The 57,671-nt window shown below is 61.2% G+C and carries 51 protein-coding genes and 1 pseudogene; 31 read left to right on the forward strand and 21 right to left on the reverse strand.

Going from position 1 to position 57,671, the window contains the following annotated elements; genetic code table 11:
* Positions 1–191: 191 nt before the first annotated feature.
* The 5 genes from U1763_RS19470 (at position 192) to U1763_RS19490 (ending at position 3,763) form a co-directional block, all read left to right on the forward strand.
* Positions 192–413 carry a hypothetical protein gene (locus U1763_RS19470; RefSeq protein ID WP_332756579.1) on the forward strand — a complete coding sequence of 74 codons (222 nt, stop codon included), beginning with the start codon at positions 192–194 and terminating at the stop codon, positions 411–413.
* A gap of 59 nt (positions 414–472) precedes the next feature.
* Entirely contained in the window at positions 473–742 is a 270-nt protein-coding gene (locus tag U1763_RS19475) for a DUF1488 family protein (RefSeq protein ID WP_332756580.1), read from the forward strand.
* Positions 743–769: 27 nt separating this feature from the next.
* Positions 770–1,684 (forward strand): D-alanyl-D-alanine carboxypeptidase family protein, encoded by a 915-nt coding sequence (locus U1763_RS19480; protein ID WP_332756581.1) that lies wholly within the window; start codon positions 770–772, stop codon positions 1,682–1,684.
* Positions 1,685–2,483: 799 nt separating this feature from the next.
* Complete coding sequence (locus tag U1763_RS19485; protein ID WP_332756582.1) at positions 2,484–2,708, forward strand: antitoxin VbhA family protein; 225 nt, start codon at positions 2,484–2,486, stop codon at positions 2,706–2,708.
* The gene (locus U1763_RS19490) at positions 2,705–3,763 is read left to right on the forward strand and encodes a Fic family protein (protein ID WP_332756583.1); all 1,059 of its coding nucleotides are present in this window, start codon (positions 2,705–2,707) and stop codon (positions 3,761–3,763) included. Before U1763_RS19485 ends, U1763_RS19490 begins: the two co-directional genes overlap by 4 nt.
* A 38-nt stretch (positions 3,764–3,801) precedes the next feature.
* On the opposite strand, the gene U1763_RS19495 is transcribed toward U1763_RS19490, so the two are convergent.
* From U1763_RS19495 to U1763_RS19565, 15 genes are all read right to left on the reverse strand, one after another.
* Positions 3,802–5,667, reverse strand: coding sequence for a type IV secretory system conjugative DNA transfer family protein (locus U1763_RS19495; RefSeq protein ID WP_332756584.1), 1,866 nt, complete (start codon positions 5,665–5,667; stop codon positions 3,802–3,804).
* Positions 5,668–5,736: 69 nt separating this feature from the next.
* Positions 5,737–6,756 (reverse strand): P-type DNA transfer ATPase VirB11, encoded by a 1,020-nt coding sequence (virB11, locus tag U1763_RS19500; RefSeq protein WP_332756585.1) that lies wholly within the window; start codon positions 6,754–6,756, stop codon positions 5,737–5,739.
* A gap of 4 nt (positions 6,757–6,760) precedes the next feature.
* On the reverse strand, positions 6,761–8,065 hold the full coding sequence (virB10, locus tag U1763_RS19505) for a type IV secretion system protein VirB10 (RefSeq protein WP_332756586.1): 1,305 nt from the start codon (positions 8,063–8,065) through the stop codon (positions 6,761–6,763).
* A gap of 1 nt (position 8,066) precedes the next feature.
* Positions 8,067–9,074 carry a TrbG/VirB9 family P-type conjugative transfer protein gene (locus U1763_RS19510; protein ID WP_332756587.1) on the reverse strand — a complete coding sequence of 336 codons (1,008 nt, stop codon included), beginning with the start codon at positions 9,072–9,074 and terminating at the stop codon, positions 8,067–8,069.
* 1 nt (position 9,075) lies between these two features.
* A complete protein-coding gene (locus tag U1763_RS19515) occupies positions 9,076–9,753 on the reverse strand; it encodes a VirB8 family type IV secretion system protein (protein ID WP_332756588.1) in 678 nt (225 codons plus the stop codon).
* 495 nt (positions 9,754–10,248) lie between these two features.
* On the reverse strand, positions 10,249–11,286 hold the full coding sequence (locus U1763_RS19520; protein WP_332756589.1) for a type IV secretion system protein: 1,038 nt from the start codon (positions 11,284–11,286) through the stop codon (positions 10,249–10,251).
* A 68-nt stretch (positions 11,287–11,354) separates the two neighbouring features.
* Positions 11,355–11,624, reverse strand: a complete 270-nt coding sequence (locus U1763_RS19525; RefSeq protein ID WP_332756590.1) for a hypothetical protein — start codon at positions 11,622–11,624, stop codon at positions 11,355–11,357.
* Positions 11,625–11,626: 2 nt separating this feature from the next.
* A complete protein-coding gene (locus tag U1763_RS19530) occupies positions 11,627–12,346 on the reverse strand; it encodes a TrbJ/VirB5 family protein (protein ID WP_332756591.1) in 720 nt (239 codons plus the stop codon).
* A gap of 1 nt (position 12,347) precedes the next feature.
* The gene (locus tag U1763_RS19535) at positions 12,348–14,714 is read right to left on the reverse strand and encodes a VirB4 family type IV secretion/conjugal transfer ATPase (protein ID WP_332756592.1); all 2,367 of its coding nucleotides are present in this window, start codon (positions 14,712–14,714) and stop codon (positions 12,348–12,350) included.
* Positions 14,707–15,042 carry a VirB3 family type IV secretion system protein gene (locus U1763_RS19540; RefSeq protein ID WP_332756593.1) on the reverse strand — a complete coding sequence of 112 codons (336 nt, stop codon included), beginning with the start codon at positions 15,040–15,042 and terminating at the stop codon, positions 14,707–14,709. The genes U1763_RS19535 and U1763_RS19540 overlap by 8 nt, the downstream gene beginning before the upstream one ends.
* A 1-nt stretch (position 15,043) precedes the next feature.
* Complete coding sequence (locus U1763_RS19545; protein WP_332756594.1) at positions 15,044–15,367, reverse strand: TrbC/VirB2 family protein; 324 nt, start codon at positions 15,365–15,367, stop codon at positions 15,044–15,046.
* Positions 15,368–15,388: 21 nt separating this feature from the next.
* The gene (locus U1763_RS19550) at positions 15,389–16,702 is read right to left on the reverse strand and encodes an LPD7 domain-containing protein (protein WP_332756595.1); all 1,314 of its coding nucleotides are present in this window, start codon (positions 16,700–16,702) and stop codon (positions 15,389–15,391) included.
* Positions 16,699–17,298, reverse strand: coding sequence for a lytic transglycosylase domain-containing protein (locus U1763_RS19555; protein WP_332756596.1), 600 nt, complete (start codon positions 17,296–17,298; stop codon positions 16,699–16,701). The genes U1763_RS19550 and U1763_RS19555 overlap by 4 nt, the downstream gene beginning before the upstream one ends.
* Positions 17,295–17,648, reverse strand: a complete 354-nt coding sequence (locus tag U1763_RS19560; protein WP_332756597.1) for a hypothetical protein — start codon at positions 17,646–17,648, stop codon at positions 17,295–17,297. Before U1763_RS19560 ends, U1763_RS19555 begins: the two co-directional genes overlap by 4 nt.
* Complete coding sequence (locus U1763_RS19565) at positions 17,645–18,445, reverse strand: lysozyme family protein (protein ID WP_332756598.1); 801 nt, start codon at positions 18,443–18,445, stop codon at positions 17,645–17,647. Before U1763_RS19565 ends, U1763_RS19560 begins: the two co-directional genes overlap by 4 nt.
* A 243-nt stretch (positions 18,446–18,688) precedes the next feature.
* On the opposite strand from U1763_RS19565, the gene U1763_RS19570 reads away from it, so the two are divergent.
* Positions 18,689–19,330: a Hin recombinase gene (locus U1763_RS19570; RefSeq protein ID WP_332756599.1), complete on the forward strand. Its 642-nt coding sequence runs from the start codon at positions 18,689–18,691 to the stop codon at positions 19,328–19,330.
* Here U1763_RS19570 and U1763_RS21150 read toward each other — a convergent pair.
* Together U1763_RS21150 and U1763_RS19575 are read right to left on the reverse strand one after the other, a co-directional pair.
* Positions 19,316–19,459: pseudogene (locus U1763_RS21150) on the reverse strand (helix-turn-helix domain-containing protein); the annotation flags it as partial. The gene U1763_RS19570 and the pseudogene U1763_RS21150 overlap by 15 nt on opposite strands.
* A 131-nt stretch (positions 19,460–19,590) precedes the next feature.
* On the reverse strand, positions 19,591–19,857 hold the full coding sequence (locus U1763_RS19575; RefSeq protein ID WP_332756600.1) for a helix-turn-helix domain-containing protein: 267 nt from the start codon (positions 19,855–19,857) through the stop codon (positions 19,591–19,593).
* Positions 19,858–20,138: 281 nt separating this feature from the next.
* Here U1763_RS19575 and U1763_RS19580 point away from each other — a divergent pair, with 281 nt between their 5' ends.
* The 8 genes from U1763_RS19580 (at position 20,139) to U1763_RS19615 (ending at position 27,719) form a co-directional block, all read left to right on the forward strand.
* Entirely contained in the window at positions 20,139–20,996 is an 858-nt protein-coding gene (locus tag U1763_RS19580; protein WP_332756601.1) for a replication initiator protein A, read from the forward strand.
* 449 nt (positions 20,997–21,445) lie between these two features.
* Positions 21,446–22,282 (forward strand): RNA replicase, encoded by an 837-nt coding sequence (locus U1763_RS19585; RefSeq protein ID WP_332756602.1) that lies wholly within the window; start codon positions 21,446–21,448, stop codon positions 22,280–22,282.
* A gap of 471 nt (positions 22,283–22,753) precedes the next feature.
* Positions 22,754–23,272: a hypothetical protein gene (locus U1763_RS19590; protein ID WP_332756603.1), complete on the forward strand. Its 519-nt coding sequence runs from the start codon at positions 22,754–22,756 to the stop codon at positions 23,270–23,272.
* Between the two features lie 52 nt (positions 23,273–23,324).
* Entirely contained in the window at positions 23,325–23,648 is a 324-nt protein-coding gene (locus U1763_RS19595; RefSeq protein WP_332756604.1) for a single-stranded DNA-binding protein, read from the forward strand.
* 247 nt (positions 23,649–23,895) lie between these two features.
* Positions 23,896–24,123, forward strand: a complete 228-nt coding sequence (locus U1763_RS19600; protein ID WP_332756605.1) for a hypothetical protein — start codon at positions 23,896–23,898, stop codon at positions 24,121–24,123.
* Between the two features lie 72 nt (positions 24,124–24,195).
* Positions 24,196–24,639, forward strand: coding sequence for a hypothetical protein (locus U1763_RS19605; RefSeq protein WP_332756606.1), 444 nt, complete (start codon positions 24,196–24,198; stop codon positions 24,637–24,639).
* A gap of 135 nt (positions 24,640–24,774) precedes the next feature.
* Positions 24,775–25,647, forward strand: coding sequence for a DUF7146 domain-containing protein (locus U1763_RS19610; RefSeq protein WP_332756607.1), 873 nt, complete (start codon positions 24,775–24,777; stop codon positions 25,645–25,647).
* A 224-nt stretch (positions 25,648–25,871) separates the two neighbouring features.
* Complete coding sequence (locus U1763_RS19615; RefSeq protein ID WP_332756608.1) at positions 25,872–27,719, forward strand: ATP-binding protein; 1,848 nt, start codon at positions 25,872–25,874, stop codon at positions 27,717–27,719.
* 155 nt (positions 27,720–27,874) lie between these two features.
* Here the strand turns inward: U1763_RS19615 and U1763_RS19620 are convergent, their stop codons facing one another.
* Both U1763_RS19620 and U1763_RS19625 read right to left on the reverse strand, forming a co-directional pair.
* Complete coding sequence (locus U1763_RS19620) at positions 27,875–30,208, reverse strand: hypothetical protein (RefSeq protein WP_332756609.1); 2,334 nt, start codon at positions 30,206–30,208, stop codon at positions 27,875–27,877.
* A 50-nt stretch (positions 30,209–30,258) separates the two neighbouring features.
* Positions 30,259–31,092 carry a hypothetical protein gene (locus U1763_RS19625; protein ID WP_332756610.1) on the reverse strand — a complete coding sequence of 278 codons (834 nt, stop codon included), beginning with the start codon at positions 31,090–31,092 and terminating at the stop codon, positions 30,259–30,261.
* Between the two features lie 816 nt (positions 31,093–31,908).
* On the opposite strand from U1763_RS19625, the gene U1763_RS19630 reads away from it, so the two are divergent.
* The 16 genes from U1763_RS19630 (at position 31,909) to U1763_RS19705 (ending at position 53,059) form a co-directional block, all read left to right on the forward strand.
* Positions 31,909–32,235, forward strand: coding sequence for a DUF736 domain-containing protein (locus tag U1763_RS19630; protein WP_332756648.1), 327 nt, complete (start codon positions 31,909–31,911; stop codon positions 32,233–32,235).
* 172 nt (positions 32,236–32,407) lie between these two features.
* Positions 32,408–32,662, forward strand: a complete 255-nt coding sequence (locus tag U1763_RS19635) for a hypothetical protein (RefSeq protein ID WP_332756611.1) — start codon at positions 32,408–32,410, stop codon at positions 32,660–32,662.
* 34 nt (positions 32,663–32,696) lie between these two features.
* The gene (locus tag U1763_RS19640; RefSeq protein WP_332756612.1) at positions 32,697–33,782 is read left to right on the forward strand and encodes a hypothetical protein; all 1,086 of its coding nucleotides are present in this window, start codon (positions 32,697–32,699) and stop codon (positions 33,780–33,782) included.
* A gap of 115 nt (positions 33,783–33,897) precedes the next feature.
* Positions 33,898–35,853 (forward strand): ATP-binding protein, encoded by a 1,956-nt coding sequence (locus tag U1763_RS19645; protein WP_332756613.1) that lies wholly within the window; start codon positions 33,898–33,900, stop codon positions 35,851–35,853.
* Between the two features lie 197 nt (positions 35,854–36,050).
* The gene (locus U1763_RS19650) at positions 36,051–36,695 is read left to right on the forward strand and encodes a hypothetical protein (RefSeq protein ID WP_332756614.1); all 645 of its coding nucleotides are present in this window, start codon (positions 36,051–36,053) and stop codon (positions 36,693–36,695) included.
* Between the two features lie 3 nt (positions 36,696–36,698).
* Positions 36,699–38,399, forward strand: a complete 1,701-nt coding sequence (locus tag U1763_RS19655; RefSeq protein WP_332756615.1) for an ATP-binding protein — start codon at positions 36,699–36,701, stop codon at positions 38,397–38,399.
* A gap of 78 nt (positions 38,400–38,477) precedes the next feature.
* Positions 38,478–40,508 (forward strand): Druantia anti-phage system protein DruA, encoded by a 2,031-nt coding sequence (locus U1763_RS19660; RefSeq protein WP_332756616.1) that lies wholly within the window; start codon positions 38,478–38,480, stop codon positions 40,506–40,508.
* Positions 40,509–40,561: 53 nt separating this feature from the next.
* On the forward strand, positions 40,562–41,011 hold the full coding sequence (locus U1763_RS19665; protein WP_332756617.1) for a hypothetical protein: 450 nt from the start codon (positions 40,562–40,564) through the stop codon (positions 41,009–41,011).
* Positions 41,012–41,203: 192 nt separating this feature from the next.
* Positions 41,204–41,737, forward strand: a complete 534-nt coding sequence (locus tag U1763_RS19670) for a sigma-70 family RNA polymerase sigma factor (protein WP_332756618.1) — start codon at positions 41,204–41,206, stop codon at positions 41,735–41,737.
* Between the two features lie 201 nt (positions 41,738–41,938).
* Entirely contained in the window at positions 41,939–46,168 is a 4,230-nt protein-coding gene (locus U1763_RS19675) for a strawberry notch-like NTP hydrolase domain-containing protein (protein ID WP_332756619.1), read from the forward strand.
* Between the two features lie 114 nt (positions 46,169–46,282).
* Positions 46,283–48,358, forward strand: a complete 2,076-nt coding sequence (locus U1763_RS19680; protein WP_332756620.1) for a ParB/RepB/Spo0J family partition protein — start codon at positions 46,283–46,285, stop codon at positions 48,356–48,358.
* 140 nt (positions 48,359–48,498) lie between these two features.
* Complete coding sequence (locus U1763_RS19685; RefSeq protein ID WP_332756621.1) at positions 48,499–49,422, forward strand: ArdC family protein; 924 nt, start codon at positions 48,499–48,501, stop codon at positions 49,420–49,422.
* Positions 49,419–50,519, forward strand: coding sequence for a phosphoadenosine phosphosulfate reductase domain-containing protein (locus U1763_RS19690; RefSeq protein ID WP_332756622.1), 1,101 nt, complete (start codon positions 49,419–49,421; stop codon positions 50,517–50,519). Before U1763_RS19685 ends, U1763_RS19690 begins: the two co-directional genes overlap by 4 nt.
* Positions 50,520–50,776: 257 nt before the next feature.
* Complete coding sequence (locus U1763_RS19695; RefSeq protein WP_332756623.1) at positions 50,777–51,376, forward strand: hypothetical protein; 600 nt, start codon at positions 50,777–50,779, stop codon at positions 51,374–51,376.
* Positions 51,377–51,400: 24 nt separating this feature from the next.
* Entirely contained in the window at positions 51,401–52,012 is a 612-nt protein-coding gene (locus tag U1763_RS19700) for a DUF6927 domain-containing protein (RefSeq protein ID WP_332756624.1), read from the forward strand.
* 546 nt (positions 52,013–52,558) lie between these two features.
* Positions 52,559–53,059, forward strand: a complete 501-nt coding sequence (locus U1763_RS19705) for a Ros/MucR family transcriptional regulator (protein WP_332756625.1) — start codon at positions 52,559–52,561, stop codon at positions 53,057–53,059.
* 505 nt (positions 53,060–53,564) lie between these two features.
* Here U1763_RS19705 and U1763_RS19710 read toward each other — a convergent pair.
* Positions 53,565–53,783 carry a hypothetical protein gene (locus U1763_RS19710; protein WP_332756626.1) on the reverse strand — a complete coding sequence of 73 codons (219 nt, stop codon included), beginning with the start codon at positions 53,781–53,783 and terminating at the stop codon, positions 53,565–53,567.
* Between the two features lie 774 nt (positions 53,784–54,557).
* Here U1763_RS19710 and U1763_RS19715 point away from each other — a divergent pair.
* Positions 54,558–55,517: a DUF2493 domain-containing protein gene (locus tag U1763_RS19715; protein WP_332756627.1), complete on the forward strand. Its 960-nt coding sequence runs from the start codon at positions 54,558–54,560 to the stop codon at positions 55,515–55,517.
* Positions 55,518–55,716: 199 nt separating this feature from the next.
* Here U1763_RS19715 and U1763_RS19720 read toward each other — a convergent pair whose 3' ends face one another.
* On the reverse strand, positions 55,717–57,651 hold the full coding sequence (locus tag U1763_RS19720) for a competence protein CoiA family protein (RefSeq protein WP_332756628.1): 1,935 nt from the start codon (positions 57,649–57,651) through the stop codon (positions 55,717–55,719).
* Positions 57,652–57,671: the final 20 nt, after the last annotated feature.

Genomic DNA, 57,671 nt, shown 5'->3' on the forward strand with positions numbered 1-57,671 from the left:
CCCATCGGCAACATCCCGCCTGCCGAAGCTGAAGATCAATATTATGCTGCCGCGGACAATATCGATATGGCAGCGTGACTCACAACCCAACGCCTCCGGTAGACCCGGCGCGGTTCAGCCCCATGCTGGAACGGTTTCTACGCTGCAGCCCCTGGGCATTGACACTGATCCACTAGGACGGAGAAGGCACCATGACCAATCCCGACATCCCTACCTTTCGTGTTCAACTGCTACCGGCGCCGATGGTAATCGACGCTGATGGCCTCCCAGTCGCCAATTCTCATGTGGTCGAGATCGTATTTCCAGGGGACACGATCGACACGACGCTGGGGAAGGTGAACACCATCGTCGGGCCGGGAACTGCCAAGATCATCGTTGAGGACGCGACGTACCGCGGGATCAGCCTTTGCTGAGTTTGCGCGCTGTGTAGCCTTCGGGCAGGGGAGCCTGCCAACCAAGGAAGCAGTAATACATGGCGAACCGTCTCACGATTGATCAGGACAGCCTGGTCGACAACGGCCGCGAAAAGCAGGTTGAGTTTACCGCCGACATCGATAGCGACGACCGCGACTTTGCTGTGAAATACGCCGTGTTGCGTGAAGTGAGCGGCGACGAACCAGACAATGACGCCCTGGAACTGTTCGAGCGGTTCAGCGACGAGATACTCGATATCTGCGCCGATCTTGCCGAGCTTCGGCCAACGGCCAATCTGATAACCGTGACAGAAAGTGACCTCGAGTAGCGGTCGCTCCGAGGCGCCCTTCGAAGCGTGCCGCTTAAGGCAGCAGTCAGGTCAGAGTTGGCATCCTCAAGGCTCATTGAGGATACCAACTTCGGCATGTTTTTCAGTTCTCTACGGCGTTTACAGATCTGTTTTATCGTTGCCAGCTTGGCATTCGGCCTGCCTGTGCAGACGGCATATGCCCGATCACGCGTCTCTGAGATCGTCGTCGATGCCTCAACCGGTACCGTTCTGTTTTCGCAGGCGCCGGATGCAGCGAGACGGCCGGCCTCGCTGACCAAGTTGATGACGCTCTATCTCGCATTCGAAGCGCTGGCCGATGGCCGCTTACGACCAAGTGACCCTTTGCCGATTTCCCGCCGGGCGGCGCGCCAGCCGGCGACGCATTTGGGTATAGCCGCGGGTGGAAGGATCACAGTCGGCAAGGCGCTAGACGCTATCGCGGCGATTTCGTCGAACGATCTGGCCGTTGCCGTGGCCGAACGCATTGCTGGCAGTGAGCCGAAATTCGCCAGACTGATGACGGCAAAGGCACGCCAGCTTGGAATGCGGAACACGCGGTTTGCAAACGCATCCGGGCTGACCAGCGCCGGGAACGTGACGACGGCGAGCGACATGGCGAAGCTTTCGCGCGCCATCGTCAGGCGATTTCCGCGGCAATATGCCCGGTTCAGCAGGCGTACGATTCAGTGGCGATCGCGCCGCATTGGCAATCACAACCATCTGCTCGGTCGGATCGCGGGCGTCGACGGCATCAAGACCGGGTACACGTCCGACGCCGGCTACAATCTCGCAGCGTCGGCGATGCGTCGAGGTCGGCGTATCGTGGTCGTTGTGCTGGGTGAGACCAGCGTTTCGGCACGTGATGCGCGCGTTGCCAACCTGATCGAGTTGGGCTTCACCGGATCCAGATCGAAGGGGTATCGCGTACGACGGCGGTAACTCTACGAACGGCCTTGGCCTGGCTCAGAGCCAGGAGGATCGTTCGGATCGATAATATATCTTATGTTAAATATCAGGTACTTAACTGGCATTTACGTTCTGAGTGTGGGCCCCCTAGCCCAGCTTTGCTAGAGGTCGGCGCCGCTGCGTCGCTACGCTGCGGATACGTCCCCGCAGCGACCGCTGCCTCAGTCATTCACCGCCTTAAGACCGGATCCGACCCGAGCAAGGTCGGTCAGGAACTCGGCGAATACTCGACCCTCGTCTATTCTTGGTACATCGGGCGCCCAGGTTGTTCGATCCGATCGAGCCACTCTCGAACCCTTTTGCGATAGATATGAGCGTTCTCCCGTTCCACCAACGCACTGGCGATTGCTGCCGCTTGCATTGAATATCCGTAGCCAGGCAGGCCCGAGGGGCATCGGTTGGTTTCCATGATCTTTCCTTTCTCGAATAGAGCCGAAGGCGATGCGCGCATCGACTTCTGGCCCTCGCCGAGAGCGGGGGGTGAATGGGCAAATCCGGGCCGATCGAGGTGGAGGGGGATCGCCCGGCCTGCACCAGAGCGTAGCGCCGGGAAGGCTGGGGATACCGCCTCGATCGCCAAGCGGAGCGCTTGCGCGGAGACGGTCTAGCCCTTGCCCAGAGGGGGGATGCACCCCCCTCGCCGCACCGCCACGGCGGTGCCAGGAACGATTGCCGGCCGACGGCCGTCCACGCCGTTAGAGGAAAGGCTGCACTCTGTTTCTCGTATCAAGCATGGCTTTGTGCTATGCTCGTCGCTTGAAAGGATCGCCCGATGAACGTCGTAACGCCCTTCACATCCTCTACGCCTGCAATCAGCGAAGCCGAGCGCGCTCGCCGCTTGAGTGAAGTTAACTTCGCTCGGGGCAGTGTTCGCTACGAGGGCGGCGTCCTCTCGGACGAGATCGAGCAACTAAATGCTCGCTACATTGCCGGCGAGATCGATAGCGATGAGCTGACCGCCGCAATACTGGCATCAGACACCGTTCGCGCGGCTTGATTAGCCAGCGCGAGGCCGCCCTTACCTTTGCACGGGTTAGAGAGCTTCAGCGCGATCCCGTTCAAGGTCAGTTCGATGTGGCGCATCTCCAGGAGGTTCATCGCCGGATCTTCCAGGACCTTCCTGAGCACCGGCCCGGCGAGTTTCGGCCGGACGCGCCGGGACACTTCAAGAACCGGGAGCTAGAGGCGTCGGGCGATCGCGTCCTCGTGCCCTATGCCCTCCGACCCGAAATCGACCGGACTCTAGGGCCGACGCTCGACGTTCTTCAGTGCGGCAAAGCGCTCAGGGGCTATGACATGCTGGAGATGTCAGAGGCCGTCGCACAAACCTACGCGCGCCTCGACTATCTTCATCCGTTTCGCGAGGGCAACAGCCGCACGCTCCGGACATTCACGGAGCAACTGGCACGCGAAAATGGGCATCAGCTCGATTGGGGAACGACGAATGTCACACCGAAATCGCGCGACGCGCTCTACATCGCGCGCGACTTGGCGGTAATCGAGCTCCGCAATCCAGGCCTCAGCATGGCCGACGCGATGGCGGCGACAACGCGAGAGGATTACGAGCTCAAGTACAAGCTCGCCAATCAGGTCGAGCGCTACAAAAACGCCGATCCCCTAGAGGAAATTGTCCGGCGCTCACTCGAGCGCGGTCGCGACCAGGTGCCATTCGATCGACGCCTGACCATCCGGGACGCGGCACGCGAAATCGCAGTCATTGAGCCGATTGCCCAGAAGCAGGCCGAGCAGAACGTCGAAGACATGCGGCTCGCCGTTTTGCGGAAAAAGGAACCAGCGGCAGAACTCGATCGCGCAAGCAACATGCGCGACTGGGTAGCACGCGAAGGTAAAGCGTCCGCGCTGACCAGCCGGCTGGCGGATGTCGCCAGTGGTCATATCACCATCAGTCATGAGCCCGGGGCCTCCGCCCTCAGCCGGCTGACCGCCATAGCCGACGGCATCAATCTCGAGCTTGCGAAACAACGGGCTAGCCCGGCGCCGAGCGTGGTGCCCCCGGTTCGGCAAATCGATCGTGGCGATCTCGATCGCTGAGCCTGGCCGGCGTCGCCTGCCGGAGTCTCTGCCGGCGATCAGGCTGCCTTCTCGTGCAGGGCTACAACATTTTCGAACAGTTTTTTGACCTGCTGCTTCGGCGACGCCGCCAAACACTCATCGATCGCTGCCTGGTTCAGGCTACGCCGTGCCTTCGTCGTGGCTCCACCGGCACCCACCACTTCGGGAGCAGGCGCAGCCCCAGGTTTCGCCGGGGCGGCGTTGGCGCTCTCGGCAACCTGCGTCGCTTCGATGACGCGCAAGCTATTCGCCGCGATCGCCGGATCGACCCGGATAGGGGGCATCTGAGGGGCAGGTATCTTGGTTCGCTCGATCAGGTGCTTTTCCGCGTAGTAGCGGACCTTCTTACCGTAGGTCGCGTACATGCCGCGTCGGAAGACGATCAGGTCGTTCTCCGGCAGAAGCTCGACTTCCTGCGGTAGCATCAGCGGCCGGCGCTGGTCGGACTCGGACGTCGAGCCGCCCCCGCCGCCCCACGTCCCCATCGAGCGGGAGCGCGCCTTGTACGTGTAGCTGCCGAGCTGGTCGGAGATCTTCTTCGCCTCGGACAAGGCGGCGGGACGCAACACCAGCCGGACGGCACAGTTACGCTCGATGTCGGCCGCCACCTTATCGCCATAGACGCCCTGGATCTGCTCGAGCGACTGGAACGCCGGCAGCATACGCAACCCATAACCAGCGACATAGCTAAAGGCATTTGCCAGCACGGTGCATTTGCCGAGGCTCGCGAACTCGTCGAGTGCGAGCAGCACCTTTATCTGATGCTTGCCGTCCTTCGGCAACTCGCGGACGTTGCGGTCGATGAACTGCTGGAAAAGCAGCCCGTAGATCGGGGCTACCCGCTCCAGATCATCCGGCGAAACGCCGAGGTAGAGCGAGATCCGCTTATTCCGGAACTCGCTCAAATCGAAATCGCTCTCGGACGTCGCGGCATCGACATAGGGGTTGAGCCAGGCATTGATCTTGGACGTGACCGACTGGCGCAGGCCAGAGAATGTGTTAGCCGACGAGCCGGTGTAATCCTGGATCGCTGAGACGCACGCGGTCGACAGGGGCTTACCAGCCTTCTCCCGGGCCGCGATGATCTTCGGAAAACGACGTTGGGCATCAGGGGCCGCAAACTGCCGATAGACCTCGCCGATCGTGAACGGGAGGGCGTCCTCGCCATCGTCGACGGTTGCAGCGATATAGGCGGTCACGCCGAGAAACGCGGTTCGCGCTCCTTCGGCCCAGAACTTCTCGCCAGTCAGAGGGTCGGGGTAGAGCATCGCCGCGATCTTCTGCAGCTCGTTGATGACCTCGACCGGGTCTCGTCGGTTGATGTAGCCTAACGGGTTCCACCGCACGGTGCGGCCAGTCGGATCAAGCGGATTGAACAGCAGCACGATCTGGCGAAGGACGTCTTTTCGATAGCCGGCGGTGTTGTCGTAATTCTCCTGCTTGATGTCGAGCACGACCAATGAGTCCGGCCAGTCGAGCAGGTTTGGGATGATAACGCCCACACCCTTGCCGGCGCGGGTCGGCGCCTCGAGCATGACATGCTCGGGACCGCCAAAGCGCATGACCTTGCCGTTGAATTTGCCGAGCACGATGCCGGTTTCGGACAGCAGCAGGCCTTTCTTGACCTCGGGGGGGCGCGCCCAACGCGCCTCACCGTGCAGCTTCTGGCGCGTAAACAGCGTCGAGATGATCAGGATGATGGTCAGCATCAGGCCAATGCCAAACCCGATCAGGAACGGCTGGTAGACGATTGGATAGCCCTTCAGCGCCCAGAGTGCAGCCGGCACCTTGCGCCACGGCGTATGCACGCTCAGCAGATGCGCCTTGAACAGGACAGCGACGGCGCCGATTGCTGCGCTCAACACCACGCCAATGATGGCCAAGAACGCGATCGCACCGGGTTGCGACCCTTCGTCGCTCCGCATCCACCTACCGCTCACGCTACACCCTCCTCAGTCGTTCGGCTTCGCTGGATCGAACCACACTTCTGTCATGCGGTAGCGCGCCGGCCGTCCCTCGCCGGGAGGGAGCCGGTGCATCTGCACAACGATATCGACGAGCGAGCGCAGCAAGGACCGAATGTCGTGACGATCGAGATCGTTGCCGCCTTCGGACTCCTTGACCAAAAGCGTGAGCTGCTCGAACGCGCCCTCGGCCGTGTTGGCATGGACCGTGGTGATCGAGCCGGGATGGCCGCTGTTGACGTTGCGCAGGTAGAAGAACGCGGTGCCGTCGCGCAGCTCCTGTAGAAGGATGCGGTCGGGCCGCATCCGGAGCGCCGATTCCAGCAACTCCTTGGCGCCGGCCTTCTGCAGGCTCTTACCGTCCTTTGCGTACATCATGTGGACGTGGTTGCGCTGCGGCACCACCAGCTCGCGGGTATCCTCGATCGTCAGGATCCGCTCATAGTCCGGGATCAGCTTGATGAGCCCTTTCGAAAAGCTCGTCTTGCCCGAACCGGTCGCGCCGGAAATGAGGATATTCTTGCGGGCTTCGACCGCCAGCTTGAAAAAGCCCCGCCAGTCGCCCGCTGCGCGTAAGGCCAGCAGATCGGCGTCGACCTCCTTGTGGAGCCCATGCGAACGAACCTCGCTGAAGAGACCGGCGGCCTCGAAATCGTCGATGTTCATCGTCACGCCCGATGCCTTGCGGATCGTGATCGAGATGAAACCTTGCTCGACCGCCGGAGGAACAACGACCTGTGCGCGCTCGCCCCCCGGGAGTACCGAGGAGCAGACCGGATATTCGGAGTTGATGTCCTGCTTGGTGAGCCCTGCGATCAGCTTCGCCAGGGTTTTGAGAGCGGCATTGTCCAACGCCGGCTCCTCATGCCACTCCCAGCCATTGCGCGTCTCAAGCCCGATCAACCCAGGCTCGTTGATGACCAACTCGGTCACATCGTCGCGCAACAGATGCCGTCGGATCGGCTCGGCGTTATGCTCGTAGATGAACGACGTAGGGCTGGATGCCATCGGCTTAGCGCCTCAACCCCACGTCATAGACCGAGTGGAAATCGAAATCCTTGGCGACGAAGATTGCGGCCGTATCGCCCTGGTTCTTTTTCAGGATCGGCCTGATCTGCATCGTCTGATTGAGGACAGTCGACCCCGTGGTACTGGGAACCTGGGTGGTGTTGCTACCCTCGCCAGCCAACGAACGGCTCGCGATCTGCGAGGCATCCTCCAGCACCGAGATGACCAGCCCAACGCCGAACCGCGCCCAGAACTGCGTATCGACGCCACCCGGGAGCCCCGCTCGGCCGAGGCTGTCGGCTGCGGGTGAGCCGAGGTCGATCGCGACGCCGCGCGGGGTGAGTGCGCGAGTCCACACCACGAACAGGCGTGCCTGCCCTTGGGTAATGCCGCCCGAATATTGCCCAAGTACCTTGGTCCCCTTGTCGAGCAGGACGATGCGGCCGTTCTCCGAATAGACGTCGTGGTTGATGACGCACGACACGAACCCGGCCTGCGTTGAGTTGATCGCAGTCTGGAGCGTGCACGGGATCACCGTGCCTGCGCTGAGCAGCAGGTTGCGATCCGCGACCATCGTCGCCCGCACTGTCTGGATCGCGGAGTGCCCAAGCTGGTCGCTGAAGTCGCTTGGGCCCTTTGCTGGCGCAGCCGGCGCATCGTCACCCGCAGCGCCGAAGCCACTCGCCCCGAACCCGCGACGCGCGACCGAAGACTGCCCGCCACGCGACTCATCGTCCTGACCGCTTTGCTGTCCCTCGCTACCGGCGGCTGCCGAGGAAATAGCGGCCGAGCTTAGACCGGTATTGCCGAAGGCCATGATTGGCGATCGCCTTGCCGCATCTGCCATGGCGCGCGCTTGCTCCGCACGCCGCTGCTCCGGCGACTGCTGTCCATTGGCCGTGGTGGTGGACGCCGTCCCCGTCGCCGGCACCGGGTTTCCGTTGGCATCGGCAACCTGCGTACCTGCCGCAGGCGTAATCGGTCGCCCAAAAATGTCGGTCTGCGGCGCGCCGGATTGATTGAGCTGACCCGCGAGCGCCGCCCGCTGCGCGTTCGGCGAACCCATCACATCGTCCACCGACCGTTCGCTTGCCTTGGCCGGCTGTGCCGCGGCCTCCGAGCTCGCGGAATGGTGGAATGCGCTATAGCCGATCATGATGCCGCCCATGGCACCCAGGAGACCGATCCCGGCACCGAAGAAGGCGATGTTGCCCCAGCCTCCGCTGCGGGCGACCGGAGTATCGATGTCGCTGGAGGGGACGGTATCGGCAGCGACGTCGCCACCCCGGTCAATGACAGTGCCGACCATGTTACTGTCCCTTCACTTTGCGGGTCACCACATTGGAAACCGTCCCCGTGCGATCGCCGCGATCGTTGCGCAGCGGCGCCTCGTTGTAGATGCACAGCACGGTCGTTCCGCGACGGAGGCGGAACTGACGGTAGACCGCATGGATCACCACGAAATCTTCGCGCACATCGTAGGGGATGATCGTCTCTGTCCCATCGACGTCGACCGCGAAGATCGATGGAATGTCGGCGTGCCCCGGATAGCGCAGCACCGTGAACTCGCCATTGTCGGAGATCTCGGTCGGTTGCAGCGCGGAGTCGCCCTGCACCGTGTAATTCATATTCCGGGTGCCCTCGATCACGGCATGATCGAGCGCGGCTTGGGCGACGTTAGTCTCGATCGCCTTGGCGGTCTGCGCTTGGGCGAGCTGAACCTGAAGCGCGGCCATGGCGCGTTCTTCGCGCGGGTAGTGGAAGCGCACGCCATACATCGTCGCCCCGGTCCCGAGCGACAGGTTGAAGTGATAGGCGCGAGGCGTCCCGCCCGCGTTGGTGATGACGATCAGGTTAGTTCCGCCCGCCTTCTCGCGTGGCTTCAGGAACACGACGTTGCCGACGGGCGCGATCTGCCACGAGACGGTGTCGCCCAATGCGGCCTGCGTCACCGTCTCGCCCGGGCCGAACTGGATCTCGATCGCGTGCCGGAAGCTGCCAACGATCGTCACCACCTGGTCGGGATCGTAATTGACGTTGCGAACGCGCGCGTCCTTCCCGCCAGGGATAGGGGTCTCTGACGCAAACGCCGGCTGCGGCATCAGCGTGACCGCAGCCGCTCCGACGATCGAAAGCATGATGAGGCGCTGCCACACCGCACCAACTCCGCGCCAGAAGCGACTTTTGGAGCCGGTCTCAGTCAGCACCAGCTCAGTCGCAGGCGGTGACAGACGAACAACCAGCTTCTTGCGAAGCGCGGGCATGAAGGGGACGACGATACGATCGTCATTGTCCGACGTGTTAAACTGATCGCTCATCTCACGCCTCCGGGTCGGAACGATAATTGACGACCTGGAAGCCAAGTGGATCGATGTTGCGATCCTTCTCGTGTTCCGGAGCCGTGGTGTATCTGAAGGTCAGGATCGCGTTCCAATTCTGCGCGACCGGCGTATTCTGACCCATGGTGATGATCTTGGTGAAGCGAACCTGCGCCACGGTCGGGCTGAGGAAGCTGATCGTTCGGATCGAGATCGAGACGAAGCCCTTGTCGCCGTAGATGTTCGAGGGGGCGTTACTGTTGCCAGACTGAACACTGCCCAGGTAGCGAGATCCTTCGAGCTGATCGCTCATCAACATCACGGTATAGGCGTTCTCGCGTGCCGCATCGTTCAACCAGCCCTCGCGCAGACGCACGTATTGCGAGATGAAATAGCGGTTGACCGCATCTTCATAGGTTCGCGGCTGCGGCCCCTTTAGGGCCGTGACGACCTGCGTTTCGCCGGAAGATTTATCGACACGAATAACGTAAGGCTCGACCGTCTTTAGCGGGGCCAGCATGGCCACGGCCGCGACCGACGCTACGGAAAGCGCGCAAGCCCCTGCGGCTACACCCCACGCAAGCTTCTTGGACTGGATCGCCGCACGCATACGGTCGTATTCCCATGTCCTCGAGGTCTCGAAGTATTTCTCTTTATCTTCGGACTTCACCGCGCCCATGGCGTCGATCCCTTCAGCAGGAGGAGTAGTTCAGCGCAACGTCGCGCTGAGACGCCTGAGGCGCTGAGCGCGGGACATTCATTGCTCTTGGCCCGATGGGCGCAGCCGGCGCTGCGCCAGGTGCCGGAGGCGGAGACGGCGAGGGAGCCCGAGTAGGTGGTTCGTCCCGCATCAGCACCGGATCGGGAGATGGTGCAGGGACCGGTGCCGGTGACGCTGCGCCGCTAGGCGGCGCGACCATCGACTGCCCGGCGCCCTGTTGTGACGCCGGAAGGGGCACGGGAAGGCTCGGCAGGATGGTGCCGTAGAGGTTGGCAGGACGACGGTGCTTCCCGTCACACACGGAGACAGGTTTGATGTGAGTCCCGGTGCAACCGCTAAGCGCAACAACGCCTAACGCCACGATGGTCAGCCTTTTCATACGGTCTCCGTTCGTATCCTTGCCGCGCGGGCGGTGTTCGTGATCCATGGTTCGAGAGCGGGCAGCGATGCGGCCTAAGTCGAGCGAGCGGCCGAACCGCCCGAGCCGCCTCCAGCAGTTGGACGGTTCGCCTGGGTGGCGCGCCGGAACATGAGTCGGTTGGTCAACATGTTCGCGCCGGTCATCAGGAAGCCATGGCCACCAGATGACGCGCCACCTGCGATGCCAGCCGCGATCGCCGGCGACTGGAAAAAGAAGATTGTACCGACGATGTAGATTGCCGCGCAGGCGACCGTGGCGACGAGCATCACTGACGCCTTCAGAACGATATAGCCGTTCTGGGTCATTAGAAATGACGAACCATCATCGGGAACCGATCCCATGATACCGTCCATCGCGGCCTCCTGAAGCCCCGTAATGAACTTCGTCATGATCGCCATGACGACCATCAACAGAATAAAGTTGACGGTCTGCTTCAGCCACCCGTCGAACAGCCAGCGGGAGGAATTGAACAGCAGACACGCAAGCGCGAGTGGGGCGAGCGCGACGCAGATCGCGACTGACAGCTTGGCGAAGATGACGATGCAGAAACCTATCGACGCTGATAGGAACGCGAAGATGTAAAGGATGCCAATACACAGGTAGGTAATCAGCGTAGCGCTAAGCTGGATCACCGGCGTGCGGAAGTCGGTGAAACCCTTCTGTTCTTGCGACTGAACCTGTAGGTTCGCGTTGACCAGCTTTCCTGCCAGCTTGCCCGTATCGGAGACATAGGTGTCGAAGGTCGTTCCTGGGTTGGCGACGGGCGTGCCGGATCCAGCCGCGATGATCTCGCTCGGCAGGTTGGTGACCACGTTCACCACGAACGCTGAATAGCCGATCGAGCTTGCGGCAGCGAGCGCGAAGCCAACCTTTCCGGCTTGGAAGACTAACTCGCGCAGCGGCGCTTGAATCGCGCCTCGCAGCACGGCGAAGCCGAGCAGAAGAAAGTAGATGATTGCTGCCAGCGCCAAGGGCGCCGCGACAAAACTGACGAGTCCCGACCCGAAGCTCGCGACCGAGGTCGCGATGGCGCTCTCCACATACGTATACATCGTCGTGAAAAGCGTCATTATGTTGGGTGCAGCAGCAGGCATTACGGCGGGTTCCGATCTTCAGCGTCAAGGCGTAAAAAGGGTTGCTACTTTCGGATCGTGTTCGCCTTGAAGAAGTCGGCTTCTTCGTTTCCGGCTTTGATCTGCGCTACCGAGATTGTCGCATCCCCAGTGGTCGCGCACATTTTTGCCTTCTCGTCGGCGGGAAGGTGACTGTACTCTCCCGTTTCGCACTTCACCCGCCACTCCGCGAGGAGTGGTGGGCTTGCGATGAGTTCTTTCGCAGTCGGCACCACAACATTCTGCTGGCACCCACAAACAAATAGCAAAGCCGAGAGGGAGAATATCCTGCGCATGATTACTTCCTGATTGTGTTAGCGTTGAAAAATGCCGCTTCTTCGCGTCCAGCCGCAACTTGCGCTGCACTGATCTGCATGTTCGCTTGACCGGACTGCGCCATCTGGATCGCTTGCATCTTCAGCGTGTCGTTCTGAAGCTGAGCCTGCTCGACCGCGATGCGGGCTTGCAGGTCCATCACGTCCTTGGGATCCTTAGCGGTATCGAGCTGTGACCGAAGCTGGTCGAGGCCCTGCATCCGTGTCTGGGTGATGCTGAGCGTATTCTCGCCCAACGCTGCCATCGCCGCGGACGAGCCGGTCGCGTCCTTAAGCGCCTGGTTGTACGCCACGTCCGCGTCAGAGCCTGTCGACAGCGCGTAACGAGACTGGATGCTCGATGCGAGCGTGCCTAGCGAACCGATCTTCGACAGGTCGCCGCTTAGCAGCGTCGACGCGTCGATCGTCGTGTTCGGCAAGATGTTGCGCACCTGCGGGCTCAACAACTGCGGCGCGAGACTGTTGACGTTCGTCAGCTTTTGCAGCGAGCTGAGCTGGCTCGATGCCGTCTGGATCTGCTGCTCACCCTGCTGGATCATCTTCATTGTGTTCTGGACCTGGGCGAGCGCTTGCACGTAGGTCGAGGTGTCGAACACAGGGATGCCCTGGGCTGAGGCCGGCGACGCGAACGCAGCGAGCGCGACCGGCGCCGCTGCAACCATGATGATATGCTTTAGCGACATGTCAGCTTCTCCTTTGGTTGGCGTAGAAGTGCGGCAGCCAAGCCGCGGGATCTTTGCCCGCCAGGGCAATGGCCTCCTCCATGGCGACGAGGGTTTCCTCGCGACCAGAAAGCACTTTCAACTCATTGGGCATCCCGCCCAGATCGAGCTTCGCCACGATCGAGGTGTGCCCCTGCTTGACCAGGAAGGTGCGGCTCTCCGGCGTCAGATCCTCCCGGATCAGCCGGTACTCGGCCTCCGTCAGGCCCAACCCCTCGCAGTAGTCCGACCGCTTGGCGTCCGAGTTTGGCAGGAGGATCTTGGTCGCCGTTTGCTCGATGATCGAGTGCGCGATCGGCGACCGCAGCGCGTCAGCCGGCGACTGCGTGCCGAACACCATGAAGGCGTTGCGCTTACGGAAGGTCTTCAGGCCGTCCTGCGCAAAGGCGCGGAATGCATCGTCCTCAAGCGCCTTCCAGAACTCGTCGACATCGACCACGACACGCTGCCCATTCAGCAGCTCGTCGACGCGGTGGAAGAGGTACAGCATCGTGGGCGTGCGGATCTCCGGGTTTTCCAGGAAGTCCGTCATGTCGAAGCCGACGAACTGCGCCGCCATCGACACCTTGTCCTCCGGCCCGTCGAACGCCCAGCCGAGCGGTCCACCGAGGCACCAGCGTTCGAGACGGGCGCCGATGCCCTCAGCATCGGCGTAGCCCAGCATCTCACGCAACGCGCTGAACGAGCGAGACGGTGCGGGAAGGCGCATTACAGCGTCGATCCCCTCGTCGATCAGCCGCTCTTCGGCGACGCTGAGCGGTCGGTTCTCCCGGCGCACCAGCACCCGGATGAATTGCCGCATGAACGCGATGTTGCGCGCGCTGGCAGTCAGCCCCTTGAGGGGCGCGAAGCCAGTTGGCTCGCCATTGCACAGCGCCAGATACGTGCCGCCACAGGCGCGCACGAAGATCTCCGCACCGCGATCCTTGTCGAAGAACACCTGTTTGGCACCGGTTTTTTCGAGCTGCGCTTGCAGGAAGTTCTGCAGCACCGTCTTACCGCCGCCTGTAGGGCCGATGATGAGCGTGTGGCCGATGTCGGCCCGGTGGAAATTGAACCAGAACGACGACCCCGCGCGCGTCTTGAGCAGCGTCACCGCTTCGCCCCAGTGGTTCCCGGACTTGCGACCCGCAGGGAAGGTGTAGAACGGGCTCAGCGCCGCGAAATTGCGGCTGTTGATGACCGCAGGGCGCGCCCGCATCTTGAAGTTGCCGGGAAGCTGCGCCCAGAACGCGGCTTCCAGCGCTACGTCCTCGCGTGCCATTACCATGCCCGTGTCGGCCGCGGCTGATCGCGCGATCGACAACCTTTCAAGCAGCCGCTTTGGGTCCTCGTCGATGACCGAGATCGATAGATGATGCTCGCCCATGGTGAAGCGGTTCGCCATCAGATCGTCCACGCCGTCGAGTAGCTCCTCCGCCTGGCTGACGCCGGCGTCGTCTGACGACACCATCTGCTTATACTTCTTCGTGAACCTCTCGCTCGCGACCGACTTCACCAGCGGCGCGAAGCTTTGGGTCAGCACAAAGGGGAAATCGAGCGTCAGCAGGCTGTTGAACTGCCCGCTCCGCGTGCTGGCGACATACTCGCGCACCCCGAACATGCCCAGGTAATGCGACATGTGGGGCAAGCGGATCTCGGCCGCCTCGCGGCCGAACACCACCCGCGAGGAATAGAGCGCCTGACCAAGCCTGCCGTTGAGCAGCGGGATCCGGATGCGATCGCCGGTTAGGATGAAGTGCAGCACTTCCATTGGCTGCGAAAACAGGACGCCATTATGCTCGTAGAGCGACAGGGGCTCTGGCGCGACGTCGGCGAGCAGCGATTCAAAATCCCGGCACTTATCCGCCATAAGCGTGAGCGCGCGGTCGTCGAGCTCGGCGCTGGCCTGCTTCTTCGAGAAGAACCGCCCCAGCTGATCGCCTGCCATCTTCGAGGGACGCACGAGGATCGTGACGTAGAACTCGTTATGATAGAGAACCTTCTCCTTCAGGGTCTCCGCGTATTTATCCTGCAGCGCCTTCGCGAAGGTGGAATGAAAGTCGCCTCGCAAGACTGGGTCGGTCGCGGTCCGCACAAGATGGGTCCACATCGCGACCCGATCGTCACCGATCGAGCGCCAGGCGATGTTGAGCTTGCTATGCCATGTGTTGAGGTCGGAGATGTCGCTGGTCTCGAACGGCCGCCCATCAACGCGGTACATGCGCATAAGCGAGCCGTCTTCGAGAGCAACTAATGTGTCGTCGACGTGGCGTGTATAGGGGATGAACTTGATATCATCCGCCTCACGAAGCGCGATTTTCTTATTCTTCAGCTTGGAATCAGTCATTGCCGAAATGCTTCCGCTTCACGCCTTTGGCGAGGCGGACCGGAGAGTAACTCCCGCCTCCCCAGAACTTCCGATTTTTTGATAGAAAGCCCGTCTGAAACCACAGGCCCCACAGTCGGAACGCATTGAAGTCGTAATGACAGATCATGCGCGCCGGGAAGTAGAGCGCCCCGAACAAGGCCAGGGGGTAAAAGGGATTATGCACCACCCCCCAGAACACCATGCAGACCATGATGATCGGTAGGATCGCCTCAAGCGGCAATCCCATGAACACCGATGGCCTGGTCAGGGCGAGAAAGACCTTATCCTCGGTGAGCTTCTCTTCCATCTCAGCCGGCCGTCCCGCCCATCCAACCGACGATCGTCGTCGCCGAGAAGATGATGCCGATGCCGATCAGCACCGTGACGGCTCGACCCCAATCCATCCGGCCGGTCAGCTTGGCGTAGCCGACAGCCATGATCGCGATCACGCCAACAACCGAGGCGATAGTAAGCATCCAGGTCTTGATTGTGCCAAGACCGGTTTCGATCGAAGTCCCGTCAGCAAAGGCGGGCTGTGCGATCGAGATCAGGGCAAGCGCACCGGCAAAACCGACGACCTGCCGGGCGCGGGCGTCGGACATCATCCGGCCCGTCGGCTGAGTGAACTTCATACGGGTCTCCATGGCGTGAGTTTACCTCTCGATGTCGGGGGCGGGTTGGATCGGTTCGATCTGCCGAACAGGCGTCGGCTCACGGACCGAAACATCAAGGCCGCGCATCAGCGCGCCCGAGATCAATTCGCGGCTCTCCAGGCTGGCGGACATCATCCGATCCACGTCACCCTCGAAAGCCACACCAATGTGCTGCTCCATCGCCGCCTGTGCTTCGACGGCATTGGCAAGGCGTGGATCCGCCGCGATCCGCTCGGCGTTACCGCGCAGGAACAGCTCTGCCAGTTCCTCATTCTCGTCTCGAGCGGCTGCACCTTCGTGCAGCCGCTCCTCACGGACGATTGGTGGTTCGGGTTCGAGCTTCCGTTCCGGCGCTACCGTCGATGCCGCGACCCGCTCATCTTCGCGCTCGGACTGCACGAACGCCGCGACCGTCCCTTTCGCAACGTCGTGGCGATTGAGCCCGGAGCGGACCATGTAGATCGCGTCGGCGACTTCACCATCCCACTCCCCGTCGCGCGCCATCCGCCGCAGATCGTCCGGCTCGTAGCCGGATTTCGAGAAGGAGCTGACCAGCGTCGGACTTTCCAAAGCCCGCTCTAGCGCACCGTTTAGCGCATCCTTGTTCACGTCGAGGCGCTCGTATTGGAACTCCCGCTCCATCGGCTCCATGGCCGGGGTCAGACCCTCCGAGAGAGCCTTCCGGTCCTGAGTATAGACGCTCATTGTCAGCAGCAGACGCTTGTCGCCGTCCGACAATTCCGCGCTGCTCGGCGTTGGCGGTTCGGCAGCGGCCTCCCGGCCCACGCTGGCCGACCGAGCCGAGATCGTCGCACTGAGCGCAGTTACCGCCGTGATCGGCGCAACGGGTTCGACAACCGAGGCCAGCTTTGCAGCCGCCTCGCGCTCGCGTCGTGCTTGGTCGCCACGTCGCAGATCCTCCATCCGAGCCTGTTCGTCGAACTTCGGCTCATAGCCGCGAACCGTCAGGCCCTCGCGCGACCCGGCTGCCCATACGGCCTGCCGAAACTCGGGCGAGCCATCGACGTCGATCCCCTCCCAGCCATTGTGCTTGGCGATCTTGACCAGCGCCGCGACGGCTTCGGGATCCTGGTTGCGCGCGATGATACGATCGCCGTTTCCGGAAACCTCGATCGACGGGTTCTCGCGATCGCCGGGCAGGAACATCCCAATGCGGCGCTCGCTTGCATCGCTCGCCGGGATGATGCGAACCTCATACCGCTCCGCCAGCTCTGGCGGCATCGTGAAACCAGCCTCACCGGCTTCCGGCTCCACGTCCCGCGCGGGACGTGCAACGCTGTTCTCCCCGCTCATTTGAAGACCTCGACGACATCCGACGCGATCTGCCCGACCACCCAGCTGTCGCCGCCACTGGCCGGTTTGGTTGCGCTCGTTACAGCCACCGCCACAGGGGCAGCGCCAGGAATTGCCGGGACCGCCTGAATTGTGCCCATGCCGCTCGCGGCCGACCAGACGCGACCGACGTACCCGTTGCGGAAGCCTCGGGTCAGCGTGCCGGTATTGTAGAGCGAGTAGGTCGCTGAGATTGCGTCCAGTCCGCTGTAGTGACGGCTTGCGAGGCCGTAGCCCTCTTGCAGCAGCGACGAAGCCAGGTGCAGGTTCGTGCACGGATCGAACGCCTGTTCGACCGTGACGCCGAGCCGCGCGAAGTTCGCTGAGTTGATCTGGGCCAAGCCCACATCGACCGTATAGCCCTGCGCCATATAGCGGCGCACCAACGCGGCGCCTTCGGCAACCGAACCGGCGCGCACGCGCGGACCACGGTTAATGTTGATCGATAGATCGTCGCCGCCACTCTCGGTCACTACGAGCGGCACGACGGCCTCGGTCGCGACCTCGGACGCGCATTTCTGCGCCAGCATGGTGATGGCGGCGACGGCGTGAATCATTGCTGCGTCACCGTCTGGTAGCGCGTATCGAGAGAATAGCGCGACGTGGTGCCGTCGGTCTGCGTCACGGTCATCGTGTAGCCATGCTTCGCGGACTTCGTTTTGATGCCGACCCCGGTGCAGGAGGGAAACCCGCCGCCCATCGCCAGGGCGTTCCAGAGTTTTGTGATCGGGGGCACGCACTCCGCATACTTGGTCGGCGCCCCCGAAGTGGCGAGACAAAGCACCACTTGGCACCCCCAATCCGACGCAAGGGCCGGTTGAGGAGCCGCAATCGCGAATACGCCGGCAGCACACAGCGCGATCGCGCCGGTCCCGCCCCCGAGCTTGTTCAGAAAACGTCCGATCATGAACTACCTCCCTGAGCAGCGCGCCATTCCGCGGTCGCGAACACATCCCATTGTGGCGGGGCCTTCGCTGCGGTCTGAAGGAACGAGGCAGGCGCGGTGCGTACGTCGGTCCCAACCGGCGCCGAAACAGGCGCGTCAGCGCTGGTGACATTGACGATCCAGTCTTCGTCTTCCTCGATCGGCCGTGTCCGATCGATGCCCTGCCCCGGTCGTGCAAATGCGATATGCCAGTGGTTGGAATGACCACGATCACCTGGGCCAAGCAGCTCGATGAGGCGGATGCCGCTCTGTCCCATCAGGGCGCGGATCTGATCGCGGTTGATCGAATTGACCCCGCCCGCAGGCACGAAATCGACCGCTTGGCCGAACTTGTGCCAGCTATACCGCGCACCGTAGTTCGCGTTCATCGGCCGGATCGTGTTGGTGATACGCGCACCAAACGCGCGTTGGATCAGAGCCGTGACATTCGAGACGGTCGACGCACCGCTTGCCGGCGTGCCAGCCACCCCATCACCGATATGTGCGAGCGCACAGGCATCGAAAACCGAAGCGGGCGTAACGCCGTAGGTCGCAAAGTCGCGTCCGCTGATTGCAAGCGGACCCGCCACGAAATCCGCGCCTAGCGTGATGAGATTCCGAACGGTCGCTTCGGCGTCTGCCTCGGTAACGGGCTCGCGTCTCAGTACTGCTCCCGCATGCACCGCGATTGCATACGGTGACAGCAGCGGCGTCATACCGATACCGAGCCCTGTTGCGCGGAGCTGGATCGCCTTTGCCGTGAGACCTATTGGAATCATAGCCGCCTTCCGTTAGTTCAGTACAAATTTGATCCTATTGCATAATTGACGATTGTTGCAACACGCAATTGCTAGGCCGACGGCAGTATATCTCGCACATGAAACGAGGACTTCGCTCCGCTCCGCGCTCTTGCGCGGTTGCCGATTAGACCGGCCTGACTTACAAAATCCCCGATTAGACGGCGACGGCGCCAAGCGGCGTCGCGGTTTCGGGGTATCGCGCTCCGCGTGAAGGGCAGAAGATTGAGCAAAAGCATTGCTTTCCTCGCGCAAACACCGGGTTCGGCGACGATTGAAAGCCAGCAATCGTGCCTGAATCTGGGTGACATCCAGGTGATTGCGGGACGGAAGACCTTCAGCCAGCTTAGCGATCTGCTGGAGCGCAAGGGCATTGGCCTTGAGGCCGGTGACCGGGTGAAAGTTCACGATCTTTCCTGCCTTGCGCTTGCAACCCCGATGCTCGTGCGTGCGATAACCAAGTTACTTGGGAATGGCGTCAGCTTTGAAATTTGTTCGCCGCGGATTGTCGTCGAGCCCGGCGCCGACGATAAGCTGCACGCGATGCTCGATGCACTCGACGGTCATTACCGGCACCAGCACGGGATCAAGACGCATCCTGCCGAGATGTCGCCCCCAGGACGCAAGCAGCTGCTTGGCCCTGATAAATTACCGGAGATCCGTGAAAGGCTCAGCGCGCCCGGCGCAACTGCCACGAACGTCGCTCTGGAACTAGGCGTCTCGAGGTCCACGCTCTTCAACTTCCTCGAGCGATACGACCTCGACCGTCGGGCTGATCGGGAGAAGAAGGGCGTGGACCGGCATTCCGAGAACCGCAGCGATGAGGGTCATGTCGCGGAAAGTGATCGAAGCAAGACGACCAGCTAAGATACGAACGACCCGGCTCGGTGGAAGGCCGCTCCGCTCCGCAAGGTCTTCATCCGAAAGACCTTTTTTGCTAAGCAACGCTCTAACTCGATCACCAAACCGGGATCGCAACTCAACGCTATCCGTCACGCGAACTCCCCTGGTTCCCCATAGGTACCTTAGGAATCGTTCTCCCAGACGGGCGCTTTGGCCAACGCCGCTAGTTACGAACTATTGTAAATATCTTAATCTATGTCAGCAACAGAAATATAGCCGTCACATCAAGGGGGGGTGTTTTCGGCCTGTTCATCGGGACGGAGCAAATCCCAGATTTGCATCTCCAGCGCCGCTGACAACTTCACCATCAGGTCGAGAGTGGGGTTCGCACGGCCCCTCTCAATCGTCGACAGGTAACCGATCGCGATGTCCGTGCGCGTGTAAATGTCAGTCTGCGTGAGCCCGAGCGCTTTCCGACGCGCCTTGACGCGGGCCCCAAAGTCGAGCGCGGCAGGCTGGATAATCTCCTCCAGATAGAGTCTTGTCGTCATTCAAAGGTCTCGTGCCAGTGCGATCACGGCTACGGGTCCGTGTCCATCTAGTGACACCTTAATCGACACCGCCTCGATCTCCAAGGCGGCGCTAACCATGATGGGCACCGCTCTGTTCGAACGGTCGGCGAAAGCCCGAAGGCGAACCCGCCCATCGCATAACGGTCGGCGAAAGCACGAACTTTCGCACTCGATTACCGGGTCGCTCAGGCCTATCATCGTCCTCGACACCCAATCTTCGTGCTTTCGCCGACCGATTGCCGGGTGTCAGGGAGCGAGGCATGAGCCTAGCAAGACCACAAGGCGACCTGTTCGCGTTCGATAGCCCTCTCCTCACCGAGGTCCGAGGCGAACAATCCCTCATGGCGTTCCCGTTCTTTGCTCTCAGCAAGGGTAAGTGGACGAAGCCGCTCGCTTATCGAAACGAGACCGTCTCGATCGAGATCGTCGCCACCTCCAAGGGCGTGGCCACGATCTACGACAAGGAAGTGCTTCTCTATATCGCCAGCCTGATGGTGGCGAAGCTCGAGGCCGGTGTGGACGTGTCGCAAGAGTTCTATTTCACAGCACACGACCTGTTCCGGATCACCGGTATCAGTGGGTCCGCCCGCTCCTATTCTCGACTGTCAGACGCGCTGGAGCGCCTTCAGGGCACACAGATCAAGACGAACATCGAAGCTGGAGGCGAAGGCCAGGCCGGTTTCTTCTCATGGTTGTCTGAAGCCCAGCTTCATTACTCGAAGACAAAAACAGGCGTAAAGCGGTTGAAGGCTGTGAAGGTACGCCTTTGCGACTGGCTTTATCGCGCTATCCTGCGCGATCGCCGAGTCCTCGACTACGCGCCCAGCTATTTTCAACTCGGGCCAGTCGAACGACGTCTGTACGAAGTTGCGCGTTCCGCGTGTATCACGGGGCCGATCGACGTCGACCTCGATGAGCTCCGCCTTCAACTCGGCTACCAAAGCTCCCTCAAGCATTTCCGCTTCGAGCTAAAACGTATCGCCGACGAAGATATCATCCCGGGCTACGCGTTTGACCTGGTGGACGCCCCGGTAACGTCGACCAGCGGCCGGGCGCGACGCAACGCAGGTGCTGCACGCGTCAAGATCACGCCACGCTCGCTACTCACAGCCGCCTGACCCCCGCTTAGACCCGCCGACGAATCGGACGCCGTGCCGATTCTCAACGGTCGGTGAAAGCACGAACTCGGGTCGGCGAAAGCACGAATTTCGGTCGGCGAAAGCACGAATGGGATCGAAAATGGTTGGCGAAAGCACGAACTTTATCGTGCTTCGGTCGGCGAAAGCACGAACTCTAGCTGTTTCGTAACGCCGTCGCTTTCGCCACAATCAAACTTGGACTGGTTGCACGACGCGACTGGCGAAACAGGGTGCGGCTGTGACCACATAAAGGAAAGCCCGGCGCAAAGGCCGGGCATCCCAGAAGTCTTAATGTGAGAGCCTTGGCGGGCTTCCACGGGTCAATCTAACGATCCTCACATAACGACTTCCGAGCTTCGGTTCAAGGATGCGCGCTTTGCGCCACGCAATCTTTTTGCCCCGGTCCCAGCCCCAAAAGGGGATGGAAGATGCAAGCCGTATCAGTCGCGCGCGCGAGCTTCATGGCGCTCGAGCGCATCACGATGACCAACGCCCGCGCGCGCTCGGGCGGACCCAACCCCACGCGCGCAAAGGTCCACCCAAACAGCCGCCTTGCCGGCACCTTCGAGGACGATTTCTTCTTCAGCTACGCAAAGGGCGAGACCGATCGGATCTACGCACGCGCCGCGGAGTTGGAAGACCAGAAGAACGCAATTCGGCGAAGCGCCAAGGCAGAAGGGCGCGCCCTCAGCCCGGATGAGCAACGTATAATGCTGCTCACGCCTGGGGCGCTGAAGATACTCAAGGTCCTGCTGGACCTGGCCCGCACATGCGCTGGAAAGGTGTTCCCGACGTGGGCGTGGATCGAACAGAAGAGCGGACGATCACGCGCAACAGTCCACCGTGCGCTTACGAACCTGGCCGCCGTCGGCTTGCTGGATAAGCAGCGCAGGTGTGTCCCGATCAAGCCGACCCTCGATCGGCCCAAGGCGAAGAACGAGCAGACCTCAAACGTCTATCGGATGCGCTTTCCGAACTGCCTCGTCAGGTTCCTGCCGCACAGGATGCGACCCCTCCCCCTGCCCGACGACGTGCTGCAGGGAGAGGCCGACCGGATCGAGGCCATCGCGAGCATGCGCCTGTGGCGGTCGCCGCGTCAGGTCGCGACCGAAGATTTTAACGACGACGGCCTGCGCCGCGTCATGCTCAACCTTGCAACGGCCGTCGAGAGACAAGAGTCTCAAAAAAATGGTCAACCGCTACAAGATTCATATAATCTAAGAAAATATGGAATTGGCCTAGCCGGCCAACGCTTCAACGCCTGACGGCGAAAACGCACATTTCCGAGAAGTGCCGCACCACAAACGCCGTATCACCTAGCATAACCGTCGGACACGCCGCTACGCGTCGCGGTGCTCCCGAAGGGAGCATGCGGTTTCTGTTGCGTTCAAACGGCTGCTGTCACGCTTGTTGATCAGGTTTTGTCGGTCTGCGCCCATCAGCGGGGCTCGAACACGTCGGACGACTCAAGCTTCGATAAAAAGGCCTGTCATTTTTGTCCAATAACGCAATAATGACGGTATGTGGCTCCGAACCTACGTCCGGGACGATACCCTACCGCCTCAAGACAAGCGGTACGGCGCACCGCGCCGGATAGTGGTCCTCTCGTGAGGGGGCGTGCGATCTTGGGAGGCGCCACTATTATCGCTGCCGTTCTCCTCTGGCATCGTCCTTCGCTCGATCAGCGCGCCGCCGGCTCCAATATGCTCGGCTGTACTGCGAGAAACGACGGCTCAGTGTGCGATGCCGTCACCGGCATATCCAGCGCTCTGCAATCTCCCTTGCTTTCCACTAACCGAGCAGCAGGTTTGCCCCCGCCTGAAACACCGGGCGCGATCGACCCCGCCGTCACGCAGGACACTATCGACGCCACGATCTGCCGCCCGCGCTACGCCCGGGCGGCACGACCCGCCTACGCGATCACCGGCCCACTAAAGCGCCGCATGATGGATGTGCAGCACCCCGGCGAGCGCATGGCAGATTATGAGCTGGACCATCTGATTCCGATCTCGATCGGGGGGGCATCGCTTGATGCGCGCGACCTCTGGCTTCAGCCGCGGCAGGGCCCCGCCAACGCCGGCGACAAGAACGTCCTCGCCTATGTGCTGTGGCGCTTGGTCTGCACGCATCGGGTGCCGCTCGCGACCGCCCAGCGCGACATCAGTCACGACTGGACGAAGGCCTATCAGATCTACGCGACGCCCGAGAATATCGCGAAATATCACTTCCGGTATGCAGAGGAGCAGCGCGACTAGCCGTTCTCGCTTCGCGCGGTTTCAGCATTTCACTTTAGCCAAGGAGAGTATGATGCCCCAAAATATCGCAGAGTTCAGGATCATTGGCCGGATCGGCAAGATCACGTCGCGTGAGAAGGTGAAATACGTCAACGTGGCGGCCAACTACAATCGGCGCGACGGCGACGAATGGAAGACCGACACGCACTGGAACAGCGTGGTATGCTTCTCGAATGTCGCCTCCCAGGTCGATAATGCTGCCAAAGGCGACCTTGTTCATATCACGGGCCGCGTGCGCGAGACCCAGCATGGCGAGGCGAACGACACGTCCTACCGAACAGAGCTGATCGCGGACACCTTCTCGGTGCTGGTAAAGACCGAAAACGAGGATAGCTGATGAGGTGCGGGGGCGGCCTTCGGCACGGCTCTACCGCGGCAACGCCGCGACCGAACCCGAAAACGCGGTTTCGGCCCTGCCGGGTCACGACCCTCGCCTGGCCGGGAGGGCGGACTGCCAGTCACGCCCTCCCGCCGCTCACTTCGAACCGGATCACGCGACGAACGGCTTCCACCGTCCCCGGGACCCCACGCCAACGAGGCACCGAACGACGCATGATCGAGATGAACCGCAGAGGAGATTGCTCATGAACCGGGTCATTGTCGCCGCCCTGCTCGCCGGCATCGCCATGCTCCCGAACTGCAATAAGCAAACGACGCAACAGTCGCCCGCGGACTATTACCGCGCGCATTCCGAGGTGCCCGATCCCCGCCGCGGATCTTTCGCAGAATCCAAACCCGGCACTTACGAATATTCGACGCCAACGGAGGTCACATCAGGCTCTGCAAACGCGAAGTCGGGCAGCGCGAAATGAACAGGAGAACTTCGGCGATCGGTGCTGATTTTCTCCTTTCGTTCTGGTGCTGCTTGATTCAGAGTCGGTGCCATGCCGATCCGCCCGGAACATCGTTGGTTATATCCGATCGATTGGCCGGAGATCAGTCGGATCGTCCGCTTCACGCGTGCGGGTGGACGCTGCGAGCATTGTCAGCGCCCACATGGACGCCGCGTTACGTTCCTGGCGGGCTCCGATGGACTTTGGTGGGATACCGAAATCCATGCTTGGCGCGACGGCCGCGGCCGTCAGCTCCGGCGCGCGCCAGATTTTATCCCGCTCGACGCGATCCGCATGACGCGCACGCCAGTCTATCTCGCCACGGCGCATCTCAATCACGACCCGACCTTCAGCGGGCCGCGCTGGCGCAATCTCGCGGCGCTCTGCCAGCGCTGCCACATGATCCACGACGCGCCCGAGCATCGCAGGCGTCGCTGGTGGAACGCCTTTCGCCTGCGGGCGATCGGCGACCTCTTTTCCGGCCGCTACAGCTAGAAAACGCGACGTCTGCGAAGGCGCGGAGCCGGGCGCGAAAGGCCGCCTCAGAGGAGAGGATGCCGACTGCTCGTCCGTTCCAGTTTTGCGGAGGCACCCATGACCGAAATTTACCAAACGGACAGGACGATCGCGATGGCACGTCTACCACTCGACGCTGAGATCCGCGCCAAGACCATCGTCGAACAACTCGGCGGTGTCTGGCGCGGGACGCGCGGCGAATGCCGCTGTCCCGCCCACGATGATAGCTCACCAAGTCTGAGCGTCCGGCTCGGCGATACAGCCATCCTGTTTCATTGCTTTGCCGGATGTACCACCATCGAAGTCCTGAAGGCGCTTCAGCGCAGGAATCTCCACGACAAGGCGCCGATGTCGATGCCCCAGGCCACGCCTAAGCGCGACATGGGCGCGCTCGCGCTGCGGCTCTGGAAAGCCAGTGAGCCGATAGCCGGTACACTCGCCGAGGATTATCTCCTTGCACGCGGCCTCTCCGGCCCTTTCTCCAAGTCGCTCCGGTTCAACCCCGCTACCATTCACGGATCTGGACCGACCAAGCGGACCATGCCCGCCATGATTGCAGCCGTCGAAAACGACCTTGGCGTGGTCGCGGTGCAGCGCACGTTCCTCGATCCCGAGAATGTGCTGCACAAACCGATGCCCAAACCCAAGGTCTCGCTTGGCCTGCTCGGCACCGCCGCGATCCGCCTAGCGCCCGCCACCGAGGAACTGGGCTTCGCCGAGGGCATCGAGGACGCCCTATCGGCAATCGAATGGTTCGGCACGCCGACTTGGGCGTTGGGCGGCGTCGAACGCCTGGCGTTCGTTGCCATCCCAGCGACAGTACGCCGTATCATTGTCTATGCCGATCGCGGACGAGCGGCCGATCGCCTGCTCGCCAAGGCACGCGACCATCTCACCGCGAACGGTCGAGAACTGGTAAGCCGCGTGCCCGAGCACCACGACGACTGGAACGACGCCTGGAAGCACCACCTGCAAAGCGGCAGCTAACTATGCGCGACTTTCACGTCAGGCCGAGATCGGGAGAGCGGGCAATCCGTTCACCCGCTAATCCTTGAACTGCACTTATCGCTTTTGCGCATCGCGTGTATTATCATGTGACAAGGCGAGGTCTCGCGCGCACCGGGCTCCAAGATGGGGTCCAAGGCAACTCGTTAGACTGGCTCAAGAGCCTCGCTGCAGCCGCAGTACCGCGGTCGATCGCAGGAGATTCTATGGTTCAGATCAAACGTGCACCGTTGAAGTTGCGGATCAAGCCCAAACCCAGCGAGCCAGAAGAGCAGATAATCGACGACGCCACTGATCCGCTCGCGCGGCAGCGGCGCTTTTTGGCGCGAGAGGACAAAAAGAGCAAAAAGCTGGGTCTTGTTTTCGCCGATGCGTTCATCCGCGGGATGCGCGAAATCGGGTATAAAAATCCCGCTTGGGCGCTCGCCGAACTTATCGACAACAGTTTTCAAGCCGGGGCCGATACCGTCGATATCCGTATGAAAGATGTCGATTGGAAGATGGAGCGGTCCCCGCCAAGCCAGGTGGCCATTATTGATAATGGCATAGGGATGCTCTCGAAGATGATCAGCCATTCCGTGCGCTGGGGGGGAACCGATCGTGAAAATGATAGGCAGGGGTTCGGGCGTTACGGCTACGGCCTTCCAAGTGCCGCTGTCAGTCTGGCAAAGAGTTATTCGGTGTATTCAAAAACCGAAGGTAAGAAATGGTATGTCGTGCACGTCGATCTCGAGGCGTTGGGTAACGCTGCAGGTGACGATGACCGTGTTGACGAACTCTTAGCCCCGCAGCTTGCCGAATTGCCCTTGTGGTTGAATAGCGCTGACGGAAAGTTGGATGTAACCGAGTTCGGCTCTGGGACCATTGTCGTTTTAGAGACACTTGACCGCCTGAAAACCATGGGTGGCTGGATCAGCGGCAAGAGCCTGAAAGTCAAATTACTTCAACACTTTGGTGTCATATATCGCAATACGCTTCAGGATAAGAAGATATTTATCGCAGGAGACGCGACCGAAATTATAGACCCATTGTTTCTTCTTCCTGACGCGCGTTACGGCGATGAGACAGACGTCAGGTCGAAGCAGATCAAGACGGCTGCGTTTGAGACAGTAGGCGCTTTTGGTAAGGGTGTTGTACGTATCCGCGCGGCCGTTCTGCCGCCTAACTTCCAACTGGCAGACCCCAACGAATATGGGAAGAAGGGCGCTAAAACTGGTCGGCGTTGGGATATTATGAAGACTTATAACGGCATCCTAGTGTGTCGGGCAGGACGTCAGATTGATGTAGTTTCTCCAGAATGGACTAAGTTTCAAAACTATGACGCCAACATCAAGATCGAGATCGACTTTGACCCGGCGCTTGATGAATTCTTTGGGCTGACGACTTCTAAGCAGCAAATCGTTATCGATGAAAAGATGTGGGAGAAGCTCAAGGTCAGCGGTAGGGACAGTGGCGGGATACAAGCACTCGTTAAAGATATGCGCGGTGAGTTCAAGCGCATGAAATCAGTATTAGACGCTTGCAAGCCAACGTCGGAGTATAAGGATCGCTCACGACCTAGCGCAAGCGCCATGCAAGCGGCACAGAAGTTCAAAGCCCGCGCTTCACTATCCCCGCAAAAGCGAGCTCAGGCAGAGAAGGCGCTGCATGAATATGCGTGGGCAATGGCAAATGCTCGAAAGATATCCATCGAGCTGGCAGAAGCCTCCGCTAAAAAGGAAACCAACGCGCGGCTGTTCGATCTCGAATTTGCTGCCGTTGAGGAAGCGCCGTTTTTCCAGGCAAAGCGTCTTGGTCTTCAAAAACGGCTAACAATCAACACGGCACATCCCTTTTATGAAAAGGTTTACCAAAGGTCTGGCGAAGCACAGGCTGGATTAGAAGTGCTTCTGTTCGTTTTGGCCGACGCGGAACTTGACGCGGAGAATGAGCGCGAGGCATTTTACCGGACGGAACGAAAAAACTGGTCAGAAGGCTTGAGCCACGCGCTGGAAGAGTTACTCAATGATGATGCAATGAGTGATCGTGCAGCAGCTGACGCGGAAAGCGGTTAGCGTCGTAAGTTGAAACTGACGCTTGCTAAAAAAGACTATTTTTCCTTTAGCAGATAAACTCACATTAGGTGACTGGTCACACGGTGTAGCGCGCATTAGCAGAGCAAAAAACACTCATATTGTAATTATCGGTCAGCATATGATCGTACTGTTCGTCAATCGTCAGTAAGGTCCGGCAATCCCGGAAATGACAACTGTATACCGGTCTGTTCGGTCGAGTTGACCCGCGTGGATGAACTCTTACCGAAATGGCGCCGACTCTGCTTGTAATACCTCTCCTCGAAGCGTCGCCGTGCGTCTGCTCGAATATCGAACTCGCCAGCGAGAGGCTTTAGTTTGGTCAGCCGCACCCCTTTATCCTCTAGCGCAAAGCCAAAGGCGTAGGACAGTGGCGGCACGTTCGGTTTTTTCGGCGTGAGCTTCACAACGCCTCGAAAAAACCAATTTTCGTCCTGAGTCACACGATACAGTTCAAATTGATCGAGAATAGGCTTCTTCCCGTAATCGCCTTCCATCCACTGGCTGTAAAGCGATTGGCCGTGCCGCTGCCAGTGAGGAATAAGGCGCCAAAGCCCGGCGACGACATAGTCACCGGCAAAATGGTGAAGTCGGCTCGCAATCTCGGATCTCGACATACCGGCAAGCGCGGCGCGAATCGCGACCCCTGGAGCGCGGCCAAATCGTTCAAATGTGTGACGCTGACGAATGACGCCGCAGAAGATACCAGCGGACAGCAAACGCTTGACCAAACTCTCTTCGGCAATGGCTTTCACAAGAAGTGCTACCTCGCCATGGTGCATCGACGTCGTCGCGATGATTTCGTCAATGTTGTCGGCTGATACCGTAATGTCGGGTTCAAACCGCAAGACATACGAAAACCCGTTATGTGCGACCGTGTTAAATTGCCAGTGAGCCAGATAGGGCGTGGGTTCGATTCGCCAGCCGGCGCGAACAAGCGGCATGAGTCTGGCGGGAGGCGTGTACGCTGGTCCGGTCGGGCGCTGGTGTCCAGTGGTTATGGCAACTACCCGGACCCGCTTAAACATTATCTCACGATATTCCTCTACGACCATGATCTTGGCCTCAGGATTACAAGCAAACGCAGCGCGCTCGACTTCGTCGCGCTGATCACCATCGAGCGTGCCATGGTGGAATACGACCAGCACGATCAATTGAGCGCTAACGGCCGGGTGACGCGTACGCCTACTTGCGGTCAGCGCGGCCGTTGCGGCCGCGTCCGCCGCATCCTTGCCCCGCGATGACGCGCTCGAAACAGAACAACTCCCAAAGCGCGCTGTAGCACTGCCCAGCGCCCTTAGCGCCGCGTTGCCGTACACATCCGCGTTAACGCATGCCCGTAAAGCATGGGGTGTCCAGCGTGCCACGTCGTCGATCTGGCGGTCGTAATGCGGATTCGACGCCAAGGGCTCGGAAAGGTCATCGTCATAATCAATGACGTCGCTGGCATAGGCGACCCAACGGCAGTGACTGGCCAAAGCAGACATGGCATCTGTCTGTCGAATGGGGCGGTAAACGCGCTGGCCATCGAGTTTTTCGGTGCGTGGAATGATAAGCGCCGCGGTCGTCTCGCTACGCCCAGTCATCGCTTGGGCAATTACGGTTGCCGCTCGCACCTGTTCCTCATGATCTTCGACCAGCAAAAGTACCAAATCGCGCCCGGCCGGCAGTTTCGCACGATCAAGGGTACCATTATCGTCAACCAGGTCTGGCGGATTAAGATGCCGCACCTCGCGTAGTTTTCGAGCGGGTGCGTGCTGGACATCGCGAAGGCAGTGAACGAGTGTCAATCCGCTAGGAGGAAGCGCCGCGACCTGCGGTTGAACCGGCACTGCTATCGCTCGCTGCTGAATATCGAGGCGACGGATACCAAGGGCGTCGAATACTGGTTCAAGGGGTGAAAGCACCTTTGAAAAGGCAAGTTCGCCCCCCATCGTCTCAATAAGGCTGGCAGGCACAGCGATCGTGAGCGTTTTACCATGGCTGATGATGTCCACAGTCCCGATCGAAGAGTAGATCTGTGCCGTCGGTCGATTTGCCGCTGCGGTCACAGCGCGGCGTATGCGAGGAAGCAAGATTACTAGGTCACGCCACAAACCTGCCGAGCGGGGCGCAGTCTGAGTCAAGTAGGCGTGGGCGTCGCCCAATCGAGCTGCAAGGTCGTCCGTTTCGAAGAAGGCTGCTACCTGGACACGCAGCAACGGCGCAAAATAATGCTCCTGCTCAATGATCGTCGAGCGTAGGCTTGACCTTAAGTCGATCGAGCAGGTGCCATCCTGAAACTGAAATGCCCACAAAGCTGGGTCGCCGGGTGTACGAACACCATTTTGACTGTGACGCGTGACCGCCACATCGCCAATGTCGACGGCTTCGAAGCTGCGAACGTGGTCGTCCGAACCGATGACCTGCGTATAGAGCCGATTGTCTGGCGCCTTGCTCACAAACAGGGGCACAACAAAGCCAGGCAACACGCCCACAGGGTTGAACGCGCCGTAAAGGCTATACGTGTTGGTCTCGCTGTTCAGAGGTGGCCTCGCCGGCGGTAATAATCGCGTACGATCTGGTACATCGTCGCTGCATAGAGTTCGGGCCGAAGGCGGTCGATGAAAGCATAGGGAATGGCTTCAGCACCAATTGTAGCAAGGGAGTCTGCAACCTCCTTCACCAGGAAGGCGTCCGGTAAGACTACGGCTTCGACCGCGTCTTTGAGCTGAACGTTCTCGCCAACCTGGATTTCGATTGAGGAGATGCGCTCGTCATAGATATTCTCCTGACGATCAGTAATGAGCCCATGATAGCATGACGCTTCGAAAGCTAGGGGCGGCAATTCGACGTCGGCGATCGGCTTATTATCGTAATAGCTTACGTTGTCACCAAAAAAAAGGTTGATCAACCTTTGGGGCGACGCGAGATCGGGCTCGAGGGCGAAGTCCTCGCGAGCCATCTTACGATGCATAGACGCGTGGAAAAGCTCATTGTGGAATGCTCCACTGTCGAAAGGAAAAATACGTGTCGGCGACCGCACTACACCCGGCTTCAAGACGAAGCAGACAGGCGCGTAGGCGCGGATTGCCGAGGCCATCACTTGGCTATTCACGCGATAGGACGGCCTTCCGTAAAAAAGATAGACAAGCGGCTCTTCATCGAAGACCGGGCAAGGTTCTGCAGAAATCTGCCCGTCGCGTATAATAGAACGAAAGCCTAGGCCATCGCTGACGTGAACCGACGGCAACTCATCTAGACCGGCGGGTTGTTCGCGGATGAGCTTGCTAAAATCCGCCGTGGGTGGGCGGCTTGTCGTCGACTTGGAAACTGACGGGTCAGAAACCGCACGATCATATCGGTGTTTAGTCATCGCCGACCGGTAGCAGATCAGGCGGGCATGTTGTAGCCGGGGCATTTCCCATCTGACTATGCCCTAACGTAATCGCGGTAGGTGTAGGTGGTGACCTAGGCGGCCGAGTGAAACGGGTTGACTGGCCGGCAGCCGCCAGACAGTACTTCCGTCCGGATGATAGGTCTTGCTGATCTTCCAAGCGCTGTCGTACACGGTAAAAAATCAAGCATGCCTTGGATAGCTGGGTGTTGATGACACGCGGCCCTATGTCCTTAGTTTCAGAGGATGTTGTGAGCACTTTAGAATTGTGTAAGGTCTTCTACCTCTGGTTGATTGATTGGCCACCATCGCGATAACCTGGTCAGTGCCGATTTCACCTGAAGGTTTAGTTGCTCAGGTGCGTTGCGTGGCGTCCATCCTAGTTGTTGATACAGTCTAAGAAGTTTGTTCGTATCATAGCGGTCTTTAACTCGTACGCAGATCGTACGAAGCATTTGATTGGGCGCATCCGATCTCATCTCAGATTGCCCGACTCTGCTGGTGACCTTCTGGACCATGCAAAGCCATGGCCACCCGGTAAAACGTGCGACACACAGCCTTTTGCGATTTGGCGGTCTAGCCGAGAACGGCTTCGCCTCGAACGCTTGTCGCGCAACGGCTGTGTCGAAATTTTCTTCCCCTGGCGCGAAGCGCCATTCCTCGCGCATCAAGAAAATCCCGCCTCCGCCGTCCTTCGCTGACGCTGTGGGGCTGCGCCTGCGCGCGCGTTCGTCCCAGCCTCATCGACGCCATCGAGGCCGCGATGGTCGCGGGTTCGACCAGTGGAGACGCAAAATGGCAAGCATCGGCACATTCACCAGGAACGCTGACGGATCATTCATCGGTGAAATCGTCACGCTCTCGGTCCAAGCCAAGAACGTCCGGATCACGCCCGATGAGCACCGGGCCAGCGAAAACGCACCCACTCATTTGATAACTGTTGGGCGCGCCGAAATCGGCGCCGGCTGGGCCAAAACCTCGAGCGAAGGTCGTCGCTATCTTGGCCTGAAATTCGATGACCCGAGTTTCATCGCTCCAATCTACGCCAACCTGTTCGAAGATGCGGATGGCGGGACCCACTCCCTGATCTGGTCGCGCTCAAGCCGACGCAGCGCCGAATGACACTGATAGGTCGCGCCCTTCCGGGCGCGGCCTATCGCTGGCGCATTGAACACCAATATCGCGGTTGGAACGCGCGGGTGAGTCACTTCATCGCGTGGGCACGAGAAGAAGGCTGCAAACTGGCTTCGTTAGCGTTATACATATCAGAACAGAAAGAGATCGGATCAACGTAATGGCCACTGCCCCGGCGCTGGAATTCAAAAACGAGAGCGATCTCGTGTTCACCGACATATCGAGCGAGGCTTGGCGCGAGTATCAGTTTGAGTCCGGCGCGACTGTGCGGATCGAACACCCTGCGATGCTCAACGTCAGCGAGAGCGGCGGACATCGGATCTTCGATGGACAGGGCCTGTCGCATTATGTCCCTACCGGCTGGATCCACCTGGTATGGGAGCCGAAGCCTGGCGAACCCAATTTCGTCCGCTGAGCGCAACTGCAGCTGATAGTGAAAGGGGGCGACCGTGATCGTCTTTCTCTCATCATCGGCACGCTCGCGTTACGCCGACGACATTATTCGGATGTTGGCGTTGCCGCACGGCGGCCAGATGCAGTTTCGCTACAGCGCCAAATGGCTTGCGGATGACGTTCGCGCCCAAGTTCCCCGTGGGGAACTGGCGGGCGAACTCGCACTCATCTGCTACGTCGCGGACAGTAGCGCTGCTGATCCGTACGGGCTCGTGCCGGTACGGTTTGCGCGGATCATCCGTGCCGAACAGGTCGGAACGTCCTACATCCTGACGCTAGCCGCCGATGCATTTGCGGCGAATGTTTCGGACACAGACCTGCGATCGGCGATGACCATCGCCGATCGCAGCCGCCTCCCCAGTGCCGCTGGCGCGGCGAACGAACTTTATGGGATGGCCGCAGACTTTGACCCGCGTCCTCACAAACGCCGGTCATTCGATGCATTTGAAACGACCGCACAGAGCTTGAGTCGCTATGCCTCATTTGCGACCGAGCAGACTGCCTTCTTCTCGGTCCGGCATATCAGCGAGGTTAGCGGTCGTAGCTGGTTCGGAACCTGGCCAGCCCCAAACCGGATCGACCGAGGTGCCTTCATGCTCAGAACCGGTAAACGGTACGAGTGCGAGGTCTACTGCCTAAGGTTTTTCGAGAAGCAGCCTGACTTACAAGGTGTTAAGCTGCCGCCCGAGGAACTTACGCTCGTCGCTGAGGCAAACGACGATTCACTCCAGTTCGCTTCAACGACACGCAGCGTGATCGATTCTCGCTACGACGTGAAGCGCTTCATATTTGCCGAGGAGCCAGAGGTCTTGCGTCGCGTCAGCGGCTTCCGACTGTTCTTGTCCGCAGCCGGCGATATCGACGGGCAGGCGCGTCAGGACATTTCACTGCAGATGGTTTTTGGCGGTTCAATACTAATGGCGGCAGTGCGCGCGCTTTCCATCGGCATCGCAACAGCTGGTCCCGCCATGATCGCCGCCAACGCTTCGAACAAGCTCTATCCCGGCACAGCGATCGTGATGATCGCACTTGGGATTCTGGCAGGCATTGCCGCTATATTCCCGTCCTTTCGTAAGCCGTAGACCCAGACCCTCGCACGGAGTTCGTTTTTTTGGTCGTTGCCGCACAACACGCGTCCAGGCTGGTCTAAGTAGGAATGCCACCAGCGGCCATGCGCCGTGACCCAAGGAGGACATCATGAAGATCGATACCAACGCCGACGACCGCCTGCTCACCGAAGTCGAGCGCCAGGAAAAATACCTCGCCAAACTGCCGGACGATTTCCCGTTCCCGCTGTTCAACGCAGCGCAAGCGCTCGAGTCCCAACGTCGCAGCGGTTACCGTAACACCGCTGCTGCCGCCCGCGAGATCGTCGATAACGCGATCGAGGCGAAGGCGACCCGTATCGACATCTGTTTCGAACGGCCCAAGCAGTTGAAGGCACATCAGCGCTCGGAATCGATCCACGCGATGGCCTTCATCGACAACGGGTCGGGCATGCTTCCCAAGATGGCTCGCTATGCCCTTTCCTGGGGATCCGGCACCCATTTCGACGATCCAGCCTTTATCGGCAAGTTTGGGTTCGGTCTGCCCAACGCCTCGATCAATCAAACCAAGCTTGTCGAGGTTTATACCAAAACCGCCGAAGCGCTGACGATCACCAAGGCGACCCTCGACGTACGCCGCGTCCGTCAGCATGGGCTGCATACGATCGAAGCCCCTGTAGATGCGCCGCTGCCAGCGTTCGTCCAGAGCTATCTCGACAAGGCCGGTCTGGCGTTCGAGCACGGTACAGTCGTTGTCTGGGTTGAGCCTGATCGCCTTAGCTATCGCACGCCAGCCTTGATGAAAGAGCATCTGCTCGACGATTTCGGCGTCACCTATCGCTACCTGCTCGATAAGGTCGACCTGTTCATCGATAAAACGAAGATCGCCGCTGTCGATCCGATCTTCCTGACCCCCCACGCCCGTTATTACCTCGACGAGGCAAAGGGCGGATCCAAGATGAGCGCGGACTACAACATCGCGGTCAAATACGCACGAGATCCTGAAACCGGCATACCGGGGCTGTCAAAGGTCGCCGACCTCTCCGAACTGGACCGCAGCGATCCCGATCTTGAAGCTGCCGGTGCGATTTATGTGCGCGTGGCGCGCTTCCCTTACGGGTTTGCTGAGGCGGCTGCCAATGGACAGAAGGCAACGAGCGATGCCAATCGGCGGTTCGAAATCCGTAAGACGCGGCGTGGAATGTCCTTTGTTCGCGCCGGCCGCGAGATCGAGACGGTCGACGTGTTCCCCAAGTCGGTAAAGGATCAGTCCAAGGGGCTGGGCGATTGGCCGCTACTCCAGTCCTATGCTTATCACTGGGGCGTTGAGGTTCGCTTCGATCCCGATTTGGACGAAGTGTTCGGCATCACCAACGACAAGCAGACCGTTCGACCGATGGAGGATCTTTGGCGGCTGTTCGCCTCCGAGGACATCGATGACCAGCTTGGTCGTGAGCAGACCTTTCAGCGCAAGATGCGCAAGGAGGAGCGTGCCAAGCAAGAGAGCGCAAAAGCCGAAAAGAGCGCCGAGCCATCTGCTGCGGAAACCGCGGCAGCTGCTGCTGACGTCATGGCCGGGCAAAAGCCACGCGTGGCAGAGCGGCTCAAGGCAATGGTGCGCGAGAACCTGGAGGAAAGCGTCACCCAGCGTTCAAAGGTCGATAAAAGCTCGATCGATGCCGCGCGGAAGGCACTAGAGGATGAAGCAAAGCGTCGGCCCTATGTGATCGACTTTTATGACGAGCCACGCGGACCTTTCTACAAGCCCGACTGGCTAAATGGATCCCAGGTCGGCGTGCTCATCAACCGGGAGCATCCGTTCTTTCAGACGCTGTATAGCCCTCTTCTCAGCATGCCGCATGGCGGACAGGCAAAGCAGGCGCTCGATATCCTGCTAATTGCTTTGGCACGCGCTGAATTGGCGGTCGAAAATGAGGAAACCGCCAACTGGTATGTGACCCAGCGTGAACGAGCGTGGAGCAACTTCCTGACGGACGCCTATACCTCGCTCCAGCAGAAAATGGCTCCGATCGATGAAGAATCGGCCGAATCCACCGATGCGACCGGCGACATTGCAGATCAAGCCGAACGGCAAGCAGCAGAATAGACTGACACAGGGGCGAGAGCCCCTGTGTAACCATCTGGCCAGGCAAACGTTGCCCTGGTAAGGTGGCGTAATCAAGTAAAGCGTACCAGCTCGAAACCAGTGTAGGCGCGGCCATGAGCCGTCATGTCCCCCGGACGCTGCAACGGCCTTCAAGCTGAATTTCTGAAGGTCCAAGCAGCGAACAGGAGGACTCCGTCATGAGCGGCGTTACACTCAATATTCTCATCGAATCCGCGCTTTTGCAGCGCCCTTATCATCAGCAGCGTCTCGGGCTCCAGGCAGCGCGCTATTGTCGGGCAATCACCAATCGGTTCTGCGCCGACTTTCCCGAAGACCGTCATGAAGAGGTGCTTGGTCAGGCCTTTGCTGAGTTGATGTCGGCTGGTTCCGATGCGCTTACGATCCGCTCGGGTTTGTCGGTCTTTCGGCGCGCGATTTTCGCCGCGATCCGTATCGTACGCGCGGATTATGCACCGCCGGGTCATCGGACGCGACGGATGCCGGCTGATACGCTGCTCCCGAAAGTCGCGGCCGAGGATATCGGCCGTATTGCCGACCGTCAGGCCATCGAACGGTGCACCATTGGCGAGGTAGGTGATCGGCATCTGGATCTCGACCTTCTCGAAAACCATCCCGCTGCTGCTGCGATCAAACAATGCGAGGACCGGGTCGACGCGGAATGGGCGTTGCGTCGGGCGCCGCCTAATGTCGCCAAGGCGCTTCGGCTTATTTACCTCGATGATGCGCCCGTTTCAGTCGCCGCCCACAGTGTCGGTCTGTCGCGGTTCGCGCTGCACCGACAGATGACCACCTTCACCGCATTGTGGCGATCGGCAGCCTAATCCATGACCGATTTACAGTCGATGCGTGGTGCGGGCATCAGTGCCGTGCTCGCCGCACAACGTGCTTACGCCCAAGTCAGGCGTGAGCGCTCGAAATACGGACTGATGGTGCCTGAGGCGTTTGTCAGGGGCATCCGCGATCTCGGGTATCGCAGCAATGGCGACGCTATCGCCGAGTTGATCGACAATTCACTCCAGGCGTTTGCCGACCGCATCGACATCGTCTTTGGCTATGACGGGTCTACGTCCAGCAAAAAGCCTGTTCAGCTTGCCGTGATCGACAACGGGCACGGCATGGAACCCGACATGATCCGCATGGCCGTCATGTGGGGCGGCACGCACCGGGAGGATGATCGCACTGGTCTGGGCCGTTATGGCTATGGGTTGCCTTGCGCCTCGGTCAGCCTTGGCCGGCGCTTTACCGTCTACTCGGCCGTTACTGAAGGCGACCTTCATGCCGTGACCCTGGACCTCGATCACCTGGCCGCGGGCGACTATACCGATCTGAGCGGTGAGATCGTTGTCCCGGAGCCTGGCATCGCCGAATTACCGGGCTTCGTCACCGACCATATCGCCCTTGCCTATCCACGTGGATGGCGCGGGGGGACCGTGATCTTGATCGATAAACTCGATCGGCTGGAGTGGGCCACGACCCAAGGCCTGCGCGAGAATCTACGCCGGCAATTCGGGGTGACCTATCATAAGCTCCGCGGTGAAGCGGCGCTCTATGTCGACAATGAATATGTCGAGCCGATTGATCCGCTGTTTCTCACTCCTGAGTTCCATCTGTACGATCTCGACACCGATCGCGCCAACGCGTTTGATCCGATCCGTATTGAAGTCCGCGATCCCGATACCGGGGGTTATCGCGGCGCAATGACGCTGCGGTATGCGTGGCTACCGCCCAGCTTCGGGTCGGTTGACAAGGAGCGCGACGCGGTCGGCCTCAATGCCAACCCCCGCTTTGCCATTCTCAAAGATTATCATGGGATCATCTTCAGCCGGAATGGCCGCCTGATCGACGTCCAGACCCGGGCACCGTGGACCAGCTTCATCAACAATGATCGCTATATCAAGGTGGAGATCGAGTTTTCGGCAACACTTGATGAGGCCTTCGGCGTGACGACTTCGAAGCAGCAGGTGACGGTTTCAACGTTCATCTGGGATCTGCTGCGCGAAGCCGGTGTTCCAAAGGCCGTTGAGCAACTGCGCGCAAGGGTCAAGGATGCCAAGCTCGCCAGACGGCTGGCCGCATTCAGTCCAAGGCCGGGAGAACGGCTATTGTCCGAACGCGCCATGGGCGGCGTGATCAGGCTGGCCGGGACGGCAGAGAACGAGCACCAATATGATTTTGGCCTGCGGGTGTCTCCGTACCGCCTCCAATTCGAAACCCTGCCCGGACAGCCGTTCTTCCGGGTGGATCGGCATGCCGGCGCACGATCGTTGCACATCAACACCGCGCACCGTTTCTATGAGGATCTCTATCAGGCCCCCTCCACGACCGCGGAGTTTCGCTCGGCGCTTGAAATCCTATTGTTCTGCTATGGCGACGTGCTTCTGGATGCCGGTGAGCGCGCGCACGACGACCTGTTTCGGCAGGTTACTCTCTGGTCCAGACGGCTCGAACAGGCGCTCGGCATGATGGCGTCTCACCTCATCGCCAGCGATGATGAGGATGTCGGCGCGGCGCTCTGGCAAGGCTAATCGAGGTGGCTAATTTACGGTCATGATGCGATAAGGGTCGGGGGCCGCGCAAGCGGCCCGTTTGATTCTGGAGGCTGGGTGACCGCAAACGACAAAATCCACGGTCCCGGTGAAACGCGCGCATTTTCTCCGTTTCTCGCGCCCGAAGAACGCCACGAGCTCAATCAGGCGATTGATTTTGGCGCCGCTCCCTTGCCTGGTTTCGCCGACGCGATGCGTGCACTTGCCCGAGGCTATATCGACGACGGTGATAGCCTAAAGCTGCGTGCGATCCTTCTGCTTGTCGCCGACCTCGCTGAGCAGGGATGGGAGGTAACGTCAAAGGCCGGTGCGATATCATTTCTGCCTCCTGGTCTAACCGCCAAGGGCGAGGAGTCGATTGACGACATCAAGGCACGCGTACGTCAGGCTCTGCAGGTAGCGCGCCGTCGCCAACTCGCCGAACCATCGGTGCGGGCTTTTCTCGAGCGCTCCGAACGCCGACGCGTACGCAAGAACCACGGCAAGACATCGATCATCGATCTGATCGACGATGGCGCCGATCTCGCCAAGGCACTTGCCAAGATCAATGATCTGCCGGCCGACGACCGCGAAGATGCGCTGGCTAAGGTTGTTGATCCCGTTGTCGAGGTCTGCGAAGCCGGGGTCAACTGTACCGTTACAGGTTTGCCGCTGATCGATATCTGGCGGTATTTCCGGCACACCTGGGCCCACGAATATCGTTCGATCCCGGGGCGCCAGATGCTCGTTCTCATTCGTAACGCGGCACGGCCCAACCGCCCGGTAATGGGCATCGCCATGCTTGCCAGCCCCGTCATGCGTCTGACGGCCCGCGATACATGGATCGGCTGGTTACGCGAGTCTGCCCAGGAACGCGTCGAAACCGGTGAATGGGATGCCGTTGAACTGGCCGAGGCACTGCTGGCTCGCGTCGATGCTTCGCTCGGCGAGGTTCGCTGGGACGATCTTGCCTCGGCCACTGAGATCAAAACGCCGACCCAAACCGTCGCGCTGCGCTTAGAACAACGAGCGGCCGGTGCCGCGTTCGCGCGCGAGGTCGAATTGCGCGCGCATTATGAACAGCAACTGGGTGACGGCAAAACCATTCGGCCGCATCGCGGAACGCTGAAAACCGCCACGCCGGACGCAAACTGGTTGGCGGCATCAGAAGATCTGCTCTTTGTTCGGAAGCGCGCCGACAGTCTGGCAAAACTACTGTTTGCCAAGCAGACGTTTCGCGCCGCGCGGCTCAAGCGTTGGCCTGCCCAGGCGCTCGAGCGCCTGTTTCAGTCACGAGACGGACGTCGTGCCATAGACATCGTGATGGCGGAGTTCCGCAAGGCCGGCCTGTCCAGCGAAGTTGCTGACGTCAGCATTTGCGGTGCCGTTCATCCATACAACGAGTTGTTGGGAGGCAAACTCGTCGCCTTGCTGCTCGCCTCACAGGATGTCCGCGACGCCTATGCACGGCGGTATGGCGGCCAGATCAGCGTGATCACGTCGCAGATGGCTGGGCGCCCGGTCAGCCGGTCGGCAAATCTGCGGATCGTGACGACCACCAGCCTCTATGGTGTGGGGTCCAGCCAATATAACCGACTGGTTCTGCGGGCCGCTGATCATCCCGGGCTGCCATGCGACCTCCGGTGGGGGGCAATCGGCAAGAGCCTGACAGGTGGCTACGGCACACTCCATCTGGGCAACGAGACGGCGCATGCGCTGCGCAACATGGCCTTTGCCCGGCATGATTCGCGCCGGGTCAACAACCGCTTCGGTGAAGGTACCAGCCCACGATTGCGCCAGATCCGCGAGGGACTCGATGCGCTTGGTCTGAAGAGCGATGCGATCCTGCATCACGCGACCCCGAGGATATTCTATGGTTGCGAACTGACGCCCGGCGCGCGCACCGCGCTGGTTGGTCTTGGCGGCAAACCCGTTGCAGCTGCCGCCAGCGTAGATATTGCTGCGGCATGGCGTCGCCGCTGGCTTCTGACGCGGATTGCTCGACCGGAAACCCTGCAAGCGCTTAAGAGCTTGGGACCAACCAGCGTTCGGGCAACTCTCCATGCCGATACGGATGGCCAATTCTTGCTACCCATCGAGGCCGACTGATCGTGCCGACGGGCAAGCGGGGCTAGGACGGTATGGATCCCCGGTTCGCTCGTGTGATCGATCAACTCCATCCGGCCTTCCAACGCCTCCTGGCAACATCGCCTACCAGCCATGGCCGCCTGCCGCGTGATATGCCGACCCAGGGCGTGTACCTGTTCAGCGAAGGCGACCGGCACCTCTATGCCGGTCGATCCAACCATCTGCGGAACCGCGTCGAACAACATTGCCGTGCCGGATCGCAGCACAATCAGGCAGTTTTCGCCTTTCGGCCGGCACGCGAGGCGACCGGCATGGTGACGCCCGCTTATTCGACGGGTGCCGGAAGCCGAAAAAACCTGGCTGTGGACACAGTTTTTGCAGAATCGTTCACCGCGGCCAAAGCGCGCGTGCGGGCGATGGATTATCGCTGCATCGAGGAGACGGATCAGACGCGTCAGGCTTTGCTGGAGCTTTACTGCGCGATTGCGTTGAGCTGTCCATACAACGATTTCAACACGCACTGACCGCTGAGGCGGAATCTGGTTACCAAGCCCTTATCGGAATTCGTCCTGCGTGGTATTGACACTGTGACAGCGGAGGTTCTTCTGCAAGCCGGGCTCCAAGAGTGGGTCCATGGCAAGGTCGATGAACCTGATGATGGCCTCCCTGCGCCGCCACACTATTCGGTGTGACGTCACCCTGTGGGAGGTCCAGTTATGGCCCGTACCAATTCGACGCCCCCAGTCCCTAAGGACTGGCAGACCTACATCAACAAAACCGCCCGCAACTTTGCGACAGGCATGTTCGACAAGGACGATGCCCAGCAGGTTGCTCTTGAGGCGTTCCTGCGCGCGCGCAACGGCTATAACCCGGTCAAGGGGCCATTCGAAAATTACGCCAAGGTGGCGATCTACAACGCCCTGCTGAATGCCCGTATGACCGAGCAGCGCTTCTGGGGTGGTGGCGAAGCCCCCGACGATGACACCACCGACGAGGTCGCACCGGAGCCTTGGGAGGCGGAAGACGCAACCCTTGACCTGATCACCATGAACAATGCGGCTGCGGATATTTCGGCGTGGCGCCAGTGCTTGCCCTCGAAGCCTGCCGCGTTGGTCGAGGCCCTCTATTATCGCGATCAGTCTCAGCGCGAATTTGCAGAAAGCGAAGGCGTGACCCAGGCGCGGATCAGCCAGCGTAATGTCGAGGTACTCGGCGTTGCCCGTCGCGCCTTGGCCCATTTGCGTATGTAATTGACGCGGCCCGGAAACCGGCAGACCGAGCGTGACGGTCGGCAATATCAGCCAATCGTCACGCTCGGGATCCGCCCTTGCATCGAAGACGCTTGATCGCCAGCCGTAAGCTTCGAGAGGCACAGCGCAATTATAGAGGAGAGGGAGCCTTCGGCTTGTTGATCCGGTGACGAGCACCGGGCGACAAACCGGAGACCCATCATGCGCAATTCAGGCGTAGCTCTCGAACTCAATTTCACCGAACCGTCGATCACCGCTGCAAAAGCAGTCGCCGACACCATTGCCAGGAACGGATCGCTCCAGCGCGACACGCTGCTGTGGGTCATGGAGGAAGCCTATGGCGGTTCCTCGGCCGATGGTCGCTGGTCGCTTCGCGACGCCTACGACATGCTCGAACTCGCTCAGGTCATGTACCTCGCAAAGGCCGATCTTCCTACTGATCCCGGCGCATGCCTCGCCGCGCTGACCGCGCTGGTCCGCAGTCTGCCGACGCACACCGTCCGCAGCGAGGAGCAGATCGAACTCCAGCAATTCTCCACCCCTGCCCCGATCGCCTACCTGGCTACGCTCGCTGGCCGGATCGCCCCCACGGATCTGGTCCTCGAGCCGTCTGCCGGTACCGGCCTGCTCGCGGTGTTCGCGGATCGCGCCGGTGCGCGCCTGATCCTAAACGAGATCGATCCGGCCCGCGCCGAGATGCTCGCAGCCGCCTTTCCCGGCGTGGCCGTCACCCGTCACGACGCCGAACTGGTTCACGATCTGCTGGCGCCGAGCGTCCGCCCCACGGCCGTCCTCATCAATCCCCCGTTCTCGCGCAGCATCGGACGCCACGCCGACCCGCTGGCGGCCTTCCGGCATCTCCGCGCCGCCTTGATGCGTCTTGATGCCGGAGGCCGCTGCGCCGCCATCCTGCCGACCCGCGTCGACACGTCGAGCCGCGCCTGGGCCAAGGCGACCGAGGGCTGCACGTTGACCCTGCACCTCGAACTTCCGGCGAACGCCTACGCCAAGCATGGCACCAGCCAGACCGTCAAAATCATGGTGCTGGAGAAAGGCACTGGCATGCCTGCCGACCTGATCCGCTGCGCTACACTCGCCGAGGCTCTCGCGGCGATCGCCGCTCCGCCCGTCAGCGCGCCTGTCACGCTCGCGTCCTCGCTGCTTGGCCGCCCGAGCGGACGCAGCTTGTTGCTTGGCGGCCTGTCGAACAAACCTCGCCTGAGCGCACCAACTGCGAGCGCCGTGCGGTCGCAGATCGCGACGCCGATCGACTACACCGTGTTCGCCGAGCCGGTACCGACCGGCGAGGCCGTGGGCGTGTACCTGCCCTATCGACCGAGCCGCATCGCCATCCCGTGTGCGTCCGCGCATCCGACCGCGCTGGTGGAGTCGATCGCCATGGGCTCGATCACCGCGCCACGGCCGTCCTACGCCCCTACCCTCTCGCAGTCCGTCGTTGACGCGAAGACACTCTCCGACGCCCAGTTGGAGACGCTAATCTATGCCGGCGACGCTTTCGAGCGCGACATTCCCGGCCTGTTCAAACCCGTCGAGGAGGGGCTGTCGCTTAGCCTCGACGAGGATGGCCGTCCTTACCGGACCGGTTTCTTCCTCGGTGATGGCACCGGCGCCGGCAAAGGCCGACAGGTTGCCGCGATCATTCTCGACCAGTGGCTGCGCGGATGCCGCAGGCACATCTGGATCACGAAGACCGAGACCCTGCTCGAGGACGCGCGTCGCGACTGGACCGCTGTGGGGGGTCTCGCGCTCGACATCCAGCATCTCAACCAGTGGAAGCTCGGCACCCCCATCGGCGCCGGCGATGGCATTCTCTTCCTCACCTATGCGACGCTGCGCTCTAATCGCGGCGACAAGGGCACGCGGCTCAAGCAGATCCTCGAATGGGTCGGCGACGACTATGACGGCATGGTCGTGTTCGACGAGGCGCATGAGATGGCCGGCGTCGCAGGCGGCGAAGGCCGCGAAGGCCGCTTCGGCACCAAGGATGGATCGGACCAAGGCATTGCCGGTGTCCGCCTGCAGAATCTCTTGCCCCGCGCCCGCGTCCTCTACGTGTCCGCGACAGGTGCGTCCGACGTCAACAAACTCGCCTACGCGACACGGCTCGGCCTGTGGGGTCCGGGCACGGCATTTGCCGATCGCCGGACTTTCGTCGATTCCCTGCGCAGAGGCGGGATCGCGGCGATGGAACTGATTGCCCGCGACCTCAAGATGCAGGGTCTCTACGTCGCTCGCGCCCTGAGCTTCGCTGGCGTCGAGTACGACATCCTCAATCACAATCTCACCCCCGACCAGATCGAGGTGTACGATGCCTATGCCGACGCATGGGCTATCATCCATGCGAACGTGCGCGCCGCGCTGGACGCGACCCGCATCACCGACAGCTTCTCGAACGACACCTATAACAGCGGCGCCAAGGCGGCCGCGGTGTCGATCTTCGAATCCACCAAGCAGCGCTTCTTCTGCCAACTTTTGATCGGCATGAAGCTGCCTGCCTTGATCCCTGCGATCCGCGCCGATCTCGACCGCGGCGAGAGCGTCGTGATCCAACTCGTCTCCACGTCCGAGGCAATGCTCAACCGTGCGCTTGCCGCGCTGACGGTCGAGGAACGCGCCAACCTCGACATTGAGCTTTCCCCACGCGAGTTCGTCGTGTCCTATCTGACGGCCGCCTTCCCGGTGCGGCAGATGAAAACCTATGTCGACGACACCGGCAAGACGCGCTCCGAGCCCATGTCGGACGAGGACGGCCGCCCCGTCTTCAGCCAGGAAGCGCTAGAGATGCGCGACAATCTCCTTGAGCAGTTCTGCGCGCTGCCGATCGTCGGATCCGCGCTCGATCACGTTATCGGGCATTTCGGCACCGACGCGGTTGCCGAGGTGACGGGGCGCAGCCGGCGCGTCATCATGGACGCCCACGGCCGCCAGCGCGTCGAAAGCCGCTCGCCGCGCACCAATCTCGCCGAAACCGACGCCTTCATGCGGGGGCAGAAGAAGATCCTGATCTTCTCCGACGCTGGCGGCACCGGCCGCAGCTATCATGCGAGCCTGACGTGCGAAAACCAGTCGCGCCGCAATCATTACCTCCTCGAGCCGGGCTGGCGTGCTGACGCTGCCATCCAGGGGCTTGGACGCACGCACCGCACCCATCAGGCGACCGCACCGCTGTTCCGGCCGGTGTCGACCGACTGCCGGGGCGAACGTCGCTTCATCTCGACGATCGCGCGCCGGCTCGACAGCCTGGGCGCGCTCACTCGCGGCCAGCGCCAGACCGGCGGTCAGGGCCTGTTCGACCCGCGCGACAACCTCGAAAGCGACTATGCCAAGGACTCGCTAGAACAGTGGTTTCGCTTGCTCGCCAACGGCAAGCTGCGCTCGACCACGCTGGACGAGTTCCAGAAACTGACCGGCCTCGAGTTGGAGGGCGAAGGTGGCGGGCTCAAGGAGGAGATGCCCCCGATCCAGCGCTGGCTCAATCGCATCCTCGCGCTGCGCATCGCCATGCAGAACGCGATCTTCGACGAGTATCTCGGGCTGATCGAGGCGCGGATCGAGGCGGCCAAGGAGGCCGGCACGCTTGATCTTGGCGTCGAGAGCATCAACGCCGAGCGCATCACGATCCTCGATCGCACCGTCATCCGGCGCGACCAGACCAGCGGTGCCGAGACCGAGATCCTTCGATTGGAGACCGAGGAACGCTACAAGCCCCTCGCGCTAGATCGCGCTTTGCGGATCCTCGGCGACGACGCCCGCCCGATCGTCAACCGCAAGTCGGGCAAGGCCGCGATCCGGTGCAGCACCTACTCGCTCACCGATGACGATGGCGAGATCGTGCGCCGCTATGAGCTGGTCCGCCCGACGCGCACCGAACGGATGCGGCAGGATCTTCTCCTTGAAACGATGTGGGAAGATGCCAGTGAGGCCGCGTTTTCCGCGTTCTGGCAGGCCGAGGTCGATGAGATGTCGGGCAAGATACGCACCAACACGCTCTACCTCGTCACCGGCCTGCTCCTGCCGGTCTGGGATCGCTTGCCCGACGATCACGTCCAGGTCTGGCGTCTCAACACCGATGAAGGCCAGTCCTTCCTTGGCCGCATCGTCCCCGCCCCGCTCGTGACCAAGCTCGCGGGCGCCTTCGGCATCGCCGCCACCATCACCGTGCCGGGTGCCGATACCGCCAAGCACGTCATGGGGACGGCTGAGATCACCGCGCTCGGTGCGTACCGGCTTAAGCGCAGCCTGGTCGCAGGACAGCAGCGCCTCGAATTGCTCGACTGGCCGCACACGCGGTTGGCCGAGCTGAAGGCGGCCGGGTGCTTCACCGAGATCATCCAGCACAAGACGCGGATGTTCGTCCCCATCGCGACTGCCGCGACCGTGATCGACCGCATCACCGCTTGCCCCGAATGAGGCTCTCTTCCCGATCATCAGAGGGAGGGGAGGGAGCCTTCGGCTTGTGAGCTTGGAGGACCAGGCTCGCGTGACCGCGGGACGCGGCGCGCCATTTCCAAACGGAGACGACCGATGATCCAGTCCGTGAAGGTCAAGAACCTGTCGCTGTCGAAGGACAATGTCCGCAAATCCAATCGTGACGCAGGGATCGACACTCTCGCCGCCAACATCGCTGCCCAGGGGCTGTTGCAGAACCTGATCGTCACTCCGCTGAAGAAGGCGGGTACGTTCACCGTGAAGGCGGGCGGTCGCCGCTTGCGCGCTCTCCAGCTCCTGATCGAGCAAGGCACCCTCCCCGCTGACCACGCCGTCCCCGTCCTCGTGCTGAGCGACGACGACAACGCGATCGAGGCAAGCCTAGCCGAGAACTTCCAGCGCGTGCCGATGAATCCGGCCGACGAATGCACCGCGTTCAACTTCCTGATCCAGAAGGGCATGACCGCCGAGGACGTCGCCAAGCGTCAGGGCGTGACCACCCGGTTCGTCGAGCAGCGCGTGCGCCTTGCCGAGCTGGCCCCGCCTGTGTTCGAGGCGCTCGCAGCCGGCGAGATCACGCTCGGCGTTGCGCAGGCGTACGCCGTCACGACCGACGTCGACCGCCAAACCCGCGTGTTCGCCCAGATGAGCAGCGCCTACTACGGCGACAACCCCGACAATATTCGTCGCGCGATCCTCAATGGCACCGTCAAGGCGAACGACGCCAAGGCCCGCTTCGTCGGTCGCGAAGCGTATGTCGCCGCAGGCGGTCGAATTGAGGGCGATCTGTTCGCGACGGAAGGCGATGAGAACTGGATCGACGTCGACCTGATCGAGACGCTCGCGGCCTCGAAACTGGAAGCGGCTGCGGCCGAGCTGGCGCGAGACCATGGTCTCGCGTTCGTCACACCGATCGCGGCGACGCACGTACCCTACGACCTGGAGCGCCAGCTTCACGAGTATCATGCGCCCGCACGCTCCCTCACCGAGGAGGAGACCGCGCGCGTCCAGGAACTGGGATGCGAGAACGACGCCCTGATCGTCCAACTCGAACAGGAACTCTCCGAAGGCAGCGCTGAAGCCGAGGCGCTTGAAGCCCGCATCGAGGCGATCGAGCGCGAACTGGAGACGATCGAAGATAGCCGCCACGATATCGATCCCGGACTGAAAGCGCAGATCGGCACGTTCGTCTATATCGGGGGAGACGGTGAACCCCGCGTCCACACGCGTCTGTTCAGCGAAAAGCCGGTTGTCGACCCTAATGCAACTCCAGTCGGCAGTACGGGCAATGCTGGAATTTCAGGTAATACCGGTAATGCAGATATTTCGGACGCTGGGCCCAAGCTTAGCGCCACGCTGATCGACGAGTTGGCGACCCAGCGTCGCCAGATCCTCGTCGCACACATCGCCAGCGACCCAGGACTTGCGCTCGACCTGACCATCTTCCTGATGGCGCAGAACGTGGTGTTCGAACAGAACCACATTCCAAACCACTCGACACTGAAGTCGGGCGCCGCGGGCTTCCCGATCTTCGGGTTCCGGGACGAAGGCTCGATGGCGTCGCAGACGATCGACGATCAGCGCCAGCGCCTCGACACGAACTGGGCGGGTCACACGACCATGACCGAGCGGTTCGACGCCTTCCGGGCGCTTGATGACGAGGTCCGGGGCGCCTGGGTGGCGTTCTCGATAGCACGAACTCTCGAACCGACGCTCAACGTCGCCCAGGGCTATCGGAGCAACGGCTTCCACGACCATCTCGGACGCCTTCTCGACATCCAGGTCGAGAATTGGTGGCGCCCGACGGCCGAGAACTTCTTCGGCCGGGTCAAGAAGACAGTCATGCTCGACGCGCTCGAGGAGATCGGAGGCCCGATCCTGCGCGGCCGCTACAAGGACGCCAAGAAGGGCGACCTTGCCGGCACCTGTGCCTCGCTGTGCAACGGCCAGGGCATCGTCGAAGCCGAGATCCGCGAGAATGCGACGGCCTGGTTGCCGGAAGCTATGCGCTTCGAGGGACAAGAGAAGGCGGCGCGCACGCCACTGCGCTCTAGCTTCGTCGACGACGAGACCGGCATCGATCCGGACGAGGAAGAGGATACCGATCTCGACTCCGGTGACGACGCAGTGATCGATCACGAGGAAGAGGAGGATTTGAGCCAAGCGGCCTGACGCCGGCTTGCTCGTTTCGAGGCAACTGGGGGCGGCACTCTTTGCGGAGTGTCGCCCCTCTTTTTGTGACTCGGCACCGTCCCCTTCCAGAGGGGAGGATGCTCACGCGGGTTTGCCTCAACCTAATCAGGAGAACGATCGTGGCACAGACCACCGACAAGCCCTCGCCTGCCGACATCATCACCAACACCATCATCGACAAGCTCGAAGCCGGGGTCCGTCCCTGGGTCAAGCCGTGGCGGCCCGGCCTTGGCGGCCGTCCACTCCGCGCGACCGGCGACCCCTACAAGGGTATCAACTGCTTCTGGCTGTGGCTGTGTGCCGAGGGCTCAGGCTACAACTCGCGCACGTGGATGACGTACAAACAGGCGCAGGCTCTTGGTGGCCAGGTCCGCGAGGGCGAGCGGTCGCAGATCGCGATCTTCTATAAATCCTACAGCAAAACCGTCGAATCCGTCGTCACCGGCGACACGGGCGACGAGATGCGGCGCGTGCTGCGCTCCTACGCCGTGTTTAACTGCGACCAGATCGACGGGCTGTCTCCCGACTTCTACCCGAGCCCTGTCAGCATCGTGCCCCTGGCGGATGCGCTGCCCGAGCGCGCGCAGCGCTTCCTCGATGCGCTGCCGGCGACGGTCCACATGCGCGGCGATCGCGCGTTCTACGACCGCACCGCCGACAGCATCACCATGCCGCCCGTCGAGCTATTCTCGACGCGCGCCTACTTCGCAGCGACGCTCGCCCATGAGGCTGGCCACTGGAGCGGCCATCCCGACCGGCTCGATCGCACGTTCGGCAAAAGTTTTGGCGACGACGCCTATGCGTTCGAGGAGCTTTGCGCCGAGATGACCTCAGCGCTGCTCGGCGCCGATCTCGGTCTCCCGACCTCACATATGGACGACCATGCCGCCTATATCGGCTCGTGGTTGAAGGTGCTGCGCAAGGACAGTCGCGCGATCATGACCGCCGCGGCGAAGGCTGAAGCGGCAGCCGGTTATCTGCTCCGCGCGACCGGCCTCGACGCGTTGGGCGAACCCGAGGAACAGGTCCGTGAAGCAGCATGACCGCTCCGGCCGCCCTCCCCGACCTCGGCGCCTACCGGCGCTTCGTCGTGGCATTCAGTGGCGGCAAGGACAGCCTTGCCGCCCTGCTCCACCTCCTCAGCCTCGGCGTGCCGGCACACGCGATCGAGCTGCATCACCATGATGTCGATGGCCACGGCCCGACCTTCATGGATTGGCCGTGCACCCCCGCCTATGTCCGCGCGATCGCCGATCATTTCGGGATCGCGCTCTACGTCTCGTGGCGCGAGGGCGGCTTCGCGCGCGAGTTGGCGCGCGCCGACGCGCCGACCGCGCCCATCGCGTTCGAGACGCCGACCGGCATCGGCCGTGCCGGGGGCAATGGCCCTGCCGAAACGCGCGGGCTCTTTCCCCAGACGTCTCCCGATCTTCGAGTGCGCTGGTGCAGCCCCGCGTTGAAGATCGACGTCCTCGCGGCCGCGATCCGGAATCAGCCGCGCTTCCTCGACGGCCGCACGCTCGTCATCACCGGCGAACGCGCCGAGGAAAGTCCCTCGCGTGCGCGCTATGCGACACCCGAGCCGCATCGCACCTCCACCCTCGCCCGTGCGGTGGATCATTGGCGCCCGGTCCATGACTGGACCGAGCGCCTGATCTGGGACGCGATCGCGCAAGCGCGGATCCGTCCCCACCCGGCCTACGTCCTGGGTTGGGGCCGCCTGTCCTGCCGAGCCTGGATCTTCGGCTCGCCCGACCAATGGGCGACGCTCCGGCTCGTCTTCCCTGCCGCCTTCCGACGGGTTGCGACTCGCGAAGCCGCGACCGGGAAGACGATCCATCGCTCGCTCACCGTCACGCAGCTCGCTGATCGCGGCACGGCGTTCCCGGCTGCGACGCTCCATCCCGACGAATTGGCGCGAGCCGATGATCCGGTCTGGCGTCTCTCGATCCTGGCGGATCGCTGGACGCTCCCTGCCGGCGCCTTTGGCGACCATGCAGGGCCGGTCCAGCTCAGGCGGAAAGGTGCTGAACGAAGAGGACGACGATCGAGACGATCGCCATTGCGGCTGCCATCTTGGTCGCGAGCTTGGCTGCCCTACCGCTCGCTATTGCCGAAGGCGAACGCAGATCGATTTTAAACTTGCGATGCAGATCGGGAATGCGCCCCGCCGCGATAGCAGGCTCATTGTTGATCCCAACGATTGCAGCGCCCATCGCGACGCTGAACATCGTGAAGAGAACCATAACGTCAGTCATCGCAAACTCCCTTAAATGAACCGGCCAGATATAATCGCGATTCCTGTTCTGTTCTAGGGGGAGGAGAGGAAGCCTTCGGCGTTTTGAGCGCGCCCTGGCGCTCAGGAGGTTCAGCGATGCTCTACGACACCCAATACCGATGTCTCCCGAGGTGCTTGGCACCCTGCCCGCAGCGCTCCATGCCTTGAACGCGGGCGTCGACGACTGCCGGCGTGCCGGCAAGCCGATCGACCGCGATGCGTCGATCCTGCTGCTGATCCACAACCTGGCGTCCGTCGCCGAACGTGGTGCGCCCAGCACCAACGAACTGCGCCTGCGCTGTGCGAAAAACCGCAACAGCGTCGTCGCCGGATCCGCGCTGCTCGACATCGCCGGCAACAGCGTCTCCGGCGATGTCGGTGCTAAACGGACCTTTCATCGACAGGCACGCCTCGCACTCGCTTCGCTTGCTGAGGCCATCGGCCTCGAGGCCCATGACATCCGCATCGATACCGACATGGGCAGTATCGCGGACGATGGCACGACCGAGCTGCGCCACGCCGATCTCTCGATCCGCGTACGTCCGCACAGCTTCCTCCCCGACAGCGAAATCACCTTCAACCGCTGCCGGGGCGGCGAACACGCCGGCCCTGTTCAACGCGCACCGATCGCCGAGCTGCTGGATGCAGCCACGTTCCAGCGCCGGCTCTCCGCGACGGTTGGCGACGTTGGCGCTCCGCGCCTCGCCGCTGCCGCCTGATCCTCACGCCATCGGAGACTTATCATGGGTTGGCTCTTCATGCGCGATATGGGCGGCTACGCCACCCCGCGCTCCTATCTCGACAACCAGTTCACCTACCAGCGAGACACGCACCGCCTGACCGTGCTGGCGTCCGCCTTGGTCGGATCGACCTATTATGCCGCTTGCGAGCGCCTCGCGGACGACGCCGAACGGATCGTGTTCGGCATCGTCTGCCTCACCAAGACCAGCACCGGCGCGCGCGACGGCTGCACGTTCGGCTACAAGGATATGGATGAAACGGTCGGGCCGAACGAGAGCGAGTGCCCGGCCGCAATCCTCGACGAACTGACCGCTACGGACAGCGAATATGCCTTGGCGTGGCGTGCGCGGTGCCGCGCTAACCTGCTCGCGAAGAAGCTCGACTGGGCCAAGCCGACCCCGAAGCCCGGGCAGACCATCATCTTCGATGAGCCCATACGCTTCAGCGACGGTAGCGACCGCAGTCGTTTCGAGGTGGTCGCCAATCCCAAGGGCAAAACGCCGCTCTTCCGTGACCCGGAGAGCCGCGCAATCTGCCGCATCCCGGCATTTCGCAAGCGGGCATACCGCATTGTTCATGCGGCGATCGTCGTGAGGGAAGCGGCCAGTGACTGACCGCCACCCCGTCATTGCGGCCTGGGGTGCCGGCGTGCATTCCACCGCCATGATCGTCGAACTCGCGACACGCGGCTAGGCCGTAGACATGGTTCTCTTCGCCGGTCCCGGCGCTGAGAGGTCGGCGACATATGCTTTCATCCCCCTGTTCCGGCCTGAATGTCCGATCGCGGCATCGCGTCCGAGATCGGGCGCATGATCGCCCGCCAGTAGGGAAGGAAGCTTTCGGACTGGGGAGTTTGTCGCTTACCGAACGGCCACCGTACATTTCTCGGAAGCGAATTAATGGTAGAATTTACCCGATCTAAATGCGCTAAGTGTCGAACGCTCAGCTTAAGGTTGAGACGACCGAACCGTCTCGACTTAAATCCAAAAGGAACCACCTGCTGGTGGCATATCTCAGGTGACTTTTGAGGTTATCGCACACCTTGTTGATTGTCAGGCAGTCAGTCCCACTTTTCGATGCGATCTCACAGAATTACTTTCTGAGCGGTTGTACGATTATCCGGGGAGTCCTATTTGCCCATCAGCTAAATGGAGCCAAGAATGTCCGACGATACCTACCAGCCCAACGCTGTTGAACTCGCTACCGAGTTGACAATCGCTTGGCTTAGCAACCCAAATACCCGTACGTCGGCCGACGACGTTCCTGCATTTCTATCGCAGATGCACAGCAGCGTTCAGGCGCTTGTTGGCGGTTCGCAGACCGAAGAAAGCCCTGCGGAAGCACCCAAGGAATACGTTGGCGCGGTAACGGCCCGGAAGTCCCTTGCGAGTCCCGATCACATCATCAGCATGATCGATGGCAAGCCGTACAAGACGCTGCGTCGCCATCTCGCTACTAACGGCATGACGCCAGCGGAGTATCGCGAGCGTTATGGCCTGAAGGCTGATTACCCGATGGTCGCTCCTACCTATTCAGAAGCGCGCCGCACCATGGCAAAGAGCATTGGCCTGGGTCGCAAGCCGGGTCAGAAGAATGAGGCCAAGGCAGAGGTGGCAAAGCCTGCGCCGCGTAAGCGCAAAGCCGACGATACCGCAGAATGATTTTTGGCCGGCCTTTAGAAATGAAGGCTGGCCACCCCAGCTATTTCTTTTGCTCTCCCTTAGGCACGCCATTGTAGGGAGCAGCAACATTTTCATCCGGCTTGGCGTCAAAAGAATTGGGCCGCTTGTGATCGTTGTAAGCACCCAAGGTGATTAGCAAGCCTAATAGGAATACGCGCATCTGATATACCAGTATGATTGACCACGAGTCGGACCTCTATTTTGGTCTAATCCGGCACGTTTAGGTGATGAACCGTGACAGTACAACCTGCCAAGGAAACACCTATCCGTCCTGGAGGGTTTTCATAACCGATGTGATGTTTCCCTTTACCACAACATAATTTCCCTTCTCGAAATTTACTGCACTCGCATCATTCCCACCTTTAAAACGGCGTACAAAATTTACGCGATCCACGTTGACGACGATCGGCTCGCCCTCGGGACTTTGAAATTCCACGTAACCGTTCACTCGTATTCACCAGCGATCTTGACCAAATATACAGAGCTACACATTGTCGGCGGTGTCCGGCGATCTCGCGGCAATCAAAGTCGCTATTTCCGCTTCGTCGATCGTCCGATTTTCCCACGTGTCTTCCACCGCGATCGACTTTTCGTCATCGCGCATTGCGATCAGTTCAGCGGCCGTAGCGAGCGCTTCGTCGAAGCTGTTTCGGTGAACACCGAGCGTGGACATCTCGCCTTCTTTACGGATTACGTAACGCATTGAGCCAACTCCTGTTGGTTGGGATCACTAACCCAACCGAACAGGAATCCCTATGCGTTTCACGGACACACACACCGGCACGCAAACGCGCAAATCCTGGCCATTACATCACCGAACTCACGGTCGAAGCAGAGGATCTCGTCTGCGCCTGTCGTCCCGCTTGTCGATGCGGCTTACACGACGGTCGGAAGAGCCTGAACACGGAGCATCCCAGCTTCGTCACCGCTTGTCATTGAAGGCGCCGGCGTCGATCCCCGGCGTTCTGTCCCTGATGGAGATGACACCTCCGTCCTTCGCGCCTGCGCCTGTTGTCGTGTTGCGGCGTGCGCGTGCTATCCCGCGTCTCGGTGCGAGGATCTCGTCGACCAAATCCGCATCAGGTCGATGCCACTGATGCCGATGGCAGGTTAGGGATCACGCCCGAAGCGTTGGTCCGCTTGTTCGCCGCACGGAAAGCCATTCTCGACGACCTTGCGGCATTCGGGTTCAGCCCCCCCCAAGCGCAGCAACTAGCGCGGTCACGGTCCCGTCTTCCGTCATCTGACGCCCGACCGCCTTCCGCTAGAGCGATGCGGCACATGGGCGGCCGCGAGGCCACCGCAACCGCAAAAATCCGGACCGAGTTGCCGTGTGCCACGGCTGCCCGCGCCACCCCGGTTTTTGCGGTTCCCCTCGCGCTTGCGCTTCGGTGCGGAGGCCTCTTGTTCGGCCGCCCAGGAGGTGCGCATCCGGCGGATAGGCTGCCGGGCTCATTTAGATGAAGGGCTCTACGCCATGACCACTTCACTTGCTGCCGCACTCTCCGCACTGGAGCTTGGCCACCTCGAGCCCCGCGTCCAGGACGTCTCGGGGATGGCAGCACCCTCTCCGGATGCACTGGAGCAGACCATTACCGCAATCTGGAGCGATCTGTTCGCAACCATTCAGAATACGTCACTTGAACGCGACATCGAGGAAATGGGCTGGGGCCTGGTCAACCTCTTCCACCGGGCCGCAGCGAAGAAACACGCTACGATCGATCGCCTTACCGACGAGATCAGGCTGTTGCTGGCCGAGCAGGACGGTTCGGAGATCAACACCTCCAATCTCGAGGACAAGATCGACCTCGCCAAGAAGATCGAAGAAGCCGCCACCTGCTACGAACTGATGCGCGACACCGCAGCGGCGCACTACATCCGCGAGACCGGACGCTCTTGGATCCCGTCGAGCGGCAACCGCATTTCCCTCGGCGTTACGTCCGCAATCGTGGACGGACGAGCCTTCCTCCAGGCACGCCGCGATCGCAAGCGCGACGCCAACACGGCACAGGGCACCCCGGTCGTGTTCGCCGGCGGACGGCTGGCCTTCAGGACCGACGAGGACATGAAGACATTTGGCGACAATCTGCTGCGCACCCTGGGCGCGGTCCGGGAGCGCGTCGGGGACATGTATCTCGTCCATGGCGGCGACATGAAAGGGATCGAGCGCATCGCCGCCTCCTGGGCCGAGCAGCACGGCATCCAGCAAGTCCGCTTCAGCCTGGACCGCAAACTCGGAGATCGCGCCGGCTTCCGTCGCAACGAGCAGATGCTCTCGCTGAAGCCCCGCTACGTCATCGCCTTCCAGGGCAACGGCGTGACCGAGCGCCTGGTGATCGACGCCAAGCAGGCTGGTATCCGCGTGGTGGATCGCCGCGGACCGCTCGGTACCCCTCCCGCTGCCCAGAACGCTCAGCGCGACCGCACGGTCGCCTGAGCTTCGGCTTAGCCGCTGGCATGCTAGCGGCCTTCGCCCCTCGCGGCTTTCCGCAGGGGCTATTGACCTCGAAATCCTCAGGGAGCGACTTCGTGTCTTGCCTTAATCCGTTCCAGACTGCGGCCGTTTATTGGAGCTTTCTGTCGAGCGACTTGGTCAGCCGCAGCGCTTAACCCGCGAACATAGGAAAGGTTTATCGTCATCGTCGTCGACTCCGGCCCTGCGCCTGAACGGTGAGAACGCGGATGGCACTTTCGAGGCCATGATCGGTTGTGCACGCTTCCCAAGGCGAACTGCCAAGCTGCGGCGACTGGTTCTTCAGGGCAAGCTCGCGAAGGTTATGCGCGAACAGCTTCGTGACGACCGCTTGCAACTTGTCGCGTCGCGTCGTGGTCGCTGCTGCCGCGACGCGCTCGTGCTCACGGCGACGCTTGATCGCCGCGATTTTATCAAGGCAGAGATCGAGACCGGCCTGCCCCGTGCTGGACAGCGCAAGCGGTGTTTCGCCGCTGTCCTCGATAGGCGTGGTCAACCATATGTCGGCTTCTTGCCCCAATGATCGCGCTGCGACATCGCGGAGCTGCTGGCTCCGCTCCGCTGCTTCGCGGCTCCGTCGCGCCGACAGCCGTTCGACTGCGCGGTAGCGCGCTGCAGCCAATGGTAACCCGAGCACATCGTCTACGGCATCTTCCCCGCCGGCGACCATTTTCACCAAGGCTTGCAGCGTCGCGATCAGGTCTCGATAGGGTGCCCCTCCGGCGATTACGATCTGCGTCGGCGACGCGCTGTTGCCTGGCAGCACCGTGTCCAACCACGCCTGCGGTTCAAGCAGGAAGGCTTCTTCCGGCGGTAGATCGGCGATGATCTGGTCGACGAGCACGTGCGCTACTTCCTCGCGACGATCGATCTCGACCAGGCGACGCTGCTCGCGCTCGATCCTCGTCACGACATCGTCGGGAAGGCGATACTCGCCGGGTTCGTCGGATTGCAGACTTCCCGTCACGCAGAGCGCATCAAGATAGTCCTCGAGCGCTTCATGCGGGAAACGGAAAGCGCGATGATGGACGCGCATCCATGCGTGTACCTTGTCGGTTGGCGGCTGGACAAAAGCCGGCGCGATGAGCGGCTTGAGATACACGAGCACACGCTCCAGCGAGAATGTCTCGGCCTCGTAGCTTCTGATGTCGCCAATCGAGACGAACTTCTCGACCACGGTTGCTTGCCACTCGTCTTGTGTGACGGCGAAGCCCTCGCCACCACCTGAAATGCCGATCAGCTCGCCCTCGTCCCGGGCAATCAGTTGGAGGAGCGTGGGATCGCTGATCGGGCAGACCGCCGCGTGCGCGGAGGCGGCCGCGCCCAATAATGCGTGCGCGTCTGCCTCCACCGTCAACGCCTCACGTCGTTGACGGTCGGCCTCCTGGGCGGCCTTGCGTCGCGCCGCCTCCGCCCGGCTCGCCGCTGCTGCGGCCAATTCCGCGCGCAGCTTGTTTTCGGCCCGATCCCGCCTTGGGTTGCAAAGCCAGGTCCGCGGCGCCGTCTCCAGCAGTCCGCGCTCGATCACGGCGATATCCTGACACGTCCGCAAATGACGGAGGTTGATTTCGATCGCTGGCCAGCTGTTGGACTGGATCAGCGCGATCTTGTCCTCGCCGCACGGGTGGGTGACGCAGATCTCGACGATCAGCTCGCGCCTGTCATCAAGGATCAGCACGATGTCGGGCACGATGCGATCGAGGCGCCGCTCAGACCGGACATCGCTGAATGTCATCCACTTTGCCTTGCTCTCGTGACGCGAGGCACCGTCGACGACGGCGGTCACCACCGGTGTCCAGATCTGCTTTTTCTCCACCAGCAGCTGCTTAGCCCAGTAATGCGCATTGGTTTCGCGGCCACTGCCGCATCCTGAGTCCTTGCCTTGATGCGAGAAGTGCGCCGCCTTCTTCGCACCCTTGCGGGCGATCAGCGGCGCCTTGCAAGCCGGACAGATCAACCGGCATGCAAGGCCGCGTCGGGCAGCGTTGATGTGGACTGGCGCGCCCTCGGCATCGAGGCCCCAAACGAGATCGACTCCAAAACCTGTAAAGGCGGAGTGATCGACAAAGCCGAAAGGGTTAGGGGTTGGATCGTCCATACCGCCGGGATTTGCCCTCC

Source organism: Sphingomonas sorbitolis (assembly GCF_036663875.1).
Taxonomy (GTDB): domain Bacteria; phylum Pseudomonadota; class Alphaproteobacteria; order Sphingomonadales; family Sphingomonadaceae; genus Sphingomonas.

What these genes read in the sequence shown, in the direction of transcription:
- U1763_RS19475 (WP_332756580.1), top strand. Translation starts at nt 473, where the DNA reads ATGGCGAACCGTCTCACGATTGATCAGGACAGCCTGGTCGACAACGGC.
- U1763_RS19650 (WP_332756614.1), top strand. Translation starts at nt 36,051, where the DNA reads ATGAGCGGCGTTACACTCAATATTCTCATCGAATCCGCGCTTTTGCAG.
- U1763_RS19670 (WP_332756618.1), top strand. Translation starts at nt 41,204, where the DNA reads ATGGCCCGTACCAATTCGACGCCCCCAGTCCCTAAGGACTGGCAGACC.
- U1763_RS19635 (WP_332756611.1), top strand. Translation starts at nt 32,408, where the DNA reads ATGGCCACTGCCCCGGCGCTGGAATTCAAAAACGAGAGCGATCTCGTG.
- U1763_RS19700 (WP_332756624.1), top strand. Translation starts at nt 51,401, where the DNA reads ATGGGTTGGCTCTTCATGCGCGATATGGGCGGCTACGCCACCCCGCGC.
- U1763_RS19720 (WP_332756628.1), bottom strand. Translation starts at nt 57,651, where the DNA reads ATGGACGATCCAACCCCTAACCCTTTCGGCTTTGTCGATCACTCCGCC.
- U1763_RS19680 (WP_332756620.1), top strand. Translation starts at nt 46,283, where the DNA reads ATGATCCAGTCCGTGAAGGTCAAGAACCTGTCGCTGTCGAAGGACAAT.
- U1763_RS19550 (WP_332756595.1), bottom strand. Translation starts at nt 16,702, where the DNA reads ATGAGCGGGGAGAACAGCGTTGCACGTCCCGCGCGGGACGTGGAGCCG.
- U1763_RS19605 (WP_332756606.1), top strand. Translation starts at nt 24,196, where the DNA reads ATGCCGATCCGCCCGGAACATCGTTGGTTATATCCGATCGATTGGCCG.
- U1763_RS19630 (WP_332756648.1), top strand. Translation starts at nt 31,909, where the DNA reads ATGGCAAGCATCGGCACATTCACCAGGAACGCTGACGGATCATTCATC.
- U1763_RS19520 (WP_332756589.1), bottom strand. Translation starts at nt 11,286, where the DNA reads ATGACGCTTTTCACGACGATGTATACGTATGTGGAGAGCGCCATCGCG.
- U1763_RS19625 (WP_332756610.1), bottom strand. Translation starts at nt 31,092, where the DNA reads ATGACTAAACACCGATATGATCGTGCGGTTTCTGACCCGTCAGTTTCC.
- U1763_RS19675 (WP_332756619.1), top strand. Translation starts at nt 41,939, where the DNA reads ATGCGCAATTCAGGCGTAGCTCTCGAACTCAATTTCACCGAACCGTCG.
- U1763_RS19600 (WP_332756605.1), top strand. Translation starts at nt 23,896, where the DNA reads ATGAACCGGGTCATTGTCGCCGCCCTGCTCGCCGGCATCGCCATGCTC.
- U1763_RS19530 (WP_332756591.1), bottom strand. Translation starts at nt 12,346, where the DNA reads ATGTCGCTAAAGCATATCATCATGGTTGCAGCGGCGCCGGTCGCGCTC.
- virB11 (WP_332756585.1), bottom strand. Translation starts at nt 6,756, where the DNA reads ATGGCATCCAGCCCTACGTCGTTCATCTACGAGCATAACGCCGAGCCG.
- U1763_RS19575 (WP_332756600.1), bottom strand. Translation starts at nt 19,857, where the DNA reads ATGACGACAAGACTCTATCTGGAGGAGATTATCCAGCCTGCCGCGCTC.
- U1763_RS19695 (WP_332756623.1), top strand. Translation starts at nt 50,777, where the DNA reads ATGTCTCCCGAGGTGCTTGGCACCCTGCCCGCAGCGCTCCATGCCTTG.
- U1763_RS19655 (WP_332756615.1), top strand. Translation starts at nt 36,699, where the DNA reads ATGACCGATTTACAGTCGATGCGTGGTGCGGGCATCAGTGCCGTGCTC.
- U1763_RS19615 (WP_332756608.1), top strand. Translation starts at nt 25,872, where the DNA reads ATGGTTCAGATCAAACGTGCACCGTTGAAGTTGCGGATCAAGCCCAAA.
- U1763_RS19560 (WP_332756597.1), bottom strand. Translation starts at nt 17,648, where the DNA reads ATGATCGGACGTTTTCTGAACAAGCTCGGGGGCGGGACCGGCGCGATC.
- U1763_RS19705 (WP_332756625.1), top strand. Translation starts at nt 52,559, where the DNA reads ATGTCCGACGATACCTACCAGCCCAACGCTGTTGAACTCGCTACCGAG.
- U1763_RS19580 (WP_332756601.1), top strand. Translation starts at nt 20,139, where the DNA reads ATGAGCCTAGCAAGACCACAAGGCGACCTGTTCGCGTTCGATAGCCCT.
- U1763_RS19595 (WP_332756604.1), top strand. Translation starts at nt 23,325, where the DNA reads ATGCCCCAAAATATCGCAGAGTTCAGGATCATTGGCCGGATCGGCAAG.
- U1763_RS19470 (WP_332756579.1), top strand. Translation starts at nt 192, where the DNA reads ATGACCAATCCCGACATCCCTACCTTTCGTGTTCAACTGCTACCGGCG.
- U1763_RS19540 (WP_332756593.1), bottom strand. Translation starts at nt 15,042, where the DNA reads ATGGAAGAGAAGCTCACCGAGGATAAGGTCTTTCTCGCCCTGACCAGG.
- U1763_RS19555 (WP_332756596.1), bottom strand. Translation starts at nt 17,298, where the DNA reads ATGATTCACGCCGTCGCCGCCATCACCATGCTGGCGCAGAAATGCGCG.
- U1763_RS19565 (WP_332756598.1), bottom strand. Translation starts at nt 18,445, where the DNA reads ATGATTCCAATAGGTCTCACGGCAAAGGCGATCCAGCTCCGCGCAACA.
- U1763_RS19585 (WP_332756602.1), top strand. Translation starts at nt 21,446, where the DNA reads ATGCAAGCCGTATCAGTCGCGCGCGCGAGCTTCATGGCGCTCGAGCGC.
- U1763_RS19515 (WP_332756588.1), bottom strand. Translation starts at nt 9,753, where the DNA reads ATGGGCGCGGTGAAGTCCGAAGATAAAGAGAAATACTTCGAGACCTCG.
- U1763_RS19610 (WP_332756607.1), top strand. Translation starts at nt 24,775, where the DNA reads ATGGCACGTCTACCACTCGACGCTGAGATCCGCGCCAAGACCATCGTC.
- U1763_RS19485 (WP_332756582.1), top strand. Translation starts at nt 2,484, where the DNA reads ATGAACGTCGTAACGCCCTTCACATCCTCTACGCCTGCAATCAGCGAA.
- U1763_RS19710 (WP_332756626.1), bottom strand. Translation starts at nt 53,783, where the DNA reads ATGCGTTACGTAATCCGTAAAGAAGGCGAGATGTCCACGCTCGGTGTT.
- U1763_RS19690 (WP_332756622.1), top strand. Translation starts at nt 49,419, where the DNA reads ATGACCGCTCCGGCCGCCCTCCCCGACCTCGGCGCCTACCGGCGCTTC.
- U1763_RS19535 (WP_332756592.1), bottom strand. Translation starts at nt 14,714, where the DNA reads ATGACTGATTCCAAGCTGAAGAATAAGAAAATCGCGCTTCGTGAGGCG.
- U1763_RS19715 (WP_332756627.1), top strand. Translation starts at nt 54,558, where the DNA reads ATGACCACTTCACTTGCTGCCGCACTCTCCGCACTGGAGCTTGGCCAC.
- U1763_RS19545 (WP_332756594.1), bottom strand. Translation starts at nt 15,367, where the DNA reads ATGAAGTTCACTCAGCCGACGGGCCGGATGATGTCCGACGCCCGCGCC.
- virB10 (WP_332756586.1), bottom strand. Translation starts at nt 8,065, where the DNA reads ATGGTCGGCACTGTCATTGACCGGGGTGGCGACGTCGCTGCCGATACC.
- U1763_RS19645 (WP_332756613.1), top strand. Translation starts at nt 33,898, where the DNA reads ATGAAGATCGATACCAACGCCGACGACCGCCTGCTCACCGAAGTCGAG.
- U1763_RS19525 (WP_332756590.1), bottom strand. Translation starts at nt 11,624, where the DNA reads ATGCGCAGGATATTCTCCCTCTCGGCTTTGCTATTTGTTTGTGGGTGC.
- U1763_RS19510 (WP_332756587.1), bottom strand. Translation starts at nt 9,074, where the DNA reads ATGAGCGATCAGTTTAACACGTCGGACAATGACGATCGTATCGTCGTC.